Genomic DNA, 54385 nt, shown 5'->3' with positions numbered 1-54385 from the left:
GGGCTATCGAGCAGGCCACCCGAACGGCAGAGCCGCCAAGGGCAGGGCTGTGCTATACCGCCGGCCGCCAGCCGAAACCGATCCTGGTGATCCCGGCGGCCCGCCTTGCCGGGGTGGCCTGCGTGATTATTCCCGAGCCGTTTCTCACCGGCAGCGCCGTGATGGAGCTGTTTAACGTCAAGCCTGCCGAGAACGCAGTGGCGGAGCTGCTGGTGCGGGGCATGACGCCGGATGAGTGCGCCTTACATCTGGGCGTATCTATCGCCACCATCAGAACCCACCTCAGCGCCCTGTACCGGAAAACCCACACCCGTAATCAGGCAGAACTGTTGCTGATCATCCGCGCGATCCACGGCTGACAGCTTGCTCAGGAATGATGGTCGCGCAGGAAAACGGTCAGCACCTCTTTCGGCGGCACGCCGCCGCATTCGCCAATCATCCAGCCCACCGCGCCGCGGTGATAGGCGCCGTGAAAGAGCATGTGATTCAGCATCTCCATCGCGGTCATATTGCCGTCGCCGCTGTCGACAAATTTGAAGGCGATACGTTCGTGGAAATCGGCGGGCGTCATGGCGCTGACGTACTGAATGTATTCGTCCGTACAGGCGGTCATGGCCGTTTCCAGCTCATCAACGGTTGGCGTCCCGGGGGTATTCAGCGCGGTGTAACCGTGCGTCTTGCCGCGCAGATTCGCCCGGAAAATCATGTCAACGACATGGATATGGTTCATTAGCCTGAGGCTCAGGTGACGCTTTTCGCCATGTACTGTACCGTCTATCGCGCGGATCGCCTGCAAGGTGGCAAGGTCAATCCAGCGCTTGTATTTCAACAGCGTCACTACCGCGTCTTTGTCCATTGTCGGTCCCGGGTTGGTTGAGCCATTATCTTAGCGATGATGCCTGCGAGTTGTCACTCTCCCGCGCCAGGCACAAAAAAGCCTCGCCGGGGCGAGGCTTTTTAATCAGCAGGTGATTTAGTCAAACACACCGTTAATCACGGCGGTAACGATGGCGGTGCTCAGGGCGACCAGCACCAGGTCATCGCCGACCGCGCGCCATTCATAGCCCGGATAATAGGGCAGGTCGTTAATCATAGAAGCGGGCAGGGTCTTTTTCGCGATACCCGGAGGTAACGGTTTGCCGCGGGCGACATTTTTGGCGATACCCGGAGGCAGCGCCTGATAGCCGACCAGACCGTAGTTCACCGCAAGGGAGCGCGCCCGTGAGAAGCTAATATCGCTGTCGACGTGGTCGGGCTTGCCGTAGTTTTTGCGGTTGCCATGATCGTCATTGGACTGACCTTTATTTTGTCCTTTATTGCCATGGTCGCCGCTGTTACCGCTGTTACCATGATTGCCGCTATTGCCATGGTTACCACTGTTCCCGTGATTACCACCGCCGCCGCCATTGCCATTGCCGTTACCCGGGTTGGCATAGGCCGGAGCCGCCATGACGGCGAGAGAAATAACCGCCGCCAGTGCTGTTTTAATAGTGCGACGCTTAAGCATGATCTTGATTCCTTAATGTGGAGTACACGCATAAAAAATAAGATAAAGCTATGCCCCAGGCAATCTCATATAGTCTTATTTTTTGCCGGGCTTTCACGGGAAGGTCACAAAGGGATAGCGGGGCGCGGACGAGCAGTTCCATTGCTGCGTTTTGACAGACGGGCGACCGCGCCCCGCTAAATGTGTCGCCGGCAGGATCGCTCCCGGGCGTGTCGCAAAAAAATGCCCGAAGCCATCGGGCAAAAATGAATAAAAATATTACGCTTCATTCATAACGCGTCTCACAAGACGGAGCGGATAGTAAATCCTGGCGCCGCTGCGCACAATCGGCCGCTTGTTTAGAAATAAATTACCCCCGCCGACCGCGCTCAGCACGCGATCCAATGGCAGGCGACCCGATGGCCAGGGGCCACCTCGCGCAGCGCCGGCGCTTCTCTGCGGCACCGCTCGCCGACCTGCGGGCAACGGGATGAAAAACGGCAGCCGGCGGGAGGATTGACCGGATCCGGGATCTCGCCTTGCACCAGCGCCTGCGGTTCGCTGTGCGGGTCGAGGGTCGGCACCGCGGCCAGAAGCGCGCGGGTGTAGGGGTGGAGGGGGCGGCTGAACAGCGCATCGCGGCTGGCGCTTTCCACCAGTTGCCCGAGATACATCACCGCCACATCGTCACATAGATGCTCCACCACCCCGAGGTCGTGGGAGATAAACAGAAACGTGACGCCGCGGTCGTCGCGCAGGTCGGAAAACAAATTGATGATCTGCGCCTGAATGGACACATCGAGGGCCGAGATGGGCTCATCGGCGACGATAAAATCCGGGTTGAGGATCAGCGCCCGGGCAATACCGATCCGCTGGCGCTGGCCGCCGGAAAACTGATGCGGGAAGCGGGCGTAGTGTTCCGGCGCCAGGCCGCAGATCTTCATCACGTCGATCACCCGGTCATACAGCTCATCGCGGGCGCAAAGCTTGTGCTGCAGCATAGCTTCGCCTATCGCCTCGCCAATGCGCAGCCGCGGGTTCAGCGAGCTGTAGGGATCCTGAAATACCAGCTGCATCCTCGGCCGAATGGCGCGCAGGGCTGGCGCGGTCAGGTCGGCCAGCTCCTGACCGTGAAATTTCACGCTGCCGGCGCTCTTCTCGTACAGGCCAAGCAGGGTTCGGCCGACGGTGGTTTTCCCGCTGCCGGACTCGCCCACCAGGCCAAAAATGGTGCCCGGACGGATGTTAAAGCTGACGCCGTCCACCGCGCGAAGCTCGCCGGTCTGTTGGCCAAACAGGCCGTCGCGCAGCGGAAAATATTTTTTCAATCCATCCACTTCAATAACATAGCGTTCGCTCATGCTGTCGCCTCCGCAAATTCGCTGTAAAAGCAGGCGGCCCGCTGGCGCTCGCCGAGCAGCGGCGGAATCGCCTCCCGGCAGCGCGGTGTCGCCCGCTCGCAGCGCCCGGCAAAGGCGCAGCCCGTCGGCAGGGCGGCCAGGTCCGGCACCTGCCCGGGAATCGAGTACAGCCGCCGACGCCGCTCGCCCGGCACCGGGCGGGAGGCGATGAGCCCACGCGTGTAAGGGTGCTGCGGATGGCGTAACACCTCCGCGGTGGCGCCCTGTTCCACAATCCGTCCGGCATACATCACCACTACCTGCTCGGCCATCTGCGCGATCACCCCCAGGTCGTGGGTAATCAGCATCATCGCCATCTGGCTGGCCCGCGCCCGGTCCCGCAGCAGGCGCAGGATCTGCGCCTGCACGGTCACGTCGAGCGCGGTGGTGGGTTCGTCGGCAATCAGCAGTTTGGGCTGACAGCTCAGCGCCATGGCGATCATCACCCGCTGCAGCATGCCGCCGGAAAGCTGGTGGGGATAGCTGACCATCAGGCTGTCGCCGCGCGCCAGGCCGACCTCGCTGAGCAGCCGGGTAGCCTGCTGCCAGGCGGCTTTCGGCGTGGCGCCGAGGTGGCGGATCGCTGGTTCGCACAGCTGCTCTCCGATGGTCAACACCGGGTTCAGGGCCGACATCGGTTCCTGAAAGATCATTGCCAGCTGGTGGCCGCGCAGGTCGGCCATCTGTCTGGCTTTTAGCCGCAGCAGATCGCGGTCCGCGAAACGGATCTCGCCGCCGTCGATGCGCGCGGCCTGCGGCGGCAGGAGGCCCATCAGCGCCATCGCGGTGACGCTTTTGCCGCAGCCGGACTCGCCCACCACGCCAACGGTTTGCCCGGCCTGAATCGTGAAAGAGACGTCCTGCACCGCGCGCACGCGATGGCGTTCGCCAGCGAAAGAGACGGAGAGATGATTAAAGGAGACTAACGGTATGCTCATTTCAGCCTCGGTTTCATATTGGGATCCATGGCGTCGCGCAGGCCATCGCCCAGCACGTTAATGGCGATCACGGTGATAAAGATGGCGATCCCTGGCGGCATCCACAGCCAGGGACGGCGCTGGAAATCGATCAGGCTATTGGCGGCGTCCATCATATTGCCCCACGACGGCGTCGGCGGCACCACGCCGAGGCCGAGATAGCTCAGCGCGGATTCGCTGAGGATGGCGTTGGCGACAGCCATGGTCGCCATCACCACCAGAATCGGAATGGTATTCGGCAGCAGGTGGCCAAACAGCCGGCGACGCGCCGACAGGCCCAGCACCTGGGTGGCCAGCATAAAATCGCGTTCGCGCAGGGAGAGACATTGTCCGCGCACCAGCCGCGCCAGTCGGGGCCACTCCAGCAGGCTGAGCATCACCACCACCAGATAGATGCGCGAGTCCGGAGAAAAATCGAGCTCGGAAAGCATCGCCCCGGCGACGATCAACAGCGGCAATCCGGGGATGGTCATCACCAGGTCGGCCACGCGCATGATCACTCTGTCGGTTAACCCGCCGACATACCCCGAGAGAGCGCCGAGCAGATAGCCCAGGAACACCGACATCACCATGGTCAGCAGACCGATAATCAGCGAGATGCGCCCGGCCAGCAGCAGGCGGGTGTAAACATCGCGGCCGAGGAAATCGGTCCCCAGCCAGTGTTCGGCACCGGGCGGTTGGTTGATGCTCAGGGCGTCGGTGGCATCCTCTTTCCACGGCGACCAGACGGGCCCCAGCGCGCACCACACCGCCATGACCGCCAGCAGGATCAGGCAGAACATGGCCAGCCGGTTACGGCGCAGCTGTCGCCACCCCTGGCGCCAGGGAGAGGGGGTAATGTGCGCCAGCGCCGGGATAGCCGCCTGCCGCTGGCGACGACGGGAAGCAAAGTAAGACAGGATCATCATGACCTCACCCGAATACGCGGATCGGCCCAGGCGTACAGCACGTCGGCGAGCAAATTACCGACGATCGTCAGCACCGCCAGAAACAGGGTGAACCCCATCAGCACCGGATAGTCGCGGGCGGCCAGCGAGTCGATATGGATGTGGCCCGCCCCCGGCCAGTTGAATACCTTTTCGGTAATGATCGCCCCGGAGAACAGCCCCGGCAGCTCGAAGCCCAGCAGGGTGATGATCGGCAGCAGGGCGTTGCGCAGCGCATGTTTGAGGATCACCGTGCGCTCCTGCAACCCCTTGGCGCGGGCGGTACGGATAAAATCCATTTTCACCACGTCGAGCATACTGGCGCGCACATAGCGCGTCAGGCTGCCCGCCTGCAGCATCACCAGCGCCAGCACCGGCAGCGCCAGGTGGGCCGCCACCTGCAGCACATACTGCCAGCCGCTCTCGTCGCTGCCGGTATTGGTCATCCCGCCTACCGGCAGCCAGTGGAGATCGACGGCAAACCATTTAATCAGCAGCAGGCAGAGGAAAAAGGTGGGGAACGACATGGCGGCAAACACCGCGACGCTCACCAGATGATCAAACCAGGAGCCGGGTCGCAGGGCTGACACCACGCCGACCGCCAGGCCAATGCCCCAGTAAAAGACCAGCGCGACGCTGGCCAGCAGAAAAGAGTTCCAGATGTACTGGTTGAGCAGCTGGCTGACCGGGATCTGATACTGCAGCGAAAAGCCTAAATCGCCGCGCAGCAGCTGTCCCAGCCAGTGGAGATAGCGGGTGAACAGCGGCTGGTCGAGGCCATAGATCGCCTTCAGCTCCGCGGCGCGGGCGGCGGTCAGGGTGATATTGCCATCGATAAAGTCGCCGGGGGTTTTGGCAAACAGCATAAAAATAATGAACGAGGCCAGCAGCAGCATCGGCAGCGTTTGCAGCAGGCGCCTCAGGATGAAATTTTTCATGACGATCTCGCATCAGCCGCCGGTTAACCCGGCGGCCAGGGGATTTACTTGACGATTTTCACATCCGGCAGGCTGCCGGTCAGGCCGTTGTAGATATCCGGTTTAAAGCCGGTGACGCGGGCGCTGCTGGCGGAAAGAATATTGCGATAGCCGAGCAGGATCACCGGCGGATCGTCGGCCAGCACTTTGTACAGCTGGTGATAGATCGGCTTGCGCTGTTCGATGTCGAGCACCGCGTTGCCGGCGTTAATCAGCTTATCGACCTCCGCGTTGTGGTAGCCGGACGCTTTCGCTTCGCTGCTGTAGAAATCCCATACCCCGTCGTGCGGGTCGTTGAGGGTGCTGGTGCTGAACGAGGCCAGATCGTAATTTCCGGCTTTGCGCTGCGCCATCAGGGCGTTGAAATCCACCACCTGCGGCTTAAGCAGCACGCCGATCTGCCGCCAGTTCTCTTTGGCGATGGGGATCAACGCATCGTTGAGCACCTTCTTGCTCACCAGCAGGGTCAGCTCCAGACGCTGGCCCTCTTTGACGCGGATACCGTCGGCGCCAGCTTTCCAGCCGGCCTCATCCAGCAGCTTTTTCGCCTGCGCCGGATCGTAAGGGTAAGGACTGACGCCTTCTGCGTTAAAGGCCCAGGAGATAGGAGCGATCGGCTCGATGGCGACTTTGCCGTACCCTTGATAGACCACGTCGATCAGCTTTTGCCGGTCCAGGCCGTAAATCAGCGCCTGGCGCACCCGCTTATCCTGCAGCGCCGGGCGATGAACGTTGAATTCCACCTGGCTGTAGTCGCTGGAGCCGTAAAGGTTAATGTTGGCGAAGCCGAGCATCTTCAGCTGTTCGATATCGTCAGGACGTGAGGTAAAGGCGTCGTAGTCGGTCTCCCCGGTCTGGAACAGCTGGAAGTTGGTCGACGGATTGGTTACGCGATAGATAAAGCGCGGCGTTGGCGGCGTCCCACGGTAAAAGTGGCTATTGGCATGGAAGCGAATTTCCTGACCGGGAATATAGGTATCGTACACGTAAGGGCCGTTGCCCAGCGGCTTGCCGTGCAGTGAGCGCAGATAGTCGAGATTTCCCCGCTGATATCCTTTGCCGTACCAGGCTTTCGACAACACCGGCCCGCCAATTTTGGCCAGCGTGGTGGCGCCTGGCTGGGTGGTGGTCACCTGCAGGGTGAGCGGGTCGATGACCTTCAGACCGCTGACGCGGTCAGCCTTGCCGGCTTTGTATTCTGCGCCGCCGGCGATATTGGCCAGAGTGATGTCGGTATCGCCATCATATTTGGGGTCGAGCAGGACCGTCAGGGTAAAGGCGACATCTTCCGCCGTCAGCGGTGAACCGTCGCTGAAGGTCAGGCCAGGGCGCAATTTGATGGTATAGACTTTATTGTCCGGGCTGACCGTCCAGCTCTCCGCCAGCCCCGGGACCAGCTTGCCCTGGCTGTCCCAGTCGATCAGGCGTGAAAAAATGACGTTAGTGACGTTTTCATCCCAGCCGTTGACGAAAAAGTAGGGGTTGAAGATCCCCTGCGGCTCGGCGATCCCGGCCACTACCGTGTCCTTGCGCAGCTTAGCGCTGGCCGGGATCTGACTGGCGTCGGCGGCCGGGGTGATGCCTTCTTTCAGAAGACCCTCAGCAAAGACGGCAGAAGAAAATGCTACCACGCCGCCGAGCAGGGCCACTTTTAGCGCCAGGGCAAAGCGGGTTTTTCTGGTTTTTAATCCTTGTTGTAATCTGGACAAAAGTGCTACCTCATCAAGTGATTGCGTGGTGATTTACAATTCATGACGAAAGATAAGAGGCGCACTTCGCCCTGTCTAACACTGAAACGCTATGATTTATAACCAATTATCCTTAGCAAAGGTTCGGCAATATAATCCCATTCTTTGGCTATGAAGCAGTGGTTTCCGCTGCCCGATGAGAGTGGGCCAGCATGCTGTCCGCGACCCAGCCTTTCCATCGCGAGGTTCTGAACAGGCGTCACACCTGCGCGGTATTCGCCGGCTGGGCGAGAACGATGAGAGTGGACCCGTACCGACCGCCGTGTAAGGCGTAAGGCACCGTGACGGTCAGTTCCGGGTAGACATTAACGCTCCCTCGCCGCAGGGGGAAGCAGTGAGGGGGCGGTTGCGGTTAGCGGCTGCCAGAGCCGCTCGGGGTCGCGAAACCCCTCTTCGATGAGGGCATAAAAGCGGCTGGCGTGGAGACCGTCGACGAAGGCATGGTTAAATCGCCCGGCCACCGGGATCACGCCGTTCTGCAGTTTCCCCCAGGTGAGCGCCGGAACCGCGGCGCCCACCGCGTATTCCGCATGGGTCATCGAGGTGAAGTGGAGCCACGGCAGACAGCTGGCGCAGATAAAATGTTCGCCATCGACGATGAGCGGCGCAGGGGATGTCTCCCTTGCCGCGACGATCTTTGGCGTTGCCGCGGCGCTGAAGGTGGTGAACTCGGGGGCGTTGTCGCACCATACCTGGCGGAAGCCCTCCTCGACGGTCATCACCGGCGTCATGACCGCCAGACTGTCATATTCAATCACCTCGCCATTGCGCATGCGCTGTCGGAGCTGCGGGACCCCGTTGGCCGCGCGCAGCAGGGCATAGAGCGCGAGCTGAAAAAACGAGACCCGACGGTCCTTCGCACATTCGTACAGGCGCTGCGCCTCTATCGGAACGCAGAGATTAAAGCTGGGGTTGGCAAATTGTCGGTAAAAGGTGAAATGGTCCCGGCGGGGCCAGGCCGCGGTGTCGATGATCCGGTAATGTGCCATGGATGCCTCCTTATGGCTGGCGGTCTGCTGACTATGCGACGATTTCAATCAGGTTGCCATCGGGATCGGCGATCACCGCCTCATAATAGCCGTCGCCGGTGGTGCGCGGCGGTGAAACCAGTATTCCCGCCGCGCCGGCGCGCTGGGCAAGGGCATCGACCTGTTCTGCGCCGCCCACCGAGAGGGCCAGGTGCGCCCAGCCGGTATGGTTATTATCGGCGCTGGCCTGCTGCAGGTCAGGCTTGGTCATTAGCTCGATCACCACCTCGTCGTCGATGGTGACAAAATAGGAGGCAAAGCCGGGATTGGTCTGGCTGAGGTATTTTTCATTGATGCTGGCGGCAAAGAACTCGACCCAGAAGCGGGCCTGAGCCTCAAGCCGTTGGGTCCACAGGGCGAAATGGGCAATTTTCATGGTAAACCTCCGGGCAGGAACATTGACAATCACGGCAGGGCAGACGATTATGCTTGCTGTTGCTCGTTTATGATGATTTAAGGAGTTTCTTTGCTCGATTATGCTGCTTTTCCTCAACAGCGACAAGCGCTGATTTGCCAGATCCTGCAGGAAAACGGCAGGGTGGTGTGTGCGGAGTTGGCGGCGCGTCTTCAGGTGTCTGAGCACACCATCCGCCGCGATCTGCATGAGCTTAGCCGCGAAGGCGTCTGTAAAAAAGTCTACGGCGGGGCGGTGTTGAGCCTGCCGGAAGCGGGAGATTACAGTGAACGGAAAGATAAAAACCGAGCAACAAAACTCAGGATCGCGCAGCAGTGCGCCCGGCTGGTGAAACCCGGCGGCATCCTTTTCATTGATACCGGCACCACCAATCTGGCGATGGCCGAGGCGCTGCCCGCCGAGCTGGCGCTGACTGTGGTAACGAACTCTCCGGAGATCGCCGCGGTACTGGTGAAAAAGCCGCTCTACGAGGTGGTGATGCTCGGCGGCCAGGTGCAGCGGGCGAGCGGGGGCTGCGTTGGGGCCGCGGCGGTGGCTCAGGTGCAGGGGATGTTATTCGACCAGGGGTTTATCGGCGGCTGCGCCATGGCGCCAGAGTCGGGCCTGACCGGCTTTGACTATGCCGACTGCGAGTTTAAGAAAGCGGTGATTAAGCAGTGCAGCGAAATTATCATCGGCCTGACCTCGGATAAAATTCCGGCGGTGGCGCGATTCGTGGTGGCCACGAGCAGCGATATCGATGTGCTGGTGGTGGAGGAGAACATCAGTCGCGAATATCGCGTTGCCTTTCAGCAACACGATATTCGCATCCATACCGTGTAGCCGCTAGCGGGTGAGGGAGGTGGTGATAAGCCGCAGTCCCAGCGCCCCCAGCACCGTCGCGGTGGCGATATCGATTCGCCGCTTCAGCCGCAGGTAGACCCGACGCGGACGATCAGCGGAGAGTACCAGCGCCACCAGCGAATACCAGCTGACGTCGATCAGGAAACTCATCAGCGGCACGATGTAATAGAATGCGGTGGGGATCTGCGCCGGCAGCACGGCGGTAAAAATCGAGGCAAACACCAGCGCGGTTTTGGGATTGCTCAACTGAGTATACAGCCCGTCGCGGAAAGTCTTCAGCAACGAACGGTTGCCGTCCATGCCGCTGGCGGAAAAATCCATCGGCTGCGCCGAACCGCGGAAAATCTTATAGCCCAACCATAGCAGGTAGAGCCCGCCCGCTACTTTCAAGCCAATAAACAGCTCCGGCACCGCGGTGAGCACCTTCTGCAGGCCCAGCATCGCCATAATAGAAAAAATGGCGGCGCCGGCGCCGGTGCCCAGGGCGGTCACCAGACCGTGCAGGCGCGAGCGGGCGACCGCATTGCGCGCGACAAAAATAAAGCTCGGGCCGGGACTGATCACCCCCATGATCAGCACCGCGGCAAGGGCCATCAGGCTGGATAAGAACATAGCAACTCCTGGTATGTCCGCCGCCGGCAGGCGGTCGGCAACGTGGGGACGGTACGAGCAAACAGAGTAACAAACTGGCTCAGGAAAGCACGTGAAAACCTAGTGGAAAAGGCGAGGCTGAACGGGCATCCGCGGCGCGCGTTTTCTGCGCAACTGTTTGAATAACGATTCCCATTCCTGTCAGCGATGGTAAACTGAATAACTGTGATCTTTGTCATACCGTAATAACTACAGAGAAGAGACACTGCTATGCAACATATCATTGAGGGCTTCCTCAACTTCCAGAAAGAGATCTTCCCCCAGCGTAAAGAGCTCTTCCGCAGCCTGGCCTCCAGCCAGAATCCCAAAGCGCTTTTCATCTCCTGCTCTGACAGCCGTCTGGTGCCGGAACTGGTTACCCAGCAGGAGCCGGGACAGCTCTTTGTTATTCGTAATGCCGGGAATATCGTGCCGTCTTTCGGGCCGGAGCCGGGCGGTGTATCCGCGACCATCGAGTATGCCGTGGTTGCGCTGGGCGTGACGGATATCGTGATCTGCGGCCACTCTAACTGCGGGGCGATGAAAGCGATCGCCACCTGCCAGTGCCTGGAGCCGATGCCGGCGGTGTCTCACTGGCTGCGCTACGCTGATGCTGCGAAAGCGGTGGTGGAAAAGAAAACCTGGGCCAGCGAAACCGATAAGGTCAACGGCATGGTGCAGGAAAACGTCATCGCTCAGCTGAACAACATCAAAACCCATCCGTCGGTGGCGGTCGGTCTGCGCGACCAGACCCTGCGCCTGCACGGCTGGTTCTATGACATTGAAAGCGGCGAGATTCAGGCGCTGGATAAAAACACCAAATCCTTTGTTTCGCTGTCAGAAAATCCGGACGTCTTTTTCGAATAAAGCCGTTCCCAGGGCATGGAGGCCCTGTTCATCTCATCTCCTCACCACTACCACTCCACGCAAATTTTGCCGAAATGGGCGCCGCTTTGCAGATAGCGGAAGGCGTTTGGTAAGGCCGCAAAATCAAACACTTTATCGATGACCGGCCGCGACGCCTGCAGGTTCAGCGCGTTGACGTAGTCCTGTTGTTGCCGGCGATGACCCACCACCAGCCCCTGCAGTCGGGCCTGTTTACTCATCAGCAGATGGGTGGGCACATGACCTTCGAAGCCAGTCAGGACGCCGATCAGCGCGATGTGTCCGCCAACACTGACGGCCTCGAACGACTGGCCCAGGGTGCCCGGTCCGCCGAGCTCCAGGATAATATCGGCCCCGCGATGACCGGTAATGTCCTGCACCGTAGCGCCCCAGGCCGGGGTGGTGCGGTAATTGATGAGATGGTCAGCCCCCAGGGCGCGCGCGCGGGCGAGCTTTTCATCGGATGAGGAGGTGACGATGACCTGCGCGCCCATGCTTTTCGCCAGCTGCAGGGCGGTTATCGACACGCCGCCGGTGCCGAGCGTCAGCATCGTATCGCCCGCTTTTAGCCGCCCCTCCACCACCAGCGCGCGCCAGGCGGTGAGGCCGGAGGTGGTGATCGTCGCCGCCTCCCTGAAGCTCCATCCGTCAGGCGCATGGGTAAAATGACTGGCCGGTCTGACCACATACTGGCAGGCGAACCCCTCGGCGCCGTCGCCCGGCGTCTGGCTGAAGTCCTTCACCTGCGGGCCCGGACGGCCATCCAGCCACTGCGGGAAAAAGCCAGCGACCACCCGGTCGCCTGGCTGAAACTCGCTGACCCCGGCGCCAACCGCTTCGACCACCCCCGCGCCGTCCGCCATCAGGATCCGCCGATCGGCAGTGGGAATCACCCCCGTCGCTACCAGCAAATCGTGATAGTTCAGGGAGGTGGCGTGTAGCGCTACGCGGATCTCGCCTGCCGCCGGCGCGCCGGGGTCGGCAAGATCGACAAGCTGCAGATTATCCAGCGAACCGGGTTTGTTGACGATCCAGGCTTTCATCATGGGGCTCTCTTTTCCAGGGGATGCGCTAAGTATTGGCCCGTCATCGGCTGAACGCCACAGTGCGGCGGTCAGGAAATCACTGCCCGGAGAAAGAGGCGAAAAAAAAGCGCCGTTTTTGACGGCGCTTTTTTAATCGCGAAAGAGGGAAGAGATTATTTGCTCAGCTCAGCCGTCATATGGACGCGATTATTAAACTGGGCGCTGGTGATTTTATAGGACGCACCCTGCTCAGCGGCCTGGGCGGCGATTTTGGCTTCCGCACGGTCCAGGGTGGAAGCGGTGGCGCTGACGCTCTGGGCGAAGCTGACGGAAGAGAACAGCGACAGTGCAGCAACAGCAACGAAAGTTTTGATGGATTTCATGGTCATATTCCTTAATCTGGTGTCTGATATAGGGCTTGTCGCCCTGATGTGATAAAGAATACGCGCAACGCCTGGCGGTTTAAATCAAAACAATTTGCGAAACTCATTCAAATAATATGAATGATTTTCGGCCGGTCGCGATGCAGCACGTCGTTGCCGGGCTGGCCGTACCCCTGGTCTATAGCAACTCAGATCGGCGCAGAGGCGGCTAAACGTGGCCTCCGCGGTCATAAAATGATGAAAATGGGTATGGCTGACGAGGCGAAAATTACTTTTGATCCGCTCCAGTCCGTTGTAAACCCGCTTGCGATTGACGCCCAGCGTGTCTGCCATCTGATTAGTCGACTGTCCGCCGACCACGCCACGGATCATCTGCATCTCCAGGTCATTGAGTGGGGCTCGCAGCCGGGAGGAGCGACTCTGACGCTGATGGCGCGGCGCGAAAGGGCGGCTGCGATCTGCCAGACGGAGCAGAAGGCGGCGGATCTCCTGAACGCTTTCCCGCTGGCTGACCCACAGGAGGGTATCCGCGTAAAAGGCGCGTCCGCGTTTGACGTTGTTGGCGGAGGTAAATCCGACCACCAGGCCGGGATAGCGCTGGGCTAATTCAGCAGCGGCCTGATAATCGTGATAGTTTTCCAGCGCTAAAATAATCACATCCAGCCCGGCCGGATCGGGCAGATGGCTGAGCGGCAGTGAATGAATAATGTTCAGACCGGGCAAGGTTTCCTGAATATCTCTGAAACACTGGGCGAGGCCGATATTAAAATAAATATTATTGCTGTGAATTAAAATATTCAAAGAATAAACCCTGTTACAAGCGATCTAAACGGCGCGGGAAGGAGATTAGCTGCGAACCAGAAGTTTATTCATATCAGCAGGCGAGGTGTTTATATAATTCATCATGCCCGGCGGTTTGAAGGAATAAATTTCGGCTACACAAGCAGGATTAATATAATACCCTGCGCACTTAACGCGGATAATTAACACGCTTTCGACCCCCGCCTGGTTTAAGCGAGATTTTAAGGTCTGAATGACCTGCCATAATCGCTGCGCGGACGGACGGAGATTATTTTTCTCCCAGACGTTAATCATTAACTCTTCATCACTGACCAGACGTTCTCTGCCATGCGCCAGCAAATATTCCAATAAACACGCCATGGTGCTGCGCAGCTGAACTTGCGTTCGCGTCCCACGTAACGCGATAATTTCCCGATGATGCAGGCAGTAGAAAATATTATCCGCTAACTTATAGCCAAGTAGTTTATAGCCTGTAGTCATCCACCACTCCCTGACAAATCCCCGTATTGCCGGTGCAGAGTACCCGCCTGTGGCGGTCTGACCAAGTGAATTTTATGAGCTAGAATAATCAAAACAATTAACCACATTCACATACATAACTAGAATAAAAATCTGATAAAATCGCTCACTTCTGTTGGATTATGTGGTATAGGAAAAGTCTTAATCAAGAGGTGTGCGAAGTTAAGCGGTTGAAAATATAGGTGGTGGAAACAAAAAATTGCATTTACATTGATCTAGATCAATTTTATGCCTTTCAGGTGGCAATCACCATTTACATAGCAAAACAAAGATTGAAATAACAACGTTTAAGTGATGATAAGCTGATTCTGAACTTATGGAATTACCCAGGGAACTGTTCATTACTTTTCAGGAGCGTTTTTATGGTCATTGCAACTCGTAAGCCTCTGTGCAACAAACGCTGGGCCGCCAGCCCGGCCTCTCAGGATCTTCAGTTGACCCAGCTGCGTCACCCCTGGGTCGCCACCACCGCCAGCTGCAAAAGTAAAAAAGGCTGGAAGCGCCGCGGTTAACGGCTAATCCACTTCCCCGGACACCACGCCCCGGTTGCGTTAATGCCACGACCGGGGTTTTGCTGTGATCGGTGTTCTGCGTGAAGGTCACACCGGGCGCAGGCAGTAGCCTGAGGCGGTATTCTCCACGCTGGCGAATCCCGGCAGGCCAAGATGCATACCGCCGACGAGCCACCGCTCGTTGGCGGCCTGGCGCAGGAGACTTTCCCGTGTACGCCGCGCCTGGTCAGGATCGACGTCAAAGGCCACCGATGCCTCTGGCCGGGCGCTCTGGATCGAGGGAAAGTGGACGATATCCCCCCAGATCAGCAGCGACGTTCCGCCCGCCTCGAGGCGATATCCGGTATGCCCCGGCGTATGGCCGGGCAGGGGACATGGTCGGATCCCGGCGATCCGCTCATTTTCATCGATAGCACGAATTTGCGTCGCGCAGATCGCCATTACGCGCCGGACGAGCAGCACGTTGCGTTGTCCACGCTCGCTGGCGTTGTCCAGTGTCGACGGCGCCAGCCAGTAAGCGCTTTCCCGCGAGGGCAGGAACACCGTGGCGTTGGGATAAGCCGGTGTACCGGCGGCGGTCAGCAGGCCGCCGATATGGTCCGGGTGCGCGTGGGTGAGGAGGATGGTGTCAATGTCCTCAGGGCGGACGCCGAGCAGCGCCAGATTGGCGATAAGCGCGCCGCCGACGCCGTTGGCCCCGCCGGTGCCGGTATCCACCAGCACCGTGTGCCCGCGTCCGCGGATAAGGTAAGCGCCGATCTCAATGATCTCCGGCGAGATTACCCCGGCCTGGCGCTGCAGACGCGCCGCCTCTTCAGGGGCAATCCCCGCCAGTAACGTCAGCGGCGCCGTCATCTGGCCATCACTGATGGCGCTTATCGTCAGGTCGCCTGCTGTCAGGGAATAAAAGGGAGCTGGTGTCATGTTGACCTCACGCTTGCTCCGCCGGGTGACGCAACCGGGCGGTAATGGGCTGATAGACAAAGACGGCGGCCGTGGCGGCGTGGGGATGCAGGTCGTCACGCGGGACGATGGCGGCATAGCGGGCATGCCGGGTGGCCAGACCGCCGGGCTGCAGGACGACCGGCGCAGCGACGGGCAGGGCTTCCGCGGTATCGCTCAGCAGCAGCACCTCGTCCGGAGCAACCTCCCGCAGCGCGTTAGTTGTGAGATAGAGGTGGCGATGCCAGTCGGCGATCGCCGATTGCCAGCGGGCAAAATGACCGCCGCCGTTGCGGCGATAGGCGTCGCTGTCGATGACGGCGGCATCGCGGATATCGTGTAGCGCCAGGTAGCGAGGGCAGCCCTCGCTGAGCGCGCAGAAGCGCTGGGAGGCATGAAAACCGGGCACCGAGACCAGCGCCGGTAATTTTTCCAGATTGTAAAAGGTATTCCACGCCGCTTCGCTTTGCGGGTCGGTGTAGGCGCATTCGACGACATAGAGCATAGTGACCTCGAGAGACAGATGATTGAGCGCATAAGGCGCTTCAGTGAATTTACTTCATCCTATCTGGCGAAAATGGCGCTGAAAAACGATGTTTATTCAAGACTCAGTGATATTCTGTCACTGACTTTCAGTCAGCCCGCACAAGGAGCATTGGCTATGCGTCGTAAAATTCCCAGCAGCGCTGCGCTACTGGCCTTTGAGGCCGCCGCCCGCCACGGCAACTTTGCCCGCGCGGCGGCGGAGCTCGCATTAACGGAAGGGGCCATCAGCCGGCAGATCGGCCGTCTGGAAGCGCTCCTCGACAGCAAACTATTCGACAGAATCGGGAGCCGGGTACGGCTCAATCCGGCAGGCGCCCGCTATGCCAGACAGGTCCGCGAGATCCTCAGCAGGCTGGAGCGGGAAACCCTCGACGTCAGCGGGATGCCGGCCGATGGCCGCAGTCTGGAGATCGCCGTGCTCCCCACCTTCGCCAGCCGCTGGCTCATCCCCCGCCTCGGGCAGTTCACGGCGCAGCATCCGCATATCGTGGTCAATATCGCCGCTCGCAGCGACCCCTTCATTCTGCCGGGCAGCGGATTTGATGCGGCTATCCATTTTGATCACCCGGCGTGGACCGGAATGGATGTGACGTTTTTGTTTGCGGAGTATCTGCTGCCGGTCTGTCATGCTGCGCTGCTGACGGATAACGATCTCCCGGGGCTGCTGAACCGGCTGCCGCGCATTCATCGGCGGCAAAATCCGGATGCCTGGCTGCACTATGCCCGGGAGTGTGGTCTGGCGCTGGATAACCCGGCGCAGGGGCCGCGCTATGATCTGCATGAGATGGCGATCGCTGCGGTACTCAGCCAGCAGGGCGTGGCCCTGGTGCCGAAGATGTATGTGGAGAGCGAGCTGCGTAACGGGACGCTGGTCGCCCCGTGGCCGGGCTCCCCGACGCTGGCCAAGCGCTTCTGCCTGATCAAACCCGGCGGCGGCGAGGGGGAGCCTGCGCTGCAGGCGTTTGAGCGCTGGCTGCAGACGACGATTGCGGCAGGTTAGCTTAAGGCGTTCCCGGGCGTACGCTGCGCCGCCCGCTGGCGGGCATATTTGCCCGGCGATGTCCCGGCATAGCGGGTAAAAGCCACGCTGAACGCGCTGGCCGAGCCATAGCCGAGGCGCTCGGCGATATCCGCCATGCTGATGCCCGGCTCTCCCAGCCACCGCATCGCCAGGGTCATGCGCCAGCTCAACAGATAGCCCATCGGGGTCATTCCGGTCAGGCCGGTAAAGCGTTCAAATAACGTCGAGCGAGACAGCGCGCAGTCGGCGGCCAGGGCGTTGACGGTCCAGCGTCTGGCGGGGGCCTCATGCAGCAGACGGATTGCCTGGGCGATCCGCGGGTCGCTCAGGCCGCGCACCAGGCCTGGGGTGGCGAGTGTTTCGCAGGAGCGGATGGCCTCGATAAACAGCAGCTCAACCATCCGCGCCAGAACGAAAGATTTACCTGCGCGATCCGCCTGGGCTTCCTCTTTCAGCAGTCCGACAAAGGTGGCCAGCCGCGGCTGGTCGCGAACCACCACCAGGGCGGGCAGCAGCGAGGTCAGCAGGCTGGCGTTATCCGAATCGGCAGCGCAGTGGCCAATCAGCGCCAGAATCTCCGCCGGCTGGTCGAGGGCTCCCAGGCGAAAGTGTTCCTCCGCCAGTTTCACCGGGGTGGTCTCCAGCGCCGGTGAAGGCGGCGGGGTCAGGCTGGTAAGCGCGAAGCGGTACGCCGCCGGGATCAGCATAAAATCCCCGGCGCGCAGGGTCTGCGGCGGATGCTGGTCTATTTCCAGCCGACAGCCTCCTTCCAGCACCACGCCATAGAACGACATGCCCTGGTCCGAGCGAATGACGCGCCATTCTCCCGCCCCCTCAATGGTTTTGGTCAGCACCGCTCTGAGATTTAGCATCGCAATGATTTCCGCCAGCGGGTCGCTCATTTCCGGACTCCTGCTAAAGAATGATGGATTATTGACCCTATATCGTCCGGAGCGGGCTGTCTATGATGAAAAGGAAGAAGCCAATCGGAGACAGAGAGATGCAAACGATTATGATCACCGGCTGTTCATCGGGTTTTGGCCTGGAGACGGCGCGTTATTTTCTTGAACAGGGCTGGAAGGTTATCGCCACGATGCGGGTTCTGCGAGAGGATCTATTGCCAGCCAGCGACCGTCTGCGGCTGGTGCGCCTTGACGTCACCTCAGCGCAGAGTATCGCCGAGGCGATTGCCGAGGCCGGAGAGATTGACGTTCTGGTCAATAACGCCGGAGTGGGGATGCTCAACGCCCTGGAGGGGGCGTCGCACGAGGCGATAGCGAACCTGTTTGCCACCAATACTCTTGGGACTATCGCCATGACCCAGGCGGTACTTCCCCGGTTCAGAGCGCGCCGTAGCGGGACGATCGTGAATATCACCTCGGCGGTCACCCTACAGCCGATGCCCCTGCTGGCGGTCTATACCGCGAGTAAGGCGGCGGTGAACGCCTTCACGGCGTCCCTGGCGCTGGAGCTGCGGCCCTTCAATATTCGCGTCGGGGTGATCCTGCCGGGACGCGATCCCCAAACCCGCTTCGGGGAAAACGCGCGTGGAACGATGGGCCAGCTCCCGGAGAGCTATGCGGCGCTCGGCCAGCAGATCCTCGACAGCATCCAGGAAAACGCCAGCGTGACGCGGGCTGTCGATGTGGCTCAGGCCGTCTGGCGAATGGTGAACGATCCTGATGCCCCTTCGCGGCTGCCGGCAGGGGATGATGCCCTGGCGATGGCGCAGGCCAGTCGGAGTCGCGAATAATCGGCTTTAGCTTTGTCGTTGGCAGGGTTCGATAACGTTCAGGCGGGAAGCGCAGAAGGCGTGCGTTTTCCGGTCAAGATGCTGCAGGGTAATGTTGAGAGGGAATGATAAGAAACAAGATTGGTGCGTCTGAATGGACTCGAACCATCGACCCCCACCATGTCAAGGTGGTGCTCTAACCAACTGAGCTACAGACGCATTATGGTGCGTTTAATTGGACTCGAACCAACGACCCCCACCATGTCAAGGTGGTGCTCTAACCAACTGAGCTATAAACGCATAATGGTGCGTTCGATTGGACTCGAACCAACGACCCCCACCATGTCAAGGTGGTGCTCTAACCAACTGAGCTACGAACGCAATGTTGTGGTGACAACGGGGACGCATATTAGCGGCAGGCAGGGGATGTGGCAAGAGGTAAACGTCACTTTTCTTGTACATTGCTTGCGATTGCGGATCTTTTACCCATTCCGGCGATATTTTACTGAACCACAAGGATATTTCTTCGCCAGCAGGCGCCTCGCCTCTCTTTTCTCCGCGGGTCTCAACCTGCGCACAAAGGTTGCCGTTGTGTTAAATTATCGCCCACCAGAAGAGAGGAGTAATAACGAAGATGAAATCGATAGGTATTTTCTGCGGTTCTTCAGCTGGCGAACATCCGCTGTATCTCGACACTGCCCGACGGGTTGGCCACACGCTGGCGCAGCAGGGCCTGGCTGTTGTCTATGGCGGCGGCAAAGTTGGCTTGATGGGGGCGGTTGCCGATGCGGCGCTTGAGGCCGGGGGCGTGGTGATTGGCGTGATGCCGCGCGGCCTGGTGGAGCGGGAAATTGCCCATCGCGGGTTGACGGAGCTGCATGTGGTTGAGGATATGCACGAACGGAAAACCAAAATGGCGGCGCTGGCCGACGGCTTTATTGCTCTGCCGGGCGGAGCGGGGACGCTGGAAGAAATTTTCGAACAGTGGACCTGGGCGCAGCTGGGCATCCATGAAAAGCCGTGCGCATTTCTGAATATTAAAGGGTATTACGATCCGCTGCAGGCGATGGTCAATAACATGGTGCGGGAAGGGTTTATGCACCCGCGCTACGCGGAGATGCTGCCGTTTGCTGCCTCGGCAGAGGAGATTATCGCCGGTTTTCGCGACTATACGCCGCCGGCGCGTAAATGGGTTCAGCAGCCCGCTATTTAAACATCAAGCGAAGGGTAAACAGCGCGCAGACGATGAGCAGAACCAACAGCAATTCGAAGCGATAACGTTGCAGCATGATGTCCTCCTGAAAAAAAACCGGCGCTATTCAGCGCCGGTTTATCACCTTAACGCTCTGACCGTTATGCCGCCGGTTGTACCGCCGGTTTGGCTGCGTGGTGCGCCGCTTTGTGGTGCTTCTTCGCCGCCTGGGCTTTCTGCGCTACAGCCGGTTTCGCTGCGGCTTTGTGGTGCTTCTTCGCTGCCTGGGCTTTCTGCGCGACCGCCGGTTTCGCTGCGGCTTTATGGTGTTTCTTCGCTGCCTGGGCTTTCTGTTCGGCTGCCGGTTTCGCCGCCGCTTTATGGTGTTTCTTGTGATGAACGGTGGTGTGGCTGGCTGCGGCAGCCGGGGTGGTGGTCGCGGCATCGGCGGCGAAAGCAACAGATGACAGACCCATAGCAGCGGCAACAACCAGAGCTAATACTTTTTTCATGCTGAAATCCTCGAATTGGTTTCCTGAGTAACCCCACTGCGGGGCTGTTGGCCACACTATATGCATCTCCGGGGCGCTCATCAGTGAGTCTTTGGTGTCGGGGAGTAACGAAATGTACAACGCCGGAACAAAACTGAAGAAAGAAAAAGCCCGCCGGGGTGGCGGGCTTTGGCAGGGTTAGCGCGCGGCGCGCTGTAAGATAGTGCTGGAGGGCTGGCGCTGCAGAAAACGCATCCGCAGCATCATCATAATGGCGGCGGAGGTCAGGCCGATGATAAATCCGCACCAGAAGCCGGCGGGCCCCATGCGGGGGACAATCACGTCGGTCAGCGCCAGCAGGTAGCCGCTGGGCAAACCCAGCACCCAGTACGCGGTAAAGGTGATAAAAAAGATAGACCGCGTATCTTTATAGCCACGCAGGATACCGCTGCCGATCACCTGAATGGAGTCGGAGATCTGGTAGACCGCCGCCAGCAGCATCAGATGCGAGGCCAGCATCACCACCTCAGGGTTATCGTTATACAGCAGGGCAATCTGCTTACGCATCAGCACGGTAAAGATAGCGGTAAACACCGCCAGACAGACGCCCACGCCCACGCCCGTGCGGGCGGAAACCTGGGCATCGATCGTTGAGCCCTGGCCGAGGCGGAAGCCGACGCGAATGGTGACCGCGGCCGCCAGCGACAGCGGCAGAACGAACATCAGCGAGCTGAAGTTCAGCGCAATCTGGTGGCCGGCGACGTCAATGATCCCGAGCGGAGAGACCAGCAGCGCGACGACGGCAAACAGGGTCACTTCGAAGAACAGCGCCAGGGCGATGGGCAGCCCCAGCTGCACCAACCGCAGCAGAACGGCGAAATCGGGGCCGCTGAAGCCCTCGGCGCAGCGGATATCGCGCATCGAACGCGCCCGGCGCACCCACCACAGCATGCTGGCGAACATCACCCAGTAAACGGAGGCCGTCGCCACGCCGCAGCCGACGCCGCCCAGCTCCGGCATGCCAAAATGGCCATAGATAAAAATGTAGTTCACCGGAATGTTGACCAGTAAACCGATAAAGCCCATGACCATCCCGGGCTTGGTTTTCGCCAGCCCTTCACACTGGTTACGGGCGACCTGGAAGAACAGGTAGCCCGGCGCTCCCCACAGCAGCGCGCGCAGATAGCCAACCGCTTTCTCCGCCAGCAGCGGATCGATGTTGTGCATGGAGCTGATGATATACCCGGCATTCCACAGCACGATCATGATCAGCACCGAGACCAGCCCCGCCAGCCAGAAGCCCTGACGCACCTGCGGCGCGATACGCTCCCGCCGCCCGGAGCCATTGAGCTGCGCCACCACCGGGGTCAGCGCCAGCAGCAGCCCGTGGCCGAAGAGAATGGCCGGTAGCCAGATGGAGGTCCCGATGGCCACCGCGGCCATATCGGTAGCGCTGTAGCCGCCCGCCATCACGGTATCGACAAAACCCATCGCCGTCTGCGCCACTTGCGCAAGAATGACGGGTATAGCCAGAGCTAATAACTGACGCGCTTCAATGAAATACTTCTGCACGTGAACACCTTTGTATTGTTGTTTTTTTGAGACTAAAAAAGCCGCCGTAACTGGCAGCAAGGGGATAAAAATGAGGAAATTCCAGTCTATTGTAGCGAGGATTAGCCATTAAGCCAGTGAAAAAAGAGTCGAGGCACGAAGCGCGCTGGCAACCGCTCAGCCCTCCTGTTATTGTTCCCGATAGCGAAAACGGTAATGATACCGTCATGATTTTCAACAGGAGCCAAACATGTTTACTGGTATTGTTCAGGGAACCGCGAAAGTGGTCTCCATTGATGATAAACCCAATTTTCGCACCCACGTGGTGGAGCTGCCGGCGCATATGCTGGAGGGGCTCGAAACCGGGGCATCGGTAGCCAACAACGGCTGCTGCCTGACGGTGACCGACATCAACGGCGCGCGCATCAGCTTCGATCTGATGAAAGAGACGCTGCGGATTACCAACCTCGGCGATATTCAGGTCGGGGATGAAGTCAATGTCGAACGGGCGGCGAAATTCAGTGATGAAATCGGCGGGCATTTGATGTCCGGCCATATTATGACCACGGCGGAAATCGTGAAGATCCTTACTTCCGAAAATAACCGTCAGATCTGGTTTAAAGTACAGGATCCGACGCTGATGAAATATATCCTTTATAAAGGATTCATCGGTATCGATGGCATCAGCCTGACGGTAGGCGAGGTGACGGCAACCCGATTCTGCGTGCATCTTATTCCGGAGACGCTGCAGCGGACCACGCTGGGGGCGAAGAAGCTGGGCGACCGCGTCAATATCGAGATCGACCCGCAAACCCAGGCGGTTGTCGATACGGTTGAACGCGTGCTGGCGGCGAAAGAGGTCGCGGCTAAGGTCAGTGAAGCCTGACAAACACTCCCCCGCCGGTGAGCGGGGGAGTGTTTTTTAACGGGCGACGCGCAGTCCGTGTTCAATCCCGCGCGAGAACACCACCTGCCAGAGCTGAATGTCGCGGGCGCGGAAGGCGCCGGCGCAGGCGTTCAGGTAATAACTGAACATGCGTTTGAAACGCTCAGAATAGTTATCGGCAATTTCCGGCCAGCTGGCGAGGAAACGCTCATACCAGGCCATCAGGGTGGTGTCATAATCGGCGCCGAAGTTGTGCCAGTCTTCCATCACAAAGTGCTTCTCGCTGGCATCGGCGATCTGCCGTACCGACGGCAGGCAGCCGTTAGGGAAGATATATTTATTGATCCACGGGTCAACGTTATGGTCGGTGACTTTGGAACCGATGGTGTGCAGTAAGAAGCGGCCGTTGGGTTTCAAATTACGATCGGCGACCTCAAAGTAGGTGGCGTAATTTTTGGGACCCACGTGTTCGAACATGCCGACGGAGACGATGCGGTCGAAGCTGTCGTGCAGATCGCGATAATCCTGAAGACGGATATCCACGTCAAGGCCATCGCAGCGCGCCTGGGCCATCTTTTGCTGTTCGGCGGAGATGGTCACGCCGACAACGCTCACCTGGTAATTCCGCGCCATATATTCGGCAAGACCGCCCCAGCCGCAGCCGATATCCAGCACTCGCATGCCTGGCTCGAGCTCCAGCTTACGGCAGATGAGATCCAGCTTATCCTGCTGCGCGGCTTCGAGGGTCTGCGCCTCTTTCCAGTACCCGCAGGAATATTGCATGTAGGGATCCAGCATCCGGCTGAAAAGATCGTTGCCGAGGTCATAGTGCTCTTTGCCGACGATCCAGGCGCGTTTTTTACTTTGCAGGTTAAACAGGCGAGCGCCTGCGATGCGGAGTGTGTCTTTGAAATGGTGAGGGAGTTGTTTTTCCAGCCCGGCGCGGAGCACTTTATGGAAGAATATATCCAGACGCTCGCAGTCCCACCAGCCGTCCATATAGCTTTCGCCTAAACCCAGCGACCCCTCCTGCAATACGCGTTTAAAAAAAAGAGGGTTTTTAATCCGCAGGTCTGACGGCGCGGAGCCATTGATTTCAATTCCCGCACGGCCCAACAATTCAGCTGCAATCCGGTACCAGTCATCATTTGGTACACTTACTTCTTCTATACACGATGAACTCATAGCTTCTCCATCACGCCCAAGTGATCAGAACCTTAAAACAGCGTAGACGCTTTTTTGGCTTTGTGAGAAATCTCACGGATAATCCGTGAAGTCGCTATCCGACGTAGAACAGAGGAAGGGAGATAACCCTTGCCGAAAGGCCTTCCATGGTGAAACGGAGGCATCCTGCATCCGTTAATCTGTTAAATATTTTTTATTTATGTGAACCCGGATCCAGTATAGGACGCTAAGTACTGGCTTTCAATAAAAATATCTTAGCGTGCTAACCACTGGTCCGGGCTCTGGCGACGGGCGTCAGGCGTGGGAAGAGTGGGCCGCCAGCGCTGGAGTCTGCTGCAGGCGATAACCCACTCCGGCTAACAAAATAGAGACCAGCATCACGCTGGTGGTGGTCAGCAGCGGCGTGGCGATCAGCGCGGAGACTAGCAGGCTGGTCAGGAAGCACAGGCCAAGCTGGAGGGTGTTCTGCAGCGCCGCCGCGCGGCCGGTTGCCTGCGGGAAAGGCTTCAGCGCCTGAGCGACCACGATGGGGTAGATCCCGCCGTTGACCACCGCCATCAGGCAGAACGGGATCATCAACGCCACCAGCGAGGCATGCGTTTGCAGACCCACCAGCCAGGTGGCGGCGACGCTGACGGCGAAGACCACCAGCAGCCACGGGAGCATTTGTTGCCCGGACCATTTTTGCAGCAGCGCGCGACAGCCATAGCCGCCCACCAGAAAAGCGATGGTCTGCGGGATATAGCTCAGGCCGATGGCGGTCGGGCCGTAGCCCATCTCATGAAGGATAAACGGCGAACCGGTAAGCCAGGCGAAGAAGCTGGCGGAGCAGGCGGCGTAGATCAGGACGTTGCCGCTGTATTCCCGGGAGCGCAGCAGCGCCAGAAAAGTGATTTTCTTTTCAGCCACTGTGGCCGACTTAGCGGCGGCCTTCAGGCGCAGGGCAGGCAGCATCAGCAGCAGAGTGATGGCAAACAAGGTGGCGAAGATGGCTTGCCACTCGAAGTGTACCAGCAGCCAGCTGCCCAGCAGCGGGGCCAGCGCAGGGGACAGTCCTACCAGCGGCATAATAGTGGCGAAGATGCGGTTGGTGCGCTGGGCGGGATAGTAATCGGTCACCATCGCCTGCCAGGTGACCGCCGCGGCGCAGACGCCAATCGCCTGCAGAAAACGCAGCGCCAGCATCAGCGTGGCGTTCTGCACCCACAGCATTCCCAGGCAGCCGACCGCGAAAATCGCCAGGCCGCTCAGCAGCACCGGTTTGCGCCCGTAGCGGTCTGACAGCGGCCCCCAGAAGAGCTGGCCCAGCGCGAATCCGGCGAGGAACAGGCTCAGGCTGGCGCTAATGGATGCGGCGGAGGTGTCGAGATCCTGCTGCATGGCGGCAAATGCCGGCAGGTACATATCGGTGGCCAGAAAGCCCAGCACGCTCAGGCCGGCCAGCCAGACTAAAAATCCTTTCCCAGGTTGTGACATAACGTTCTCATTTTTGGAGTACAGGTACGATGCCGCAGAGTGTATGGAGTGCATTGTGGCTTGTGAAACGCTAATATTTGTCACATGCATTCAAAAATTTTGCAGGCAGAAAATGTGGTCTGAATACTCTCTGGAAGTGGTTGATGCCGTCGCCCGGAACGGCAGCTTTAGCGCGGCGGCGCAGGAGCTCCATCGGGTGCCTTCCGCCGTCAGCTATACCGTGCGTCAGCTCGAAGAGTGGCTGGCCGTCCCGTTGTTTGAGCGCCGTCATCGTGATGTGGAGCTGACCCCCGCCGGGGTCTGGTTTTTACAGGAAGGGCGCTCTGTTATCAAAAAAATGCAGATCACCCGCCAGCAGTGCCAGCAAATTGCCAACGGCTGGCGCGGGCAGTTGTCGATCGCGGTGGACGATATCGTGAAACCCGCGCGGATGCGCCAGATGATCGTGGATTTCTATCGCCATTTTCCCGACGTCGAGCTGATCGTTTTTCAGGAAGTGTTCAATGGGGTATGGGATGCGCTGGCCGACGGCCGCGTGGAGCTGGCGATTGGCGCAACGCGCTCTATTCCGGTCGGGGGCCGCTATGCGTTCCGCGATATGGGGATGCTGAGCTGGGACTGCGTGGTGGCGAGCGATCACCCGCTGGCGAAGATGGCGGGGCCGCTGAGCGACGATGTCCTGCGCAACTGGCCGTCGCTGGTGCGGGAAGATACCTCGCGTTCGTTGCCCAAACGGACAACGTGGCTGCTGGATAACCAGAAGAGGGTGGTGGTCCCCGACTGGGAATCGTCGGCAACCTGTCTGTCGGCAGGGCTCTGCGTCGGCATGGTGCCAAGCCATTTCGCCCGGCCATGGGTGGATCGCGGCGAGTGGACCGCCCTGGCGCTGGAAAATCCGTTTCCGGATGCGGCCTGCTGTCTGACCTGGCAGCAGAATGATGCTTCACCGGCGTTAAACTGGATGCTGGACTACCTGGGGGACAGCGACACGCTGAATCGGGAGTGGCTGCGGGCGCCGGAATGATCCGCGCCCGCCAGTGCTTTAGCGACGATAGTCGACAAACGGGCCATCCGCCACCGAGCGGCGTTCGACCAGCCGAGGGTGCACTTCAATAGACTGCGACTCTTCGCGCTTGTTGACGATACGATCCAACAGCATATTGAACGCGGCTTCGCCCAGCGAATCTTTCGGCTGATGAATGGTGGTTAACGCCGGGCTGAAATAGCGGGCGTTACGCACATTATCATAACCGATCAGCGAAATGTCCTGCGGCACGCGCAACCCCATTTCATCCGCGGCGCAGATAGCGCCCATCGCCATAATGTCGCCGCCGCAGAAGACCGCCGTTGGACGGTGTTGTTGGCTCAGGATCTGCTGCATGGCGCGGTAGCCGGACTCCGGCTCGAAGTCGCCCTGTACAATCCAGTTTTCCGGCACGCTGATATGCGCCTCTTTCATCGCCTGCATGAAGCCGGCCAGTCGCCCCGCGCCGGTGTTGCGCTCCAGCGGGCCCGGGATCACGCCGATTTCGCGGTGACCGCGTTCAATCAGGTAACGTCCGGCGATATACCCGCCCTGGAAGGCGTTATCGATTACCGCATCGGTAAAGTCGGCTTTTGCTTCGCCCCAGTCCATCACCACCATCGGAATATGGCGATACTCTTCCAGCATGCTCAGGACGGAATCCGGGTATTCGGAACACATCACCAGCAGACCGTCGACGCGTTTTTGCGCCATCATCGACAGATAGGCCCGCTGTTTTTCCGGGTCGTTCCAGGCGTTGCCGAGGATTAGGGTATAGCCCTTCTGGAAGCAGCTCTTTTCAACGGACTCAATAATTTCAGCGAAATAGGCGGCTTCGCTACTGGTCGCCAGCAGGCCAATCGATTTTGTATGATTGACTTTCAGGCTGCGGGCCACGGCGCTCGGCGAGTAGTGCAGCTCTTTGATCGCCGCCCATACCGCATTGCGCGTCTCTTCGGCAACGAAACGGGTTTTGTTAATTACATGTGATACAGTTGTAGTGGAAACGTTTGCGCGCTTCGCTACATCTTTAATAGTTGCCATTACATCTCACTCCATGCCTTGACCTGATCGCCTGATCATCGATACGTAAACGTTTGCCTACACACACCCTGAATACAATTTTCAACATTGCATCACGTCGGGAAAACGACACAGAACGACAGGAAGGGGTCAATGGCCGATACGCTTTTAAATTAGCGTGGGATTTTGTCCGATCTTGGGGCAAAGTGGAAGAGCAAAAATGTGCATCGCCCTAAATCCCGGAAGATTTTTGCGATTTTTTGTGCAAAAATGAGCAAGCTCACTTTTGGTGTGGGGATAACAAGAGGGAAAAATGATGGATACCAATTTAAAGTTTTCGCTGATCACCACGATTATTGCCCTCGGCGTGATCGTCGCATTCAGCCTGACCGCCATACTGCACTAATGTTCCGATGAGGGAGGAGCGCGGCCTCCTCCCCGTATCCCGCCATTATTATCAATTCTGCAAAAATCTTTTGTCATTTCGTTCACTTTTGTTTTTTTGTGATTGATGTCATGCTTTTGGCTTCTGATGTTACGCCGTCCTCCCTGACGGTCTGATGGAGTCATTGAATGAAAATCAACTTTCCTTTACTCGCGCTGGCGATCGGCGCCTTTGGCATCGGGACCACCGAGTTCTCCCCGATGGGATTGCTGCCGGTGATTGCCAAGGGCGTGGACGTCTCGATACCGGTAGCGGGAATGCTGATCAGTGCGTATGCCATCGGCGTCATGGTCGGCGCGCCGCTGATGACCCTGCTGCTGTCCCATCGCGCCCGACGCAATGCGCTGATTTTTCTGATGGGGATCTTCACCGTCGGCAACCTGCTGTCATCCATTGCGCCGGATTACACCACGCTGCTGCTGTCGCGCATTATTACCAGCCTCAACCACGGCGCCTTTTTTGGCCTGGGGTCGGTGGTAGCGGCCAGCGTGGTGCCTAAGCACAAGCAGGCCAGCGCGGTGGCCACCATGTTTATGGGCCTCACCATCGCTAATATCGGCGGCGTGCCTGCCGCGACCTGGCTTGGAGAAACCATCGGCTGGCGGATGTCCTTCCTCGCCACCGCGGGGTTAGGCCTGCTGGCGATGGTGAGCCTGTGGTTCTCCCTGCCGAAGGGCAGCGCGGGCGAGCGGCCGGATGTCAAACAAGAGCTTTCGGTCCTGTTACGGCCGCAGGTGCTTTCTGCCTTACTGACCACCGTGCTGGGCGCCGGGGCGATGTTTACGCTGTATACCTACATTTCGCCGGTACTGAATACGCTGACCCATGCTTCATCGCTGTTTATCACCGCGATGCTGGTGCTGATTGGTGTTGGTTTTTCGCTGGGCAACTATCTGGGCGGCAAATTCGCCGACCGGTCGGTCTCCCGCACGCTGAAAGGCTTTCTACTGCTGCTGATGGCGATCATGCTGGCGATACCGCTGCTGGCGCAATCCCAGGCGGGTGCGGCTATCAGTATGATCGTCTGGGGCGCAGCCACCTTTGCGGTAGTGCCGCCGCTGCAGATGCGAGTGATGCGCGTGGCGCATGAGGCGCCGGGTCTCTCTTCTTCGGTGAATATCGGGGCGTTCAACCTGGGCAACGCGCTGGGCGCCGCCGCCGGCGGAGCGGTGATCTCCGGCGGACTGGGATATGCGTTTGTGCCGGTGATGGGCGCGATTATTGCCGGTCTGGCGCTGCTGCTGGTCTGGTTTAGCGGACGAGCGCAGCCGGAGGAGGCCTTTGCCAGCCAGTCATAAACGGTGGGGAAGGGTGTAAAAAAAACCGCAGCAGGGGTCACTCTGCTGCGGTTTGTCGTTTATGCGGCCAGGTTAGCGGCAACAAACTTCCAGTTAACCAGCGCCCAGAAGTGGTCCAGATAGCTTGGACGGGCGTTGCGGTAGTCGATGTAGTAAGCATGTTCCCAGACGTCAACGGTCAGCAGCGGCTTCGCGTCGGTGGTCAGCGGGGTACCCGCGTTGCTGGTGGAGACGATAGCCAGGCTGCCGTCGGCATTTTTAACCAGCCAGGTCCAGCCAGCGCCAAAGTTTTTCGCCGCGGCGTCGGTAAATTTGGCCTTAAACTCTGCGAAGCTGCCGAAGGATTTGGCAATCGCGGCCGCCAGCTCGCCTTCCGGTTCGCCGCCGGCGTTCGGCGCCAGGCAGTTCCAGTAGAAGGTGTGGTTCCAGACCTGCGCCGCGTTGTTGAAAACGCCGCCTTCAGAGGTGCGCACGATCTCTTCGAGCGATTGACCTTCGAACGCGGTGCCTTTGATCAGGTTGTTGAGGTTAGTGACATACGCCTGGTGGTGTTTACCGTAGTGGTATTCCAGGGTTTCTGCGGAAATGTGCGGCGCCAGGGCGTCTTTTGCATATGGTAATGCAGGTAATTCAAACGACATTGCTACTCTCCTTATAACTTTTTTGTTTTATCTCACATTGACAAGATGAGGTTTTCACCTGAATCGCGTTCTGACCGCCCGACGCTGTCGCGTCCCGGGCCTGTTATTGTATTGAGAATGTTAACATTTGCCGCAGGCAGTGAAAAGCCTTACAACGATAAAGGCTATTATCGCCGGCGCAACTGCCGAAGGCTTAACCGTTTTCTGCGTAGCGGCGCGTTAAGACGCCCGCAGATGTTGCAAAAATGTATAAGTAAAAGGAGGCTGGGTCTCCAGCCTCTCACCGCAATGGTTAATTTCTCAGCAGGCCATCTTAAGGCCCCGCAGCGCAAACGACTGAGTGAAAATAAGCATTTTAAATCAAATAATTAATGACGCTATGCTTTCAGGCAATCGCCGCTATGCCAATAATTCATTGTCTATTTTGATATTTGTATGACAAATATAGCCGCCGGCAGCAATTTCCACAGGATGGCTACGATGGCAAAAACAGATGAAGTGGTAAGCCCGAAAATGATCCCGGTCGTGCAGGGGATCGTTGACTGGATCGAAGCACATATTTTTGACACCCTGCCGGTAAGCGCGATAGCGAAAAAGTCCGGCTACTCGCACTGGTATTTCCAGCGGCAATTCGCCATGGTGACCGGCTGCACGCTGGCGAGCTACGTCAGCCGCCGGAAGATGACCATCGCGACAATCTACTTAACGCAGACCGAGGCCTCCATGCAGAGTATTTCCCAACGTCTGGGGTACGACGGGCAGGCGGCGTTCTGCCGCACCTTTCACCGTCACTTTGGCATGTCGCCCACCCGCTATCGTCGGGAAGCGCCGGTCACAGAGGCGAATATGCAGTTTCCCCTGACGGTGGGGGCGGAGAACGCGCAGGTGAAGAGGGCTGCCGCCGTAGCGGCAGACCGGGATCAGCGAATGGTTTTCGGGGTCATGACGCGACGGGCGCCGACGTAATGGCGTACCCAGTAATCTTCGCTCAGGGAGGTGATTTGAATATCGCGCCCCGTGCGCGGGGACTGAATGAATTTCCCGTTGCCGACGTAAACGCCAACGTGGTCGGCAGTGCCGCGTCCGCGGGTGCGGAAGAAGACCAGGTCGCCGCTCTGCAGTTCGTCACGATCGACCGGACGCGCATCGCGCAGGTGGTACATTTCATTGGCGGTACGCGGGATATGAATCTTGACCAGGTCTTTGTAGGCGTAATAGACCAGCCCGCTGCAGTCGAACCCGGTGCGCGGCGAGGTGCCGCCCCAGCGATACGGTTTACCCAGCTGGCCCATCAGTTTGTTCATGGCGGTACTCTGCGCTTTTTGCACCCGGACTTTATGCGCGTCGGCGATCGTCAGATTCGCTTCGCTGGCCTCGGGTTTACAGCGTTTTTTATAGCCCTTACGCACCACGCATTTGCTTTTGACGCTGTTCAGCGCCAGGGCCGGCTCGGCGCTGGCGGCCACCGTTTTTGCGCACTGCTTTTTATACCCTTTACGCAGCACGCATTTTTTCGTGGCGCCGGCGGCCTGACGATGAAGCGCGGTTTGGCTTGCTGCGGTAGAGCGGGTAGGGAGCCGGGTGCTCGAGGATTTTTTACTGGTGGTTTTAGCGGTGGTTTTACTTTTTTGACTGGTTGCTTTTTTCTTGCGCTCTGAGCCGCTTTTCGCGGGCAACGCCTTTGACGAGGCGGAGGCGTGCGTATGCCCTGAAGCCTGAGCCAGTGGCGTGAATGAGATAGATGTGAACAGTAATGCACAGAGCGATATCGCGATTTTGTTTAGCCGCGCCACTGAGCAATCCCCTGATTAATTACAGACATGTACAAATGCCTGACGATGAATGACAAACCGGAACGATTCTAAAGCATAAAAACCCGGAAAGTTAATATTCTTTTGTATCAAAAATGTCGATTGGTTAACGATTGCAAGAAAACGCGTCAGACATTGACCGCCTCGCACAGAAAATGCGCAACGCGCGCCTGCCCGCGACGGCAAAATGATATTTTTAAGGCAACTTCGCGCAACAGAAGATAAAATATGAATAGTGAAAAAAATGTTATTATCGGTCCTGCCCTCGGGACGCTACAATGACAAGTTACTGCCGTAGAAAGAAGTTTAAGGAAGCACGACAATGAGCTCGACTTTAGAAAAGATCCAACGCCAAATCGCTGAAAACCCGATCCTGCTGTACATGAAAGGTTCGCCGAAGCTGCCAAGCTGCGGTTTCTCCGCTCAGGCCGTTCAGGCGCTGTCCGCCTGTGGCGAACGTTTTGCTTACGTTGATATCCTGCAGAACCCGGATATCCGCGCCGAGCTGCCAAAATATGCCAACTGGCCGACCTTCCCGCAGCTGTGGGTGGATGGTGAACTGGTGGGCGGCTGCGATATCGTCATCGAGATGTACCAGCGCGGTGAACTGCAGCAGCTGATCAAAGAGACAGCGGCGAAATACCACACTGACGAGCCGAAAGCGGAATAATTCCCGCGGTCAGTAAAAAAGCGACTTCCTGGAAGTCGCTTTTTTTATCACTCCGGCGTCGCCACCGGCAGCGGCCAGCCGCCCAGACGCTTCCAGCGGTTCACTATCTCGCAAAACAGCTGTGCCGTCTGCTCGGTATCGTAGAGGGCGGAGTGGGCCTGCGCGCCGTCGAACGGCATACCCGCGGCAATACAGGCTTTCGACAACACCGTCTGGCCCAGCGCCAGCCCGCTCAGCGCGGCGGTGTCGAAGGTGACAAACGGATGGAACGGGTTGCGTTTTAGCCCCGCCCGTTCGGCGGCGGTCATGGTGAAGCTGTGGTCAAATGTGGCGTTGTGCGCCACCATGATAGCCCGACTGCAGTCGCTCTCTTTCATCCCTTTGCGTACCATTTTGAAGATGGCATGCAGAGCGTCGTATTCGCTAACGGCGCCGCGCTCTGGATCGTGCGGGTTAATCCCGTTAAAGGCCAGCGCTTCGGGCTGAAGATTGGCGCCCTCGAAAGGTTCAACATGGAAATGCAGCGTTTCATCGGGCATCAGCCAGCCTTGCTCATCCATCTTCAACGTAATGGCGGCGATCTCCAGCAGGGCGTCGGTTTTGGCATTAAATCCTGCGGTTTCAACATCAATCACCACTGGATAAAAACCGCGGAAACGGTCGCACAGACCATTCAGTTGAGCGTTCTCGGACATCAGATTCTCTTAGCTGGAAAAAAGTAGCGCGCATTATGGCAAATTTTGCCACGGCTTGCAGCAGGCAGGGGTGAAAACAACGGGCGCCGCAGCGCCCGGGCGAACGAGGATAATGAAGTCGCTATGGTCGGGGGGTTAGTTGCCCAGCCCTTTGCCGGCGTCTTTCTCTTCAATCAGCTCGATTTTGTAACCGTCAGGATCTTCCACGAAGGCGATAACGGTGCTGCCGCCTTTTACCGGCCCGGCTTCGCGGGTAACGTTGCCCCCGTTCTGGCGGATCCGCTCGCAGGCTTCGGCGGCGTTGTCGACGCTCAGCGCGATGTGACCGTAGGCGGTGCCCAGCTCATAGCTGTCCACGCCCCAGTTGTAGGTCAGTTCGATCACCGCGGTATCGCTCTCTTCGCCGTAGCCGACGAAGGCGAGGGAGTATTTGTACTCCGGGTTTTCGCTGGTGCGCAGCAGCTTCATGCCCAAAACATTGGTATAGAAGTCGATAGAACGTTGCAGGTCGCCAACGCGCAGCATGGTGTGGAGTAAGCGCATAATGTCCCCTATGCAGTTTATTTGATAGATCAGAGCCTTGAGTATAGCGGCGATACGTCGCCGCTATCAATGGAGGGATTACAGCGTAGGATAATCGGTGTAGCCTTCCGCGCCGCCGCCGTAGAAGGACTCCGGGCGCTGCGGGTTGAGCGCCGCTTTTTTCTGCAGGCGGGCCACCAGATCCGGGTTGGCGATGTAATCGCGGCCAAAGGCCACGGCATCAATCAGCCCTTTGCTGATCAGGTCGTTGGCTTTTTCAACGGTGTAGGCGCCAGCGCCAATGATCACGCCCGGGAAGCGGTCGCGAACTTTCTGACGGAAGGCTTCGCTGTACGGCTTGCCGCCCGCCCAGTCCGGCTCGGACATGTGCAGATAGGCGATACCGCGTTTCGCCAGCTCGCTAATCAGATACAGCGCGTCTTCTTCTTCGTTCGGGCCATTATCTACATTCTGGAAGCTGCCAATCGGCGACACGCGGATGCCAATCCGGTCGGCGCTCCACTCTTTGCTCACGGCGTCAACCACCTCCAGCACCAGACGGGCGCGGTTTTCCACGCTGCCGCCATACTGGTCGGTACGCTGGTTTGCCGACGGCGAGAGGAACTGGTGCAGCAGATAGCCGTGAGCCGAGTGCAGTTCAACCAGATCGAAACCGGCGTCACGGGCATTGCCCACCGCCTGACGGAAATCATCGACGATCCCCGGGATCTCTTCGGTTTCCAGAGCGCGAGGCATCGAGGTATCGGCGCGGATGGCGTGGCCGTTTTCGTCGCGCAGCGAGGTGCGGGTGCCGGCGCTCAGCGCAGACGGCGCTACCGGGGCGGCGCCGCCGGGCTGCAGGCTGCTATGGGAAATTCGCCCGGTATGCCACAGCTGCACGGCGATATGGCCGTTTTCCGCGTGAACGCCGGCGGTGATTTTCTGCCAGGCGGCAATCTGCTCCGGGCTGTGCAGCCCTGGCGCGCCGGCATAGCCTTTGGCCTGGGCGGAAATCTGCGTCGCTTCGCTGATGATCAGCCCGGAGCTGGCGCGCTGACGGTAATATTCGCCCATCAGCGGGGTAGGGATATCGCCCGGCTCGATGCTGCGCAGACGCGTCAGTGGAGCCATAAATACGCGATTAGAGACGGTGACGGCACCGACTTTCAACGGGGTGAATAATTTTGATTCCGACATAATGACTCCTGAGTAGACCGGTCGTCTAGGAACTGATGAAATAAAAACGCCTGTTAAACAGCAGGCGCCGCAATAATCTGTTTCGCGTGGGCGAGGGCGCTCTCCAGCGGCGTTGCGCTACGCGTTATTTTGGCCTGCAGGTTGGCGCCGAGCCACAGGGAATAGAGCACCTGCGACAGGGTCATGGCCTCGCCGTCAAATGTCAGACTGCCTTCCTGACGTCCTTTCTCCAGCGCGTCGCCCAGCAGGGCGATGATCTGGCTGGCGCCGTGGTTCATGGCGGCGCGCATGTCTTCCGACAGATCGCAGACCTCTGCCGACAGCTTGACGGTAAGACACCCGCTAATAATTCCCTGCTGGTAAAACTGATTCAGCGTGTGCTGATAGTAGGCCAGCAGCCGATCGCGATAGTTGCCGTCGCCATGGGCGAAGTGCTCGACCAGGCGCTGCAGATATCCGGCGAAATGGTTTTCAAGCAAGGCGACGCCGAAGGCTTCTTTAGAGCGAAAGTAATGATAGAAAGAGCCCTTGGGCACTTCCGCCGTCTTCAGGAGTTCGCTCAAGCCCATGCCGGTAAAACCGCGATGCATGCAAAGCCGCTCGCCGGTGGCCAGAATATGTTCTCGGGTATCGCAATCGCTGTGTCTGTTCATGGGGCACACTGTAGTAGACCGATTGGTCTAATGCAAGACCCGGCGCAAAAATGTTAGCTGGCGCAGCACGTAGTGAACAAAATTTGCGTCAGCGCGGGGAAACGTCTTCAATGAAAGGAGATGAGGGGACAGGAGGCGTGTGGTGGCAGAGCAGTTAGAGTTTTTCCCGGTGCAGAGCCCGTGCCGGGGAATTTGTCAGACCGATGAGCGCGGCTACTGTCGCGGCTGTTTCCGTAGCCGTGAGGAACGTTTTAACTGGCAAACGATGAGCGATGCGCAGAAACAGGAGGTATTGCGTCTGTGCCGTCAACGCCTGCTGCGCAAAATCCGCGCAAACAGGCCAGAGGCGGCGGAAGAACCGCAGCAACCCTCACTGTTTTAAGCCAAAAATTACGTATACTCAGAGCACTTTTTTATTGAGGAAGCGGTTATGGTTCAGCGTATTGCTATGGCTCCCCAGGGGCCGGAATTTTCGCGTTTTGTGATGGGCTACTGGCGTCTGATGGACTGGAAAATGTCGCCAGGCGAGCTGGTCGGCTTTATCGAACAGCATCTCGATTTAGGCATTACCACCGTCGATCACGCCGATATCTATGGTGATTACCAGTGCGAGTCCGCTTTTGGTGAAGCCCTGAAGCTGGCGCCGCATCTGCGTAGCCGAATGGAAATTGTCAGCAAATGCGGCATTGCCACCCGGGCGCGCGCTGAAAACACCATCGGTCACTACATTACCGACCGGGACCACATCGTGCTCAGCGCTGAGCAATCGCTGCGTAATCTGGCGACGGACCATCTCGATCTGCTGCTGATCCACCGGCCGGATCCGCTGATGGACGCGGACGAGGTGGCTGAAGCCTTCCTCGCGCTGCATCACAGCGGCAAAGTACGTCATTTCGGCGTCTCGAACTTTACCCCTGCCCAGTTCACCCTCCTGCAGTCGCGCCTGCCGTTTACGCTTGCTACCAACCAGGTGGAGATCTCGCCGGTGCATCAGCCGTTGCTGCTCGACGGCACCCTCGATCAGCTGCAGCAGCTGCGTATTCGCCCGATGGCCTGGTCCTGCCTCGGCGGCGGCCGCCTGTTTAATGAAGAGGGCTTTCAGCCGCTGCGCGACGAGCTGGCCCAGGTGGCCCACGAGCTTAACGCCGACAGCATCGAGCAGGTGGTTTATGCCTGGGTGCTGCGCCTGCCATCGCAACCGCTGCCGATTATCGGCTCGGGCAAAATTGAGCGCGTGCGCTCGGCGATTGTGGCTGAAAAGCTGAGTATGACCCGCCAGCAGTGGTTCCGTATCCGCAAAGCCGCGCTCGGTTACGACGTGCCATAACCGGCATTTCGCCTCCGGAAACCTGTTCCTGGTTTACACTTAACAGGGAGACAGCCATCCGGAGGTGTTATGCAACGATGTATTCTCGCTATCCTTTCCCTCGCATTTTGCGCTGGCGCGCAGGCCGTCAGTGAAGATGTGCAACTTAATCTCGTGACCAGCCAGGGCGTTGGTCAATCCATCGGCAGTGTAAAAATCACCGAAACCGACCGCGGACTCGAATTTGCTCCCGATCTGCGAGCGTTGCCGCCGGGCAAGCACGGCTTTCATATCCATGCTGAAGGCAGCTGCCAGCCGGCGATGAAAGAGGGCAAAGCCGTGGCCGCCGGAGCGGCGGGCGGACATTACGATCCGCAACATACCGGTAAACATGAAGGGCCGCTGGGCACCGGACATCTTGGCGATTTGCCCCTGCTGGTGGTCAACGACGCGGGCGTGGCTGACCAGCCGATTATCGCTCCCCGTCTGAAAACGCTGGCGGAAGTGAAAGGCAAAGCGCTGATGGTTCATGTCGGCGGCGATAATATGGCCGACAGTCCGCAGCCGCTGGGCGGCGGCGGCGAACGGTTTGCCTGCGGGGTGATTAATTAATCTTTTCGCCAATCGTTCCGGCGACCGGAGCCTGTTCCAGCTGCGATAGCGCGCAATACAGTCGCCAGATCGCGGCGGCCAGCTCCCGGGCCGCCGGCTGATGATGGTGGTTCAGAACCTCGCAGATCCGCAGCAGCTCCTGCAGCGTGGTGGCCAGCGGCCGCTGCTGCACGCCGCGCTCGCTCATGACATCGCGCAGCAGGTTGATACACAGATCGCGCACCTGGGCGAGCGGATCGGAGCGGGTTTCCCACTCACGAAGCTGCCAGACCACGTGGGAGCAGTTCAGCAAGACCACCCCCCAGCGCAGTAGCCAGCGGCGGGCCAGCGCATCCTGGCTCTGACTGAGCTGGCTGACGTGGTGATATACCAGCGATTCAAATTCGTGCTCGCTGTGCTGGGGGCGGCGGCTGAGCTGATCGACAAAGTGACGCCGTAACGCTCTGATGTGCCGTCGCCCTTTGCGGGCGTCCGAGCCGGGACTGAGCACCGCAAAAGCCAGCCACGCAAAGCCCACGCCGACAATCTTGCTTAAATTATCATTGAAAAAGGCCGCATAGTCGTACACCGGTGGGTTGGTGACGGAGATAAACGAGCCCATAAAGACGATAAGCTGCCCCCACAGGCCGGCAAATTTTGGCCACTGCAGCTTGAGTAACTGCATGGTGGTCAGCAACGGGAACAGAAACAGCAGGAACTGCCACAGGTCGGTGATCTGCACCATCAGGCCAAATTTCACCACAAAACTGAACAGCGACAGCAGGACCAGGGTCTGCATCAGCAGGGTCAGCGAGCGAAACGGCGAGGCCGACACCGAGTAGAGTACGCAGCAGATGGAGGCCAGGGTCAGGGCCGCCGCGCAGCTGGTCCACTGGGTACTGATCCCCCACGCGCCTATCGCCACCAGGGCGCAAAAGGTACGAATGCCGTTGAGCAGGGCTTCCGCCTGGTCCGTGTGGCGGGTCAGCGCGGGTGCGGAAGGAACATTGAACTCGGCGATCGCTGAGGCATTTTCAACCCGGCGGATCCAGCGGCTGCTTTCCAGATAAATGCGACAGAAATAGCGTAACCGCGCCCAGAAGGCGAGGTGGCGGTAATCCGCGCCCGGCGGCGGCGCCAGCGGCGCCAGAATGCGGGCGACGTGATAGCTGTCAGCATTGGCGGTGGCGAGCTCCGCAAGCAACGACTCCAGCACCTGGCGGGTATTGGCCGGGGCGTCAGGCCAGTTCAGCAGCATACGCCGCAGGCTGGAAATGACGCTGGTCATTCGGAGCTGTTGGTGCAGCAGGTAGTTCAGCAGGGGATTCTGCCGACGGAAGCGGTAGTGGCTCCAGAAGGCCTGGATGCGCAGCAGGTTCATGGTCAGGATCTGGCCAATTACGCTTTCATGGGCGGTGCGGATAGCATCCGTCGTTTCCGGTACCCACAGCAGACTGGCGTGCTCCAGCAGGCGGGCGTGCATGGTTTTCAGCGCCGTCAGCAGGTTGCTGCCATCGGAGGTGCTGGGCAGGATCATCATCATCAACCCGCCGCACAGGATCCCGACGATGACTTCGCAGACGCGCGACTGGGCAATCACCCATAGCTCGTAGCTGTCGCTGATATTAATCACCGGAAAGGCGATGATGGCGCAGGTATAGCCCGCCAGCTGAAAGGCGTAGGCCACGTTGTTGGTGAACAGGGCGCAGGCCCAGGTGCAGAGCGCCAGCCAGCCGGAGATACTGAACAGGAACAGCCAGGGATCGTTGAGCGTATGGCCCGCCAGCAGCAGGGCGGCGCAGGCGCCGAGCAGGCTGCCGGCAATGCGGCCAAAACTTTTACTGATCACCCCGCCGACGGTGGGAAAGCTGACCACCGCCGCGGAGGTCATCGCCCAGTAGGGCTCATCCAGATCCAGCGCATAGGCGATGCTCAGCGCAAGACACATGGCGATGCCGTTACGCAGCGCGTATCGCCACTGCGGTCGGGTGGCTTTAACCCAGGGCAGCGTGCGCCATGACAGGGTCTGCAGATTCATCACTGTCCGCCGATCGAGACGGTGCAGGTGGTGCCGGAGACCAGAGTGACATCGGCCGGCAAGCTATCAAAGGCAATCCGCACCGGGACGCGCTGGGCGAGGCGGACCCAGGGGATATTCGGTTTGATATTGACCACCAGCCCGGTTCCCTGTTCCACGCTCTGGTCGACAATCGCGCGACCGATGCTGGCGACATGCCCCTGCAGCGTCTGCTGATTGCTGTAGAGAATGATTTGCGCCGGATCGCCGATGCGAATATGGCGCAGTTTGGTCTCTTCAAAGTAGCCCAGCACATAGAACGAATGGCTGTCCACCAGGGCAAAGACCGGATGGCCGGTGGTGGCGTAATCGCCGACCCGAGTGGAGAGGTTAGTCACCCAGCCGTCCACCGGCGCTTTGACTACCGTCTGGCTGAGCTGCCACTGCGCATGCTTTAGCGCCGCCTCGGTGACACCGACTCCCGCTCTGGCGGCCGCCAGGGTGGTGGTGGCGGTATTCAGGGCGGTATTGGCGTTTTCAAGGTCTTCAGCCGAGATGGCATTCTGCGACAGGTTTCTGCGACGGCGGGCTTCGCTGGCGGCTTTGCTTTGCTCCGCCTGCGCTTTCGCCACCTCAGCTTGCGCTTTCGCCAGCTGCGCCTGGGCGTTCAGCACCGCAATGCGGTAGGGGGTGTCGTCGATGGTAAACAAGACTTCACCGGCCTTTACTCGCTGGTTATCGGCCACGTTAAGCTGCAGAATACTGCCGGAGACCTGAGGGGTGATCCCGACCTGCTCGGCGCGCACTTTCCCGTCGCGGGTCCAGGGGGACTGAGTGTAGAAATTCCATAACAACCACGCGGCAACCAGTGCGATGGCCGCCACCAACAGCGTTGACAAATATTTTAATTTTTTCATAGCAGGTAGATCACCAGGCAATCAATAACAGCAGGGCCAGACAGACCGCGAGCGCGAACAGGGAGAGATCCATCAGCAGGGGATGCCAGATGTCGCCCGCATACATCCAGTCACGCAGCTGGCGATGTAAAAACAGCCAGATAAAGAAGCCCAGCAAGACGGCTTTGAACAACGGAGGGAAATAGACGGATGCGCCGAACATCAGGTCCTGCAGCGGCAATCCGGATGAATTAAGACTCAGTTTCACAAGCAAAAATCCTTTGCCATAACAGGGATAACCTCAGGACGTGCTACTCTTTAACAGTGTAAATCATTGTTTTGGTTTTTGTTGAATCAAGTAATTCATTTGTTTTGATTATTCAAATGCTGCACACTATTCTAAAATCAGTATAATAACTTAGCAAGCTAATTATAAGGAGATGAAATTGGAATCGCCACTTGGTTCTGATCTGGCACGTTTAGTTCGCGTCTGGCGCGCGCTAATCGACCATCGCCTGAAACCTCTGGAGTTAACGCAGACCCACTGGGTCACGCTGCATAACATCCACCAGCTGCCGCCTGAGCAGTCGCAGATCCAGCTGGCGAAAGCCATCGGTATTGAACAACCGTCGCTGGTGCGTACGCTCGATCAGCTGGAGGAGAAAGGGCTTATTTCTCGCCAGACCTGCGCAAGCGATCGGCGGGCCAAACGCATCAAGTTGACTGAAAAAGCCGAACCGCTGATCAATGAGATGGAAGAGGTGATAGGCAAGACCCGCGATGAAATCCTCTCGGGGGTCTCGAAGCAGGAAGTGGAGACGTTGCTCCACTTAATTCGTAAACTTGAACAAAATATCCTCGATCTCCAGGCAAAAGATTAATCCTTTTGCGGCCCGGGCTATCCCGGGCCTTTTTTTACCCCCCCTGGCGTCGCCAGATCACCACCCGGTTACGTCCGCTGTTTTTTGCTTCATACATGGCTTCGTCCGCACGCTGGACGCACTCCTCCGCCGTCACACTTCTGTCATGGGTGGTATACACCCCCATGCTGATGGTCATCCGCTCTGGCAGAGCGGTCTGCTCGGCGCTGACCGCCAGACGGATGCGCTCGGCGATCGCCTGCGCCTCGTTCTCTGAGGTGTTGACCAGCAGCAGGGCAAACTCCTCACCGCCGATGCGGGCGGCGACATCATCCTTGCGCGAATGGCTGTCCAGCACCGAGGCGGCAAATTGGATCACCTTGTCGCCGGCGATGTGGCCGTAGTTATCGTTGATGCGTTTGAAATGGTCGAGGTCGCTGATAATCACCGACAGCGGATGCTGGGCCTTCACCTTCGCCAGCTGCTGGTTTAGGGTGTCATAGAAGAAGCTGCGGTTATAGAGGCGGGTCAGCGGGTCGCGGATCGAATTCTGGTAGGAGTTGACATACTTGTGGTTAGACTCCCGATAGAGGATAAAGACGTCGACCAGCAGCACCAGGATCAGGAACAGGGTGCACAGCGTTTCAAAAAAACGCGCCTGATACCAGGCCTGATCGAGTTCCCCAACGGTAGAGAGCAGCCGGAAGAGGGTGAACAAATATGCGCTACAAAAAAAAGCGCCGCTATACCAGAAAATATTGCGCAGTTTGCTCAAGCAAATTATTAATATTAGCGTGATAAACCAGACTGCCATCAGCAGCCAGCTGATAATACTTTGCCACAGCGGGGTGAAAGTATGATTCAGGTCGTCGATAAAATTGATGCTCAGCTTCGGCGAGTGGCTGGAGTACAGCCATGATAAATAAATAATGGTTAATACAAGAACAATACATGCCGCGAAAGTCATTACATGGGCTTTCCAGGAATGCATGATGCGCCGGCGGAAGTAATACAAAATAATTGATGACATGAATAAGATAGCCATCATTATATTGCGAAAGAAATAATATATGACGGCGTCATTTTGTTTCACCACCGGCGAGGGATTGCAGCTGAGCCAGTCCGGATAGCTGCTGAGCGTGCCCAGCATCAGCAACGCCGAACAGGCAAAGCCGAAAGCGACAGGGGTCAGATACAGGCGACGCTTGCTGCTCCAGTATTTCATGCCCATAAAACAGGCAATAGTGATATGAAACACCATCAGAAAACTGGTCAGCAGAGGAAATAGTGTAGATGAAGTGCTGTTGAATCTGGTGTGAAAAAAGTCCGTCAACCCGGTCATGCCGACCCCGGCCAGTAAACAAATACAAATATAAACGATAAGACGTTTAACGATATGATTCATGTGTTTGGGCATAGACAATATTCCACAGGGAAAAGCAAGGGCAACGATATTGCGTCGACATAAAAAGAGTAATGTGCAGAAGAGTAGTCGGGGATGACTGATAAAATATTGCGCAGGCGCAATGATTAATGCAATTCAAAAATAAAGATGTCTGAATGCTAATGCGCAGCTATTAGGGTGTAATAAATGCAGAGGAAAAATACGATGCGGCATAACTGGCCGCATCGTCAGAGGGATTATCGAGGAGAGACGGTGACCTGGCTGCCGCTGCCGGCAATCGCCACGCGCTGACCCACGGAGAACGGGGTGCTGCCCTGTTTCTGCACCACCATAATGGTATTGCCGTCATCCTTACGGATTTCCAGTTCCACGCCCTGGGTTTTATTCATCGCACCCTGCACGCCCTGACCGGCTACGCCGCCCGCGACCGCACCTGCCGCTGTGGCCAGAGAGCGTCCGGTACCGCCGCCGATGGTGTTCCCGAGGAACCCACCCAGCACCGCACCGCCAATCGCCCCGATGGCATTGCTGTCGTCGCCGCTCTGGATCTGTACGGCGCGGGTATGCACGATGGTACCGTATGTCACGCTCTGCACCTGTTTGGCTTCAGATGCGGAATAAACATCGCCGGACAGGCCGCTGCTGCTCACGCAGCCTGCGAGCGTGAAACCAATCATCGATACAGCCAAAACACGTAAAATCATTTATGAATCTCCTGTTCACCGAAGGTGTTCAATTGAACGTCCATGCGGTTAATTATATGGCATTTAGTCGTCGGCGGGCATAGCTTCTCTCCGGACTATACAAAAAATAATAATTAATGGTGCTTCAACCATAACTAAACGCCGGTTCTTTACGATGTTCTCTGAATTGTCGCTCTATTGTTAAAAAGTATTATTACAACATAGCATTAGCGGACACTTTATGGTGGAGTGAAGGATATACAAGGGTCATGGAATGAAGGAACAACGTATGAGATCGGGTCGCTTTATTGGCGTTATGTCTGGTACCAGCCTTGATGGTATCGATGTCGTTTTGGCTGCCATCAATGAAAACATGGTGGCGCAGCAGGCCAGTCTCACCTGGCCCATCCCACACGCGATAAAAGAAGAGATTCTGGCGATTTGCCAGGGCCAGTCATTGACCCTTTCACAGCTAGGTCGTCTGGACACCCGACTGGGGCGGCTGTTTGCCGATGCCGTGCTGGCGCTGATGCGTCAGGAAAAGCTCAAACCCACCGACGTTATTGCCATCGGCTGCCATGGACAGACCGTATGGCATGAACCCCAGGGCGACGCGCCGCATACGATGCAAATTGGCGATAACAACCAGATCGCCGCCCACACCGGCGTCACCGTGGTGGGGGATTTTCGTCGCCGGGATATGGCGCTTGGCGGGCAAGGGGCGCCGCTGGTGCCGGCATTCCATCATGCGCTGCTGGCGCACCCCGTTGAGCGGCGGATGGTGCTCAATATCGGCGGGATCGCTAATGTATCGCTGCTGGTGCCGGGCCAGCCGGTGCGGGGCTATGATACCGGACCGGGAAATATGTTGCTGGACGCCTGGATCTGGCGCCAGCAGGGCAAACCGTACGATAAGGACGCCCAATGGGCCAGCGAAGGCAAAGTGCTCCTGCCGCTGCTGCAGGATATGCTGAGCGATCCATGGTTTGCCCTGCCGGCGCCGAAAAGCACCGGTCGGGAATATTTCAATTACGGCTGGCTGGAGCAGCATCTGGCTCGTTATCCTGGGCTGCGCGGGCAGGATGTGCAGGCAACGCTCGCGGAATTAACCGCCGTGACCATCAGTGAGCAGGTATTGTTAAGCGGCGGCTGCGAGCGTTTGTTAGTGTGCGGCGGCGGCGCGCGTAACCCATTGTTAATGGCGCGCCTGGCGGCCCTGCTGCCAGGAACCGAAGTCTCCACCACCGATGAGGCGGGGATCAGCGGCGATGATATGGAAGCGCTGGCCTTTGCCTGGCTGGCCTGGCGCACGATCGCCGGCCTGCCGGGTAATCTGCCCTCCGTGACCGGCGCCAGCGAAGCCACGGTGCTGGGCGCCATTTTCCCTGCTAACCCGCCGCAGAATCGGAGTTAACTGAAATCTTAAAGACGACGCGACCGGTAAACTGGACAAGTTAAGCGGAGGGCGGAGTGCCCTCCGTGACCGGGAAAGTCGAAGGCAAACGAATGAAAAAAATTCTTATCGCAGTTGTACCTTTTATGCTGGCGGGCTGTAGCTACTACAACCAGTTTGTCGAGCGGATGCAGACGGACACGCTGGAGTATCAATGCGACCAGAAACCGTTGACGGTCCATCGCAATAACCAACGCCAGCAGGTTAGTTTTATCTATGACAATCAGCAGCTGAATCTGTCAGAGGGGCTGTCGGCTTCCGGCGCGCGCTACACCGACGGCGTCTATGTCTTCTGGTCGAAAGGCGATACCGCCACCGTCTATAAGCGCGACCGCATCGTCCTCGATAACTGCCAGCTGCAGACCGCCAAACGTTGAGATTTCTGTCCGGGGGGCGCACAATAACGCCACCTTTTGACTATATCCTCAATGGCCATGTCTGATAACGACGAACTCCAGCAAATCGCGCACTTGCGCCGTGAATACACCCGTGGCGGTTTGCGTCGCCACGATCTTCCTGCTGAACCTCTGCCGCTGTTTGAGCGCTGGCTGCGTCAGGCCTGCGACGCGAAACTCGCCGACCCAACGGCCATGGTGGTTGCCACCGTTGATGAGCGCGGCCAACCCTATCAGCGCATTGTGCTGCTTAAGCATTACGACGAAAAAGGGCTGGTGTTTTATACCAACCTCGGCAGCCGCAAAGCCCATCAGATTGAAAATAACCCGCAGGTCAGCCTGCTGTTTCCGTGGCATATGCTGGAGCGCCAGGTGATGGTGATCGGCAAAGCGGAACGCCTGTCGACGCTGGAGGTGGTCAAATATTTCCACAGCCGCCCGCGTGACAGCCAGATCGGCGCCTGGGTCTCGCAACAGTCGAGCCGGATCTCTGCCCGCGGTATCCTGGAGAGCAAATTCCTCGAGCTGAAGCAGAAATTCCAGCAGGGTGAAGTGCCCCTGCCGAGTTTCTGGGGCGGATTCCGCGTCAGCATCGAGCAGATGGAGTTCTGGCAGGGGGGTGAACATCGCCTGCACGATCGCTTTTTATACCAGCGCGATAACGGCGCCTGGAAAATCGACCGCCTGGCACCGTAATTGCCGAAATTAGTTATCGAAGCGCTGGCGCTGAAAGGGCCGGCGCTTTATTCTATGTACTTTTCGCATCTGGCGAAAAGTCGTGTACCGGCAGAGGTGCAGTCGTTTATACATGGAGAATTTGATGGCAAGCAGTAACTTGATTAAACAATTGCAAGAGCGGGGGCTGGTAGCCCAGGTGACGGACGAGGAAGCGTTAGCAGAGCGACTGGCGCAAGGCCCGATCGCGCTCTATTGCGGCTTCGATCCTACCGCTGACAGCTTGCATTTGGGGCATCTTGTTCCATTGTTATGCCTGAAACGCTTCCAGCAGGCAGGTCATAAACCTGTGGCGCTGGTGGGCGGCGCTACCGGTCTGATTGGCGACCCAAGCTTTAAAGCCGCTGAGCGTAAGCTTAATACCGAGGATACCGTGCAGGAGTGGGTGGATAAAATCCGCAAACAGGTAGCCCCGTTCCTTGATTTTGACTGCGGCGACAACTCGGCGATCGCGGCGAACAACTATGACTGGTTTGGCAGCATGAACGTGCTGACCTTCCTGCGCGATATTGGTAAACACTTCTCTGTTAACCAGATGATCAACAAAGAAGCGGTGAAGCAGCGCCTGAATCGTGACGATCAGGGCATCTCCTTTACCGAGTTTTCTTACAATCTGCTGCAGGGTTACGACTTCGCCTGCCTGAACAAGCTGCACGGCGTGGCGCTGCAGATTGGCGGCTCCGACCAGTGGGGCAACATTACCTCCGGTATCGATCTGACGCGTCGTCTGCACCAGAACCAGGTGTTTGGCCTCACCGTGCCGCTGATTACCAAAGCGGACGGTACCAAGTTCGGCAAAACCGAGGGCGGCGCCGTGTGGCTGGATCCGAAAAAGACCAGTCCGTATAAATTCTACCAGTTCTGGATCAACACCGCGGATGCTGATGTCTATCGCTTCCTCAAGTTCTTCACCTTTATGGACATCGCAGAGATCAATGCCCTGGAAGAAGAAGATAAAAACAGCGGTAAAGCGCCGCGCGCCCAGTACGTGCTGGCAGAGCAGGTGACGCGTCTGGTGCACGGCGAAGAGGGCCTGGAAGCGGCGAAACGCATTACCGAGAGCCTGTTCAACGGCAACCTGAGCGACCTGAGCGAAGCTGACTTCGAACAGCTGGCTCAGGACGGCGTGCCGATGATTGAGATGGAAAAGGGCGCCGATCTGCTGCAGGCGCTGGTGGATTCCGAGCTGCAGCCGTCCCGCGGCCAGGCGCGTAAAACCGTCGCCTCTAACGCAGTGACCATCAACGGTGAAAAACAGGCCGATCCGGAATATGTTTTTGCCGACAGCGATCGCCTGTTCGGCCGCTACACCTTGCTGCGCCGCGGTAAGAAGAATTACTGCCTGGTCTGCTGGAAATAAAAAAATACTACCAGGGCGTGGGAAACCACGCCCTTTTTCTTTTTAGGGTTGTGGTAAGAAAATGAAGAACATCCTCGCCATTCAGTCTCACGTTGTGTTTGGCCACGCCGGCAACAGTGCCGCCGAGTTCCCGATGCGCCGCCTGGGCGCCAATGTCTGGCCCCTCAATACCGTACAGTTCTCTAACCACACGCAGTACGGCAAATGGACCGGCTGTGTGATGCCGCCTTCGCACCTGACGGAGATCGTCCAGGGCATCGCCGCTATCGATAAGCTGCAGACCTGTGATGCGGTACTGAGCGGCTATCTCGGCTCTGCTGAACAGGGCGAGCATATCCTGGGCATCGTGCGTCAGGTAAAAGCGGCCAATCCGGCGGCGAAGTATTTTTGTGACCCGGTGATGGGCCATCCGGAGAAGGGCTGCATCGTCGCCCCGGGCGTGGCGGAGTTCCACGTGCGCTATGCGCTGCCGGCCAGCGATATCATTGCGCCTAATCTGGTGGAGCTGGAGATCCTCTGCGGTCATCCGGTCGCCAGCGTGAGCGAGGCGGTGGCCGCCGCGCGGGAGCTGATTGCCCAGGGGCCGGAGGTGGTGCTGGTTAAGCATCTTTCCCGCGCCGGCATGAGCATGGACCGTTTTGAGATGCTGCTGGTGACCGCAGATGAAGCCTGGCATATCAGCCGGCCGCTGGTGGATTTTGGCCTGCGTCAGCCGGTGGGCGTTGGCGATGTGACCAGCGGTCTGCTGCTGGTGAAACTGCTGCAGGGCGCCAGCCTGCGCGACGCGCTTGAGCACGTCACCGCCGCAGTGTACGAGATCATGTTGACCACCAAAAACATGCAGGAGTATGAACTGCAGGTGGTGGCGGCGCAGGATCGTATTGCTGTGCCGGAGCACTGCTTCAGCGCCACCCGACTGTAACTTTCCGACTCTGCCCGGCAGAGCGCCGGGCAGTCTCTGGTCTTACTTTAAGCCTTCCGCTGCCAGTGCGTCAGCCACTGCCGGACGCGCCGCCACTTGCGCCATCCAGCTGCCGATATGACCACAGGCGGCCATATCCAGTTTAATCGCATAGCCCCAGCGCAGCACCGTGAACAGATAACCATCGGCGATAGTGAAGCGATGGCCGGTGAGCCACTGTTTATCCGCCAGCGAGGCATCCACGTACTGCAGTTTTTTCTCGAGCAACGCGCGCGCAACGGGCTTATAGTCCTCCGGGGTGTCCGGGCGGAACAGCGGCGTAAAGCCTTTATGCAGTTCGGTAGCGACGTAGTTCAGCCATTCCAGGGTCTGGTAACGGGCAACGGAGCCCACGGGCGCCAGAAGATGGCGGTCCGGCACCTGATCGGCGATGTACTGCATAATAGCCACGCCCTCAGTAAGCAGGATGTCATCATCCAGCAGCAGCGCCGGCACCTGACCTTTCGGGTTGATCAGCAGATAATCTTCCCCGTTTTCCAGCTGTTTCCTTGCCAGATCCACGCTCTGCAAAGTGAAATCCAGGCCGCTTTCGCGCAGGGCGATGTGTGAGGCGAGGGAACAGGCGCCGGGTTTGTAGAACAGTTTCATGCGTTACTCCTCGTGGCTGCAGTTTTCTGTATGTTAGTCCCGCCAGGGGTAAAAAAAAAGCCGCTAACCTAACGTTAGCGGCTTAAAAATAATTGGTTTTCCCTGCGGCGTCAGGCTGCCGCGGTTTCGCGTGCTTTTACGTCCGCGCTGTCGTCCTGAGTCATTCGGTTCAGCTTCGGCGCGGTCAGCAGCATCAGGGCGGCGATGACCGCGGTGACGATACCGATCTGCAGGAACACGTGGCCATACACTTCCAGCGACACCAGCGGATCGGTGACGTTTTCCGGTACCGCCATCAGGTTGGCGATTTTCCCGGCGATGATTGCCGCACCGGCGGTGGTGAGGAACCAGCTGCCCATAATGAAGCCCATCAGACGCTGGGGAACCAGCTGAGCGACCATCGCCAGGCCGAGGCCGGAAATCATCAGCTCACCGATAGACTGCAGCGCGTAGCTCAGAATCAGCCAGTTAACCGAGACGATACCGGCGTCGCTGGCGAACTTCGCCCCTAAAGGCAGGACGAGGAACGCGCCGGAGCACAGCACCATACCGATAGCGAACTTGTGCGGCATCGGCAGGCGGTCGCCCATCTTGTTATAGATGGCGGCCAGAATAGGGCTACCAATCATGATCCAGAACGGGTTCAGCGCCTGATACTGTTCCGGCTCGAAGGCGAGGCCGAGGATCGAGTGCTCCACGTTGCGGATAGCAAAGAAGTTCAGAGAGGTCGGCATCTGGCTGTATAGTACGAAGAAGACGATCGCTTCTACCATCAGCAGGAAGGCGACGATCATTTTGCGACGCGCGGCGCCTTTCAGGCCCATCGCCTCTTTAGCGAAAATCACCACGATACCCAGCGCGATGACGCCCAGCGCCATGCGTGCGATACCCTGGTTGTGCAGCAGCCAGGTAGCGATAGCGACCAGCACCACCACGCCAGCGATGGTCGCCAGCAGTTTACCCATATGCACCGGGGCAAAGTCCGGTTTCGAACCGTACTGTTTCACCCATTTCTGGCAGAAGGCGAAGTTAATGATGGTGATCACCATCCCCACCACGCTCAGGGCGAAGGCGACGCTCCAGCCGAAACGCGCGGCCAGCCACGGAGTTGCCAGCATCGAGAAGAACGAACCGATGTTGATGGACATGTAGTACATGGTAAATGCACCGTCCAGACGCGGATCGTTTTTGTCATAGCAGGTAGAAAGCAGGGAAGACGGGTTGGCTTTAAACAGGCCGTTACCGACGGCGATAGTCGCCATACCCATATAGACGATAGCGGCGTCATGACCGGACCAGGCGACCAGCGCATAGCCGATGGCCAGCACGATAGCGCCCAGCATAATGACGCGTTTGGTACCCAGCACTTTATCGCCCAGCCAGCCGCCAATGGCGACCAGGCCATAAACCAGCGCGCTAAAGGAGGAGAACAGAGTAATGGAATCCGCTTCCGACATACCCAGCTGTTTTACCAGGTAAACGGCCATGATCCCTTGCAGGCCGTAGTAACCAAAACGCTCCCACAACTCGATCGAGAAAATGAGATAGAACGCGCGTGGTTGTTTGAAAGCGTTCAGACTCACGCTTTCTGCTGGTTTATTGTTTGCAGTAGACACATATACCTCTTTTTTTACATCCCATATTTACTGGGGGGTGTTCGGGGCGCAATCTCGTTGGACCGCCGCCTTTATAGTTATTCTTGGAGGGAAAACGGCAGGTAATGTTCACTATCCTGGCGCATCAGGCAAGGCCTTTGTAATAATCTGTTACACATAATCAGAGTGGTATAATGCTCCGGACTTATGAATGTTATACAGAGTTAAATTTCACCGTTACGTTATCGCTGCTATTTTTATCTTTTTGATTCGCCCATTTTTCCCGTAAAGGCGATATATTCTACTGATTGCGCAATAAAGTAGTGATATGGTCCATTATCCTAAAAATTCATGGCTTATTATCCTGGTAATCCTAGAACAGCCGTTGTATTGCCTGACTTTTATTTCCATTTTAATAACATTCTTTCAACATCGAGTTGCGAGCATGATCTGGATCACAAATGCATAGAAATTTTGCGACGCTAAAAAATGAATGAGCTGGTTGTTTGTTATATAACCGGATAATAGCCCATGAAAATGCGGTTTATGTGGTGTTAACGGCGGGTTAAATAGCTAAATGCGGACCATAACCTAAAGTTAGGCTATGGTCGTGAGTAAGACGATCAGGCGTAAACTTTGTCTTTGAATTCGCAAAGGTCTTCAATCAGGCAGGAGCCACAGCGCGGCTTGCGAGCGATACAGGTGTAACGGCCGTGCAGAATAAGCCAGTGATGGCAGTCGACCTTAAACTCGGCGGGAACCACCTTCAGCAGCTTCTCTTCCACCTGTTCGACGTTTTTCCCTGGGGCGAATTGCGTCCGGTTGCAAACGCGGAAGATATGGGTGTCTACGGCGATCGTCGGCCAGCCAAAGGCGGTATTTAGCACCACGTTGGCGGTTTTGCGGCCCACGCCGGGCAACGCCTCCAGGGCCGCTCTGTCCTCCGGTACCTCGCCGTTGTGCTGCTCCAGCAGGATCCGGCAGGTTTTGATGACGTTTTCCGCTTTGCTGTTAAACAGGCCGATGGTTTTGATATAGGATTTCACGCCCTCCACCCCCAGCGCCAGCATCGCCGCAGGCGTATTGGCCACCGGGTAGAGTTTGGCTGTCGCTTTATTGACGCTCACGTCGGTCGCCTGCGCCGAGAGCAGGACGGCAATCAGCAGCTCAAACGGCGAGCTGAAGTGCAGCTCGGTGGTGGGGTGGGGATCGTTGTCCCGCAGCCTGGTAAGGATCGCCAGGCGTTTGGCTTTGTTCATATTACGCTTTCCCTGTCGCGTCAGACGGTGCGACAGAGTCGGCCCGGGCCGCCTGCGCCTTCCGCTGCTTGCTACGTTCATCGATAAGGTATTTTACCGCCAGCATCATGCCGAGGCCAATAAAGGCGCCTGGCGGCAGCATAGCCAGCAGGAAAGGAGTGTCTGTATGGAAAACCTCGATGCGCAGGACCTTTGCCCAACTGCCAAGCAGGCTGTCGGCGCCGTCAAACAGCGTGCCATTGCCGAGGATTTCGCGCAGGGAGCCCAGCACGAACATCGCGCAGGTGGCCCCCATACCGATAGAGAAGCCGTCCAGCGCCGACAGCGCCGGTCCTTTTTTGGCGGCAAAGGCTTCGGCGCGGCCCACCACGATGCAGTTGGTGACGATAAGCGGGATGAAAATCCCCAGCGACTGATACAGACCGAACGCATAGGCGTTGATCAGCATCTGCACCACGCTCACCACCGAGGCGATAATCATCACGTAGATCGGGATCCGGATCTCCGCCGGGGTCCAGCGGCGCAGGCTGGAGATGGTCAGGTTGGTCAGGGTCAACACCAGGGTCGTCGCCAGACCCAGCCCAAGGGCGTTGGTGGCGGTCGAGGTGACCGCCAGCAGGGGACACATCCCTAACAGCTGAACCAGAGCGGAGTTGTTTTTCCACAGACCCTGGACGATGACGTCTTTAACTTCGCTCATGGTTACTCTCCACAGGCGCTGAATTCAGGAAGTTGCGCAGGCAGCGTTTGTGCATACAGGCCTGCGCGCTTAACGGCATTGACCACCGCCCGGGGGGTGATGGTGGCGCCGGTGAACTGGTCAAAATCGCCGCCGTCTTTTTTGACCGCCCAGTGGCTGTCGCCCTGGCCGTGGATGACTTTCCCGGTAAAATGGGTGATCCAGTCCGACAGGCGCAGCTCGATTTTATCCCCCAGACCCGGGGTTTCATGATGCTCGGTCACGCGGGTGCCGAGGATCGTGCCGCTAAAATCGGCGGCCACCAGCAGCTGGATCGCTCCGGAATAGCCATCCGGCGCGGTGGCTTCCATGACCGCGCCGATCGGCTGGTCGTTATTTTTGGCAATCCACACTTTATGTTGGCCTTTGCCCAGCGCCGGGGCGCTGACCAGATAGCAGCTCTTGAGCAGATCGTTATTATAGCGGTCGGCAGGTAAAACCTGGTCGAATAACGCTTTCTGCTGCTGGGCCGCCTGCTGGTCGATGGTGCTTTTGGTCAACTCATTGATCGCCGCCGTTAGCCCGGTGGAGCCGGCGGCAAACAGCGCCAGCGTGACGCCGTGTTTTTGCATGGTTTTTAACATCTTCGCTCTCTCAACGGTGGCCATACGCGCGCGGACGGGTGTAGTAATCGATCAGCGGCACGGTAATATTCGCCAGCAGAACGGCAAACGCCACGCCGTCCGGGTAACCGCCGAAGCTACGAATAAGCCACACCAACAGGCCGGCGAGGGCGCCAAAGATCAGACGGCCGCGGTTGGTTGTCGAAGCCGTCACCGGGTCGGTCAGAATAAAGAAGGCGCCAAGCATGGTGGCTCCGGAGAGCAAATGCATCTGCGGCGAGGCCAGACTCTGCGGCGAGAAGATCCAGCCGAGGGTCGCGCACAGGCCAAGGCTGACGAGGAAGCTGACCGGGATATGCCAGCGGATCGCTTTCTGCCACAGCAGAAAAAGTCCGCCCGCCAGCCAGGCGATATTCACCCACTGCCAGCCCAGGCCCGCCAGAACGCCGCCGTAAACCGGCAACTGCAGTACCTGCTGGACGCTATGTCCGGCATGCAGGGAGGTTTTGAAGGTATCCAGCGGGGTTGCCTGGCTGATGCCGTCGATACCCAGCCGCAGGCTGGCCATGTCTCCTCCGGCGGCGGTATGACCGGTAAAGATCATCTGCAGCGTATCGCTGAACGCCGGGATATGGGCGGCAATCTCGTATGAAGGCAGCCAGGAGGTCATCTGCACCGGGAACGAAATCAGCAGCACGACGTAGCCGATCATCGCCGGGTTGAAGGGGTTATGGCCGAGTCCACCGTACAACTGCTTGGCGATCACTATGGCAAAGGCGGTGCCGAGCACCACCATCCACCAGGGGGCCAGCGGCGGAATACTCACAGCCAGCAGCAGGCCAGTGAGCAGGGCGGAGTTATCCCTCAGGGTGGACGCAACAGGCTGTTTGCGCAGTTTGAGAATAGCGGCTTCCATTGCCCAGGCCGTCAGAGCGGCGAGGACAATCTGCAGGACGGTGCCCCAGCCGAAAAACCATGTCTGGACCACAATGCCAGGCACGGCGGCGAGCAGCACCAGCAGCATAATGCGCGAAGTCTGCCGCTGGTTATGGGTATAGGGGGAGCTTGCGATTCTGAAAACCATTTATTCCTCGTTAACTGCCTGCTGTGTTGCTTTGCGCGCCTGAACGCGGGCGATCGCCGCGGCGACGGCCGCTTTGCGTGGGTCGTCATTGGCTGCGGTTGACGCGATTTCCGCCTGGGCGGCCTGCTGTTCGGCTTTGCGCGCTTTGGCGCGGGCGATGGCGGCTTCCACCGCGGCTTTACGCGGGTCGACCGGCTCGGCCGCCGTGGCTTCAGCCGGCGCGGCCTGCTGTTCGGCTTTACGCGCTTTGGCGCGGGCGATGGCGGCTTCCACCGCGGCTTTACGCGGGTCGACCGGCTCGGCCGCCGGGGCTTCCGC

General features: G+C 58.3%; 62 protein-coding genes and 3 tRNA genes (1 of these 65 cut by a window edge). 22 read left to right on the top strand and 43 right to left on the bottom strand.

Features of this window, described 5'->3' with window-relative positions; translation table 11 throughout:
* Positions 1–359 carry the end of a LuxR C-terminal-related transcriptional regulator gene (locus tag QLG03_RS25310; protein ID WP_306054320.1) on the top strand. Its footprint begins 445 nt before the window's first position, so 359 of the gene's 804 nt are visible here — the last part of the coding sequence; its start codon lies beyond the left edge, outside the window; the stop codon is at positions 357–359.
* Positions 360–367: 8 nt separating this feature from the next.
* On the opposite strand, the gene QLG03_RS11940 is transcribed toward QLG03_RS25310, so the two are convergent.
* The 9 genes from QLG03_RS11940 to QLG03_RS11900 form a co-directional block, all read right to left on the bottom strand.
* Positions 368–856 (bottom strand): DinB family protein, encoded by a 489-nt coding sequence (locus tag QLG03_RS11940; RefSeq protein ID WP_255987773.1) that lies wholly within the window; start codon positions 854–856, stop codon positions 368–370.
* A gap of 117 nt (positions 857–973) precedes the next feature.
* Positions 974–1507 (bottom strand): anti-virulence regulator CigR family protein, encoded by a 534-nt coding sequence (locus QLG03_RS11935; protein ID WP_023289974.1) that lies wholly within the window; start codon positions 1505–1507, stop codon positions 974–976.
* Positions 1508–1875: 368 nt separating this feature from the next.
* Complete coding sequence (locus tag QLG03_RS11930; RefSeq protein ID WP_255987771.1) at positions 1876–2847, bottom strand: oligopeptide/dipeptide ABC transporter ATP-binding protein; 972 nt, start codon at positions 2845–2847, stop codon at positions 1876–1878.
* Entirely contained in the window at positions 2844–3824 is a 981-nt protein-coding gene (locus tag QLG03_RS11925; protein ID WP_243806436.1) for an ABC transporter ATP-binding protein, read from the bottom strand. The genes QLG03_RS11930 and QLG03_RS11925 overlap by 4 nt, the downstream gene beginning before the upstream one ends.
* Positions 3821–4771, bottom strand: a complete 951-nt coding sequence (opp4C, locus tag QLG03_RS11920) for an oligopeptide ABC transporter permease (RefSeq protein WP_074186628.1) — start codon at positions 4769–4771, stop codon at positions 3821–3823. The genes QLG03_RS11925 and opp4C overlap by 4 nt, the downstream gene beginning before the upstream one ends.
* On the bottom strand, positions 4768–5727 hold the full coding sequence (locus tag QLG03_RS11915; RefSeq protein WP_008804589.1) for an ABC transporter permease: 960 nt from the start codon (positions 5725–5727) through the stop codon (positions 4768–4770). The genes opp4C and QLG03_RS11915 overlap by 4 nt, the downstream gene beginning before the upstream one ends.
* A 44-nt stretch (positions 5728–5771) precedes the next feature.
* Complete coding sequence (locus QLG03_RS11910) at positions 5772–7475, bottom strand: ABC transporter substrate-binding protein (protein ID WP_255987766.1); 1704 nt, start codon at positions 7473–7475, stop codon at positions 5772–5774.
* 344 nt (positions 7476–7819) lie between these two features.
* A complete protein-coding gene (locus tag QLG03_RS11905) occupies positions 7820–8503 on the bottom strand; it encodes a CatA-like O-acetyltransferase, family 1 (RefSeq protein ID WP_178944817.1) in 684 nt (227 codons plus the stop codon).
* A 31-nt stretch (positions 8504–8534) separates the two neighbouring features.
* A complete protein-coding gene (locus QLG03_RS11900) occupies positions 8535–8918 on the bottom strand; it encodes a VOC family protein (RefSeq protein ID WP_255987762.1) in 384 nt (127 codons plus the stop codon).
* 90 nt (positions 8919–9008) lie between these two features.
* Between QLG03_RS11900 and QLG03_RS11895 the strand changes: the two genes are divergently transcribed.
* A complete protein-coding gene (locus tag QLG03_RS11895; protein ID WP_023289967.1) occupies positions 9009–9779 on the top strand; it encodes a DeoR/GlpR family DNA-binding transcription regulator in 771 nt (256 codons plus the stop codon).
* A gap of 3 nt (positions 9780–9782) precedes the next feature.
* Here the strand turns inward: QLG03_RS11895 and QLG03_RS11890 are convergent, their stop codons facing one another.
* Entirely contained in the window at positions 9783–10412 is a 630-nt protein-coding gene (locus QLG03_RS11890; protein ID WP_048297657.1) for a LysE family transporter, read from the bottom strand.
* Positions 10413–10661: 249 nt separating this feature from the next.
* Here QLG03_RS11890 and QLG03_RS11885 point away from each other — a divergent pair, with 249 nt between their 5' ends.
* On the top strand, positions 10662–11297 hold the full coding sequence (locus tag QLG03_RS11885; RefSeq protein ID WP_023289965.1) for a carbonic anhydrase: 636 nt from the start codon (positions 10662–10664) through the stop codon (positions 11295–11297).
* 47 nt (positions 11298–11344) lie between these two features.
* On the opposite strand, the gene QLG03_RS11880 is transcribed toward QLG03_RS11885, so the two are convergent.
* The 4 genes from QLG03_RS11880 to QLG03_RS11865 all read right to left on the bottom strand — a co-directional run bounded on the left by QLG03_RS11880 (position 11345) and on the right by QLG03_RS11865 (position 14004).
* Entirely contained in the window at positions 11345–12361 is a 1017-nt protein-coding gene (locus QLG03_RS11880; RefSeq protein ID WP_255987758.1) for an NAD(P)-dependent alcohol dehydrogenase, read from the bottom strand.
* Between the two features lie 152 nt (positions 12362–12513).
* Complete coding sequence (locus QLG03_RS11875; protein WP_004202908.1) at positions 12514–12723, bottom strand: YdgH/BhsA/McbA-like domain containing protein; 210 nt, start codon at positions 12721–12723, stop codon at positions 12514–12516.
* Positions 12724–12807: 84 nt separating this feature from the next.
* Positions 12808–13524, bottom strand: coding sequence for a hypothetical protein (locus QLG03_RS11870; RefSeq protein WP_023289963.1), 717 nt, complete (start codon positions 13522–13524; stop codon positions 12808–12810).
* Positions 13525–13569: 45 nt separating this feature from the next.
* The gene (locus tag QLG03_RS11865) at positions 13570–14004 is read right to left on the bottom strand and encodes a winged helix-turn-helix domain-containing protein (protein ID WP_023289962.1); all 435 of its coding nucleotides are present in this window, start codon (positions 14002–14004) and stop codon (positions 13570–13572) included.
* Between the two features lie 401 nt (positions 14005–14405).
* On the opposite strand from QLG03_RS11865, the gene QLG03_RS11860 reads away from it, so the two are divergent.
* Positions 14406–14555: a hypothetical protein gene (locus QLG03_RS11860; protein WP_023289961.1), complete on the top strand. Its 150-nt coding sequence runs from the start codon at positions 14406–14408 to the stop codon at positions 14553–14555.
* 87 nt (positions 14556–14642) lie between these two features.
* On the opposite strand, the gene QLG03_RS11855 is transcribed toward QLG03_RS11860, so the two are convergent.
* Positions 14643–15479 (bottom strand): MBL fold metallo-hydrolase, encoded by an 837-nt coding sequence (locus QLG03_RS11855; RefSeq protein ID WP_117136082.1) that lies wholly within the window; start codon positions 15477–15479, stop codon positions 14643–14645.
* Positions 15480–15486: 7 nt separating this feature from the next.
* Positions 15487–16002: a hypothetical protein gene (locus QLG03_RS11850; RefSeq protein WP_107112235.1), complete on the bottom strand. Its 516-nt coding sequence runs from the start codon at positions 16000–16002 to the stop codon at positions 15487–15489.
* Between the two features lie 156 nt (positions 16003–16158).
* Here QLG03_RS11850 and QLG03_RS11845 point away from each other — a divergent pair, with 156 nt between their 5' ends.
* Positions 16159–17043 carry a LysR substrate-binding domain-containing protein gene (locus tag QLG03_RS11845; protein ID WP_274578559.1) on the top strand — a complete coding sequence of 295 codons (885 nt, stop codon included), beginning with the start codon at positions 16159–16161 and terminating at the stop codon, positions 17041–17043.
* Here the strand turns inward: QLG03_RS11845 and QLG03_RS11840 are convergent.
* A complete protein-coding gene (locus QLG03_RS11840; protein WP_274578558.1) occupies positions 17040–17966 on the bottom strand; it encodes an AraC family transcriptional regulator in 927 nt (308 codons plus the stop codon). The two genes, QLG03_RS11845 and QLG03_RS11840, sit on opposite strands and share 4 nt — an antisense overlap.
* 98 nt (positions 17967–18064) lie before the next feature.
* Between QLG03_RS11840 and QLG03_RS11835 the strand changes: the two genes are divergently transcribed.
* Positions 18065–18817, top strand: coding sequence for an SDR family oxidoreductase (locus QLG03_RS11835; RefSeq protein WP_255987751.1), 753 nt, complete (start codon positions 18065–18067; stop codon positions 18815–18817).
* A gap of 121 nt (positions 18818–18938) precedes the next feature.
* On the opposite strand, the gene QLG03_RS11830 is transcribed toward QLG03_RS11835, so the two are convergent.
* From QLG03_RS11830 to QLG03_RS11820, 3 genes are all read right to left on the bottom strand, one after another.
* Positions 18939–19015 (bottom strand) — tRNA-Val (locus tag QLG03_RS11830).
* Positions 19016–19019: 4 nt separating this feature from the next.
* Positions 19020–19096: transfer RNA gene (locus QLG03_RS11825), tRNA-Val, on the bottom strand.
* Positions 19097–19100: 4 nt separating this feature from the next.
* A tRNA-Val gene (locus tag QLG03_RS11820) sits at positions 19101–19177 on the bottom strand.
* Between the two features lie 253 nt (positions 19178–19430).
* On the opposite strand from QLG03_RS11820, the gene QLG03_RS11815 reads away from it, so the two are divergent.
* Positions 19431–20009, top strand: a complete 579-nt coding sequence (locus QLG03_RS11815) for a TIGR00730 family Rossman fold protein (RefSeq protein ID WP_049013570.1) — start codon at positions 19431–19433, stop codon at positions 20007–20009.
* Positions 20010–20149: 140 nt separating this feature from the next.
* Here QLG03_RS11815 and asr read toward each other — a convergent pair whose 3' ends face one another.
* Positions 20150–20500, bottom strand: coding sequence for an acid resistance repetitive basic protein Asr (gene asr, locus QLG03_RS11810; protein WP_085551040.1), 351 nt, complete (start codon positions 20498–20500; stop codon positions 20150–20152).
* Positions 20501–20677: 177 nt separating this feature from the next.
* Positions 20678–22051, bottom strand: a complete 1374-nt coding sequence (gene mdtK, locus QLG03_RS11805) for an MdtK family multidrug efflux MATE transporter (protein WP_023289948.1) — start codon at positions 22049–22051, stop codon at positions 20678–20680.
* Positions 22052–22280: 229 nt separating this feature from the next.
* Here mdtK and QLG03_RS11800 point away from each other — a divergent pair, with 229 nt between their 5' ends.
* A complete protein-coding gene (locus tag QLG03_RS11800) occupies positions 22281–22916 on the top strand; it encodes a riboflavin synthase (RefSeq protein ID WP_023289947.1) in 636 nt (211 codons plus the stop codon).
* Between the two features lie 36 nt (positions 22917–22952).
* Here QLG03_RS11800 and cfa read toward each other — a convergent pair whose 3' ends face one another.
* Together cfa and punC are read right to left on the bottom strand one after the other, a co-directional pair.
* Positions 22953–24101 carry a cyclopropane fatty acyl phospholipid synthase gene (cfa, locus tag QLG03_RS11795; RefSeq protein ID WP_023289946.1) on the bottom strand — a complete coding sequence of 383 codons (1149 nt, stop codon included), beginning with the start codon at positions 24099–24101 and terminating at the stop codon, positions 22953–22955.
* A gap of 294 nt (positions 24102–24395) precedes the next feature.
* Complete coding sequence (gene punC / locus QLG03_RS11790; protein ID WP_032453123.1) at positions 24396–25577, bottom strand: purine nucleoside transporter PunC; 1182 nt, start codon at positions 25575–25577, stop codon at positions 24396–24398.
* Between the two features lie 112 nt (positions 25578–25689).
* Here punC and punR point away from each other — a divergent pair, with 112 nt between their 5' ends.
* The gene (punR, locus tag QLG03_RS11785) at positions 25690–26601 is read left to right on the top strand and encodes a DNA-binding transcriptional activator PunR (RefSeq protein WP_004202889.1); all 912 of its coding nucleotides are present in this window, start codon (positions 25690–25692) and stop codon (positions 26599–26601) included.
* A gap of 18 nt (positions 26602–26619) precedes the next feature.
* Here the strand turns inward: punR and purR are convergent, their stop codons facing one another.
* On the bottom strand, positions 26620–27645 hold the full coding sequence (gene purR / locus QLG03_RS11780; RefSeq protein WP_004202888.1) for an HTH-type transcriptional repressor PurR: 1026 nt from the start codon (positions 27643–27645) through the stop codon (positions 26620–26622).
* A 295-nt stretch (positions 27646–27940) separates the two neighbouring features.
* Between purR and QLG03_RS11775 the strand changes: the two genes are divergently transcribed.
* Both QLG03_RS11775 and QLG03_RS11770 read left to right on the top strand, forming a co-directional pair.
* Complete coding sequence (locus tag QLG03_RS11775; RefSeq protein ID WP_004152976.1) at positions 27941–28030, top strand: YnhF family membrane protein; 90 nt, start codon at positions 27941–27943, stop codon at positions 28028–28030.
* Positions 28031–28197: 167 nt separating this feature from the next.
* A complete protein-coding gene (locus QLG03_RS11770) occupies positions 28198–29367 on the top strand; it encodes an MFS transporter (protein WP_032453121.1) in 1170 nt (389 codons plus the stop codon).
* A gap of 59 nt (positions 29368–29426) precedes the next feature.
* Here QLG03_RS11770 and sodB read toward each other — a convergent pair whose 3' ends face one another.
* Positions 29427–30008 (bottom strand): superoxide dismutase [Fe], encoded by a 582-nt coding sequence (gene sodB, locus QLG03_RS11765; protein WP_023289943.1) that lies wholly within the window; start codon positions 30006–30008, stop codon positions 29427–29429.
* Between the two features lie 480 nt (positions 30009–30488).
* On the opposite strand from sodB, the gene QLG03_RS11760 reads away from it, so the two are divergent.
* Entirely contained in the window at positions 30489–30974 is a 486-nt protein-coding gene (locus QLG03_RS11760; RefSeq protein ID WP_023289942.1) for an AraC family transcriptional regulator, read from the top strand.
* Here QLG03_RS11760 and QLG03_RS11755 read toward each other — a convergent pair.
* Positions 30929–31801: a C40 family peptidase gene (locus QLG03_RS11755; RefSeq protein ID WP_104467133.1), complete on the bottom strand. Its 873-nt coding sequence runs from the start codon at positions 31799–31801 to the stop codon at positions 30929–30931. The genes QLG03_RS11760 and QLG03_RS11755 overlap by 46 nt on opposite strands.
* A 340-nt stretch (positions 31802–32141) precedes the next feature.
* Between QLG03_RS11755 and QLG03_RS11750 the strand changes: the two genes are divergently transcribed.
* A complete protein-coding gene (locus QLG03_RS11750; protein ID WP_002907768.1) occupies positions 32142–32489 on the top strand; it encodes a Grx4 family monothiol glutaredoxin in 348 nt (115 codons plus the stop codon).
* Between the two features lie 47 nt (positions 32490–32536).
* On the opposite strand, the gene rnt is transcribed toward QLG03_RS11750, so the two are convergent.
* From rnt to QLG03_RS11730, 4 genes are all read right to left on the bottom strand, one after another.
* Positions 32537–33184 carry a ribonuclease T gene (gene rnt / locus QLG03_RS11745; protein WP_004202881.1) on the bottom strand — a complete coding sequence of 216 codons (648 nt, stop codon included), beginning with the start codon at positions 33182–33184 and terminating at the stop codon, positions 32537–32539.
* A gap of 135 nt (positions 33185–33319) precedes the next feature.
* Positions 33320–33727 (bottom strand): lactoylglutathione lyase, encoded by a 408-nt coding sequence (gene gloA / locus QLG03_RS11740; protein WP_032453119.1) that lies wholly within the window; start codon positions 33725–33727, stop codon positions 33320–33322.
* 78 nt (positions 33728–33805) lie between these two features.
* A complete protein-coding gene (locus QLG03_RS11735) occupies positions 33806–34903 on the bottom strand; it encodes an alkene reductase (RefSeq protein WP_101866124.1) in 1098 nt (365 codons plus the stop codon).
* A 53-nt stretch (positions 34904–34956) separates the two neighbouring features.
* On the bottom strand, positions 34957–35556 hold the full coding sequence (locus tag QLG03_RS11730; RefSeq protein ID WP_060589470.1) for a TetR/AcrR family transcriptional regulator: 600 nt from the start codon (positions 35554–35556) through the stop codon (positions 34957–34959).
* Between the two features lie 139 nt (positions 35557–35695).
* On the opposite strand from QLG03_RS11730, the gene QLG03_RS11725 reads away from it, so the two are divergent.
* The 3 genes from QLG03_RS11725 (at position 35696) to sodC (ending at position 37474) form a co-directional block, all read left to right on the top strand.
* Positions 35696–35938 carry a DUF1289 domain-containing protein gene (locus tag QLG03_RS11725; RefSeq protein ID WP_017901094.1) on the top strand — a complete coding sequence of 81 codons (243 nt, stop codon included), beginning with the start codon at positions 35696–35698 and terminating at the stop codon, positions 35936–35938.
* 48 nt (positions 35939–35986) lie between these two features.
* Positions 35987–36883, top strand: a complete 897-nt coding sequence (locus QLG03_RS11720) for an aldo/keto reductase family oxidoreductase (RefSeq protein WP_023318436.1) — start codon at positions 35987–35989, stop codon at positions 36881–36883.
* Between the two features lie 69 nt (positions 36884–36952).
* On the top strand, positions 36953–37474 hold the full coding sequence (sodC, locus tag QLG03_RS11715; protein WP_255987742.1) for a superoxide dismutase [Cu-Zn] SodC: 522 nt from the start codon (positions 36953–36955) through the stop codon (positions 37472–37474).
* Here the strand turns inward: sodC and QLG03_RS11710 are convergent.
* From QLG03_RS11710 to QLG03_RS11700, 3 genes are read right to left on the bottom strand one after another with little or no spacing between them, the layout of a single operon-like run.
* Entirely contained in the window at positions 37467–39491 is a 2025-nt protein-coding gene (locus tag QLG03_RS11710; protein WP_255987741.1) for an FUSC family protein, read from the bottom strand. The genes sodC and QLG03_RS11710 overlap by 8 nt on opposite strands.
* Positions 39491–40387, bottom strand: a complete 897-nt coding sequence (locus tag QLG03_RS11705; RefSeq protein ID WP_255987739.1) for an HlyD family secretion protein — start codon at positions 40385–40387, stop codon at positions 39491–39493. Before QLG03_RS11705 ends, QLG03_RS11710 begins: the two co-directional genes overlap by 1 nt.
* A gap of 10 nt (positions 40388–40397) precedes the next feature.
* A complete protein-coding gene (locus tag QLG03_RS11700; protein WP_032453115.1) occupies positions 40398–40634 on the bottom strand; it encodes a DUF1656 domain-containing protein in 237 nt (78 codons plus the stop codon).
* 172 nt (positions 40635–40806) lie between these two features.
* Between QLG03_RS11700 and slyA the strand changes: the two genes are divergently transcribed.
* A complete protein-coding gene (gene slyA / locus QLG03_RS11695; RefSeq protein ID WP_004143833.1) occupies positions 40807–41247 on the top strand; it encodes a transcriptional regulator SlyA in 441 nt (146 codons plus the stop codon).
* A 34-nt stretch (positions 41248–41281) separates the two neighbouring features.
* Here slyA and QLG03_RS11690 read toward each other — a convergent pair whose 3' ends face one another.
* On the bottom strand, positions 41282–42643 hold the full coding sequence (locus QLG03_RS11690; RefSeq protein ID WP_048297644.1) for a GGDEF domain-containing protein: 1362 nt from the start codon (positions 42641–42643) through the stop codon (positions 41282–41284).
* 224 nt (positions 42644–42867) lie between these two features.
* Positions 42868–43335 carry an outer membrane lipoprotein SlyB gene (slyB, locus tag QLG03_RS11685; protein ID WP_002907749.1) on the bottom strand — a complete coding sequence of 156 codons (468 nt, stop codon included), beginning with the start codon at positions 43333–43335 and terminating at the stop codon, positions 42868–42870.
* Positions 43336–43603: 268 nt separating this feature from the next.
* Here slyB and anmK point away from each other — a divergent pair, with 268 nt between their 5' ends.
* The 5 genes from anmK to pdxY all read left to right on the top strand — a co-directional run bounded on the left by anmK (position 43604) and on the right by pdxY (position 48179).
* Positions 43604–44728 (top strand): anhydro-N-acetylmuramic acid kinase, encoded by a 1125-nt coding sequence (gene anmK, locus QLG03_RS11680; protein ID WP_023289931.1) that lies wholly within the window; start codon positions 43604–43606, stop codon positions 44726–44728.
* Positions 44729–44820: 92 nt separating this feature from the next.
* Positions 44821–45144 carry a C-type lysozyme inhibitor gene (gene mliC / locus QLG03_RS11675; protein ID WP_032428867.1) on the top strand — a complete coding sequence of 108 codons (324 nt, stop codon included), beginning with the start codon at positions 44821–44823 and terminating at the stop codon, positions 45142–45144.
* A 57-nt stretch (positions 45145–45201) separates the two neighbouring features.
* Positions 45202–45858: a pyridoxamine 5'-phosphate oxidase gene (gene pdxH / locus QLG03_RS11670; protein ID WP_032428866.1), complete on the top strand. Its 657-nt coding sequence runs from the start codon at positions 45202–45204 to the stop codon at positions 45856–45858.
* A 124-nt stretch (positions 45859–45982) separates the two neighbouring features.
* Positions 45983–47257, top strand: a complete 1275-nt coding sequence (gene tyrS, locus QLG03_RS11665; RefSeq protein WP_004175868.1) for a tyrosine--tRNA ligase — start codon at positions 45983–45985, stop codon at positions 47255–47257.
* A gap of 61 nt (positions 47258–47318) precedes the next feature.
* Entirely contained in the window at positions 47319–48179 is an 861-nt protein-coding gene (gene pdxY / locus QLG03_RS11660) for a pyridoxal kinase PdxY (protein WP_023289928.1), read from the top strand.
* A gap of 42 nt (positions 48180–48221) precedes the next feature.
* Here pdxY and gstA read toward each other — a convergent pair whose 3' ends face one another.
* The 7 genes from gstA to QLG03_RS11625 form a co-directional block, all read right to left on the bottom strand.
* On the bottom strand, positions 48222–48827 hold the full coding sequence (gene gstA / locus QLG03_RS11655) for a glutathione transferase GstA (protein ID WP_004202856.1): 606 nt from the start codon (positions 48825–48827) through the stop codon (positions 48222–48224).
* 110 nt (positions 48828–48937) lie between these two features.
* A complete protein-coding gene (dtpA, locus tag QLG03_RS11650; RefSeq protein ID WP_023289927.1) occupies positions 48938–50443 on the bottom strand; it encodes a dipeptide/tripeptide permease DtpA in 1506 nt (501 codons plus the stop codon).
* Between the two features lie 602 nt (positions 50444–51045).
* The gene (gene nth / locus QLG03_RS11645) at positions 51046–51681 is read right to left on the bottom strand and encodes an endonuclease III (protein ID WP_023289926.1); all 636 of its coding nucleotides are present in this window, start codon (positions 51679–51681) and stop codon (positions 51046–51048) included.
* 1 nt (position 51682) lies between these two features.
* A complete protein-coding gene (locus QLG03_RS11640) occupies positions 51683–52381 on the bottom strand; it encodes an electron transport complex subunit E (RefSeq protein WP_023289925.1) in 699 nt (232 codons plus the stop codon).
* A gap of 2 nt (positions 52382–52383) precedes the next feature.
* Positions 52384–53004, bottom strand: a complete 621-nt coding sequence (gene rsxG / locus QLG03_RS11635; protein ID WP_255987737.1) for an electron transport complex subunit RsxG — start codon at positions 53002–53004, stop codon at positions 52384–52386.
* A 10-nt stretch (positions 53005–53014) separates the two neighbouring features.
* The gene (rsxD, locus tag QLG03_RS11630) at positions 53015–54067 is read right to left on the bottom strand and encodes an electron transport complex subunit RsxD (RefSeq protein ID WP_032453109.1); all 1053 of its coding nucleotides are present in this window, start codon (positions 54065–54067) and stop codon (positions 53015–53017) included.
* On the bottom strand, positions 54068–54385 hold a 318-nt coding region (locus QLG03_RS11625; RefSeq protein ID WP_282473641.1), incomplete at its 5' end, for a hypothetical protein.

It is taken from the genome of Klebsiella sp. V115_8 (genome assembly GCF_029967715.1).
GTDB lineage: Bacteria > Pseudomonadota > Gammaproteobacteria > Enterobacterales > Enterobacteriaceae > Klebsiella > Klebsiella quasipneumoniae.
This window is presented reverse-complemented; position numbering and strand designations above follow the sequence as displayed.

Coding starts and splice junctions, on each gene's coding strand:
- QLG03_RS11705 (WP_255987739.1), bottom strand. CDS start 40,387: ATGAAAAAATTAAAATATTTGTCAACGCTGTTGGTGGCGGCCATCGCA.
- rsxD (WP_032453109.1), bottom strand. CDS start 54,067: ATGGTTTTCAGAATCGCAAGCTCCCCCTATACCCATAACCAGCGGCAG.
- pdxY (WP_023289928.1), top strand. CDS start 47,319: ATGAAGAACATCCTCGCCATTCAGTCTCACGTTGTGTTTGGCCACGCC.
- QLG03_RS11915 (WP_008804589.1), bottom strand. CDS start 5,727: ATGAAAAATTTCATCCTGAGGCGCCTGCTGCAAACGCTGCCGATGCTG.
- QLG03_RS11720 (WP_023318436.1), top strand. CDS start 35,987: ATGGTTCAGCGTATTGCTATGGCTCCCCAGGGGCCGGAATTTTCGCGT.
- sodB (WP_023289943.1), bottom strand. CDS start 30,008: ATGTCGTTTGAATTACCTGCATTACCATATGCAAAAGACGCCCTGGCG.
- QLG03_RS11845 (WP_274578559.1), top strand. CDS start 16,159: ATGCGTCGTAAAATTCCCAGCAGCGCTGCGCTACTGGCCTTTGAGGCC.
- QLG03_RS11935 (WP_023289974.1), bottom strand. CDS start 1,507: ATGCTTAAGCGTCGCACTATTAAAACAGCACTGGCGGCGGTTATTTCT.
- QLG03_RS11880 (WP_255987758.1), bottom strand. CDS start 12,361: ATGATGAAAGCCTGGATCGTCAACAAACCCGGTTCGCTGGATAATCTG.
- slyB (WP_002907749.1), bottom strand. CDS start 43,335: ATGATTTTACGTGTTTTGGCTGTATCGATGATTGGTTTCACGCTCGCA.
- QLG03_RS11860 (WP_023289961.1), top strand. CDS start 14,406: ATGGTCATTGCAACTCGTAAGCCTCTGTGCAACAAACGCTGGGCCGCC.
- QLG03_RS11925 (WP_243806436.1), bottom strand. CDS start 3,824: ATGAGCATACCGTTAGTCTCCTTTAATCATCTCTCCGTCTCTTTCGCT.
- sodC (WP_255987742.1), top strand. CDS start 36,953: ATGCAACGATGTATTCTCGCTATCCTTTCCCTCGCATTTTGCGCTGGC.
- QLG03_RS11865 (WP_023289962.1), bottom strand. CDS start 14,004: ATGACTACAGGCTATAAACTACTTGGCTATAAGTTAGCGGATAATATT.
- purR (WP_004202888.1), bottom strand. CDS start 27,645: ATGGCAACTATTAAAGATGTAGCGAAGCGCGCAAACGTTTCCACTACA.
- QLG03_RS11905 (WP_178944817.1), bottom strand. CDS start 8,503: ATGGCACATTACCGGATCATCGACACCGCGGCCTGGCCCCGCCGGGAC.
- rnt (WP_004202881.1), bottom strand. CDS start 33,184: ATGTCCGAGAACGCTCAACTGAATGGTCTGTGCGACCGTTTCCGCGGT.
- QLG03_RS11800 (WP_023289947.1), top strand. CDS start 22,281: ATGTTTACTGGTATTGTTCAGGGAACCGCGAAAGTGGTCTCCATTGAT.
- cfa (WP_023289946.1), bottom strand. CDS start 24,101: ATGAGTTCATCGTGTATAGAAGAAGTAAGTGTACCAAATGATGACTGG.
- QLG03_RS11840 (WP_274578558.1), bottom strand. CDS start 17,966: ATGAGCGACCCGCTGGCGGAAATCATTGCGATGCTAAATCTCAGAGCG.
- QLG03_RS11640 (WP_023289925.1), bottom strand. CDS start 52,381: ATGAGCGAAGTTAAAGACGTCATCGTCCAGGGTCTGTGGAAAAACAAC.
- QLG03_RS11770 (WP_032453121.1), top strand. CDS start 28,198: ATGAAAATCAACTTTCCTTTACTCGCGCTGGCGATCGGCGCCTTTGGC.
- QLG03_RS11885 (WP_023289965.1), top strand. CDS start 10,662: ATGCAACATATCATTGAGGGCTTCCTCAACTTCCAGAAAGAGATCTTC.
- opp4C (WP_074186628.1), bottom strand. CDS start 4,771: ATGATGATCCTGTCTTACTTTGCTTCCCGTCGTCGCCAGCGGCAGGCG.
- QLG03_RS11690 (WP_048297644.1), bottom strand. CDS start 42,643: ATGCCCAAACACATGAATCATATCGTTAAACGTCTTATCGTTTATATT.
- QLG03_RS11730 (WP_060589470.1), bottom strand. CDS start 35,556: ATGAACAGACACAGCGATTGCGATACCCGAGAACATATTCTGGCCACC.
- mliC (WP_032428867.1), top strand. CDS start 44,821: ATGAAAAAAATTCTTATCGCAGTTGTACCTTTTATGCTGGCGGGCTGT.
- QLG03_RS11750 (WP_002907768.1), top strand. CDS start 32,142: ATGAGCTCGACTTTAGAAAAGATCCAACGCCAAATCGCTGAAAACCCG.
- punR (WP_004202889.1), top strand. CDS start 25,690: ATGTGGTCTGAATACTCTCTGGAAGTGGTTGATGCCGTCGCCCGGAAC.
- QLG03_RS11930 (WP_255987771.1), bottom strand. CDS start 2,847: ATGAGCGAACGCTATGTTATTGAAGTGGATGGATTGAAAAAATATTTT.
- asr (WP_085551040.1), bottom strand. CDS start 20,500: ATGAAAAAAGTATTAGCTCTGGTTGTTGCCGCTGCTATGGGTCTGTCA.
- punC (WP_032453123.1), bottom strand. CDS start 25,577: ATGTCACAACCTGGGAAAGGATTTTTAGTCTGGCTGGCCGGCCTGAGC.
- gstA (WP_004202856.1), bottom strand. CDS start 48,827: ATGAAACTGTTCTACAAACCCGGCGCCTGTTCCCTCGCCTCACACATC.
- QLG03_RS11775 (WP_004152976.1), top strand. CDS start 27,941: ATGGATACCAATTTAAAGTTTTCGCTGATCACCACGATTATTGCCCTC.
- QLG03_RS11940 (WP_255987773.1), bottom strand. CDS start 856: ATGGACAAAGACGCGGTAGTGACGCTGTTGAAATACAAGCGCTGGATT.
- tyrS (WP_004175868.1), top strand. CDS start 45,983: ATGGCAAGCAGTAACTTGATTAAACAATTGCAAGAGCGGGGGCTGGTA.
- anmK (WP_023289931.1), top strand. CDS start 43,604: ATGAGATCGGGTCGCTTTATTGGCGTTATGTCTGGTACCAGCCTTGAT.
- QLG03_RS11855 (WP_117136082.1), bottom strand. CDS start 15,479: ATGACACCAGCTCCCTTTTATTCCCTGACAGCAGGCGACCTGACGATA.
- QLG03_RS11890 (WP_048297657.1), bottom strand. CDS start 10,412: ATGTTCTTATCCAGCCTGATGGCCCTTGCCGCGGTGCTGATCATGGGG.
- QLG03_RS11835 (WP_255987751.1), top strand. CDS start 18,065: ATGCAAACGATTATGATCACCGGCTGTTCATCGGGTTTTGGCCTGGAG.
- pdxH (WP_032428866.1), top strand. CDS start 45,202: ATGTCTGATAACGACGAACTCCAGCAAATCGCGCACTTGCGCCGTGAA.
- QLG03_RS11900 (WP_255987762.1), bottom strand. CDS start 8,918: ATGAAAATTGCCCATTTCGCCCTGTGGACCCAACGGCTTGAGGCTCAG.
- QLG03_RS11735 (WP_101866124.1), bottom strand. CDS start 34,903: ATGTCGGAATCAAAATTATTCACCCCGTTGAAAGTCGGTGCCGTCACC.
- nth (WP_023289926.1), bottom strand. CDS start 51,681: ATGAACAAAGCCAAACGCCTGGCGATCCTTACCAGGCTGCGGGACAAC.
- QLG03_RS11815 (WP_049013570.1), top strand. CDS start 19,431: ATGAAATCGATAGGTATTTTCTGCGGTTCTTCAGCTGGCGAACATCCG.
- QLG03_RS11760 (WP_023289942.1), top strand. CDS start 30,489: ATGGCAAAAACAGATGAAGTGGTAAGCCCGAAAATGATCCCGGTCGTG.
- slyA (WP_004143833.1), top strand. CDS start 40,807: ATGAAATTGGAATCGCCACTTGGTTCTGATCTGGCACGTTTAGTTCGC.
- rsxG (WP_255987737.1), bottom strand. CDS start 53,004: ATGTTAAAAACCATGCAAAAACACGGCGTCACGCTGGCGCTGTTTGCC.
- QLG03_RS11875 (WP_004202908.1), bottom strand. CDS start 12,723: ATGAAATCCATCAAAACTTTCGTTGCTGTTGCTGCACTGTCGCTGTTC.
- QLG03_RS11710 (WP_255987741.1), bottom strand. CDS start 39,491: ATGAATCTGCAGACCCTGTCATGGCGCACGCTGCCCTGGGTTAAAGCC.
- QLG03_RS11850 (WP_107112235.1), bottom strand. CDS start 16,002: ATGCTCTATGTCGTCGAATGCGCCTACACCGACCCGCAAAGCGAAGCG.
- gloA (WP_032453119.1), bottom strand. CDS start 33,727: ATGCGCTTACTCCACACCATGCTGCGCGTTGGCGACCTGCAACGTTCT.